At 55.9% G+C, this 57,671-nt stretch carries 46 protein-coding genes and 1 tRNA gene (1 of these 47 cut by a window edge); 15 read left to right on the top strand and 32 right to left on the bottom strand.

From position 1 onward, the window contains the following. Positions 1-55: 55 nt before the first annotated feature. The 4 genes from M017_RS0110810 to M017_RS0110795 are packed head-to-tail and all read right to left on the bottom strand — an operon-like array spanning position 56 to position 5,534. On the bottom strand, positions 56-442 hold the full coding sequence (locus M017_RS0110810) for a hypothetical protein (RefSeq protein ID WP_031497856.1): 387 nt from the start codon (positions 440-442) through the stop codon (positions 56-58). Beyond that, the gene (locus tag M017_RS0110805; RefSeq protein WP_031497855.1) at positions 439-1,461 is read right to left on the bottom strand and encodes an RHS repeat-associated core domain-containing protein; all 1,023 of its coding nucleotides are present in this window, start codon (positions 1,459-1,461) and stop codon (positions 439-441) included. Before M017_RS0110805 ends, M017_RS0110810 begins: the two co-directional genes overlap by 4 nt. Positions 1,462-1,488: 27 nt before the next feature. Beyond that, entirely contained in the window at positions 1,489-2,544 is a 1,056-nt protein-coding gene (gene xerC / locus M017_RS0110800) for a site-specific tyrosine recombinase XerC (RefSeq protein WP_080507643.1), read from the bottom strand. Further along, complete coding sequence (locus tag M017_RS0110795; RefSeq protein ID WP_080507642.1) at positions 2,544-5,534, bottom strand: CHC2 zinc finger domain-containing protein; 2,991 nt, start codon at positions 5,532-5,534, stop codon at positions 2,544-2,546. The genes xerC and M017_RS0110795 overlap by 1 nt, the downstream gene beginning before the upstream one ends. Before the next feature lie 142 nt (positions 5,535-5,676). Between M017_RS0110795 and M017_RS0110790 the strand changes: the two genes are divergently transcribed. After that, positions 5,677-6,048, top strand: coding sequence for a helix-turn-helix domain-containing protein (locus M017_RS0110790; protein ID WP_031496192.1), 372 nt, complete (start codon positions 5,677-5,679; stop codon positions 6,046-6,048). 75 nt (positions 6,049-6,123) lie between these two features. Here M017_RS0110790 and M017_RS26540 read toward each other — a convergent pair whose 3' ends face one another. After that, positions 6,124-6,348: a hypothetical protein gene (locus tag M017_RS26540; RefSeq protein ID WP_035957767.1), complete on the bottom strand. Its 225-nt coding sequence runs from the start codon at positions 6,346-6,348 to the stop codon at positions 6,124-6,126. Between the two features lie 115 nt (positions 6,349-6,463). On the opposite strand from M017_RS26540, the gene M017_RS0110780 reads away from it, so the two are divergent. After that, positions 6,464-7,195 (top strand): recombinase family protein, encoded by a 732-nt coding sequence (locus tag M017_RS0110780; RefSeq protein WP_031496180.1) that lies wholly within the window; start codon positions 6,464-6,466, stop codon positions 7,193-7,195. Here the strand turns inward: M017_RS0110780 and M017_RS28655 are convergent. Continuing rightward, a complete protein-coding gene (locus tag M017_RS28655; RefSeq protein ID WP_031496182.1) occupies positions 7,165-7,395 on the bottom strand; it encodes a hypothetical protein in 231 nt (76 codons plus the stop codon). The genes M017_RS0110780 and M017_RS28655 overlap by 31 nt on opposite strands. A gap of 687 nt (positions 7,396-8,082) precedes the next feature. Here M017_RS28655 and M017_RS0110770 point away from each other — a divergent pair. Further along, positions 8,083-8,388, top strand: a complete 306-nt coding sequence (locus M017_RS0110770) for a hypothetical protein (RefSeq protein ID WP_031496183.1) — start codon at positions 8,083-8,085, stop codon at positions 8,386-8,388. 6 nt (positions 8,389-8,394) lie between these two features. On the opposite strand, the gene M017_RS0110765 is transcribed toward M017_RS0110770, so the two are convergent. The 11 genes from M017_RS0110765 to M017_RS0110695 all read right to left on the bottom strand — a co-directional run bounded on the left by M017_RS0110765 (position 8,395) and on the right by M017_RS0110695 (position 26,609). Further along, the gene (locus M017_RS0110765) at positions 8,395-8,745 is read right to left on the bottom strand and encodes a hypothetical protein (RefSeq protein WP_031496184.1); all 351 of its coding nucleotides are present in this window, start codon (positions 8,743-8,745) and stop codon (positions 8,395-8,397) included. After that, on the bottom strand, positions 8,742-14,489 hold the full coding sequence (locus tag M017_RS0110760) for an RHS repeat domain-containing protein (protein WP_031497852.1): 5,748 nt from the start codon (positions 14,487-14,489) through the stop codon (positions 8,742-8,744). Before M017_RS0110760 ends, M017_RS0110765 begins: the two co-directional genes overlap by 4 nt. Before the next feature lie 10 nt (positions 14,490-14,499). Further along, the gene (locus tag M017_RS0110755; protein ID WP_031497851.1) at positions 14,500-14,877 is read right to left on the bottom strand and encodes a hypothetical protein; all 378 of its coding nucleotides are present in this window, start codon (positions 14,875-14,877) and stop codon (positions 14,500-14,502) included. A gap of 165 nt (positions 14,878-15,042) precedes the next feature. Next, on the bottom strand, positions 15,043-15,726 hold the full coding sequence (locus M017_RS29280) for a carboxypeptidase-like regulatory domain-containing protein (protein WP_155121352.1): 684 nt from the start codon (positions 15,724-15,726) through the stop codon (positions 15,043-15,045). 8 nt (positions 15,727-15,734) lie between these two features. Continuing rightward, positions 15,735-19,499, bottom strand: coding sequence for an NBR1-Ig-like domain-containing protein (locus M017_RS28650; RefSeq protein ID WP_080507640.1), 3,765 nt, complete (start codon positions 19,497-19,499; stop codon positions 15,735-15,737). Positions 19,500-19,967: 468 nt separating this feature from the next. After that, the gene (locus tag M017_RS0110730) at positions 19,968-20,687 is read right to left on the bottom strand and encodes a hypothetical protein (RefSeq protein ID WP_031497848.1); all 720 of its coding nucleotides are present in this window, start codon (positions 20,685-20,687) and stop codon (positions 19,968-19,970) included. Next, positions 20,684-21,526 carry a terminase large subunit domain-containing protein gene (locus tag M017_RS0110725; protein WP_162179886.1) on the bottom strand — a complete coding sequence of 281 codons (843 nt, stop codon included), beginning with the start codon at positions 21,524-21,526 and terminating at the stop codon, positions 20,684-20,686. Before M017_RS0110725 ends, M017_RS0110730 begins: the two co-directional genes overlap by 4 nt. A gap of 1,259 nt (positions 21,527-22,785) precedes the next feature. Further along, a complete protein-coding gene (locus M017_RS0110710) occupies positions 22,786-25,074 on the bottom strand; it encodes a molybdopterin cofactor-binding domain-containing protein (protein ID WP_051669843.1) in 2,289 nt (762 codons plus the stop codon). After that, positions 25,071-25,607, bottom strand: a complete 537-nt coding sequence (locus tag M017_RS0110705; RefSeq protein WP_031497843.1) for a (2Fe-2S)-binding protein — start codon at positions 25,605-25,607, stop codon at positions 25,071-25,073. Before M017_RS0110705 ends, M017_RS0110710 begins: the two co-directional genes overlap by 4 nt. A 13-nt stretch (positions 25,608-25,620) precedes the next feature. Beyond that, positions 25,621-26,262: a hypothetical protein gene (locus M017_RS0110700; protein WP_031497842.1), complete on the bottom strand. Its 642-nt coding sequence runs from the start codon at positions 26,260-26,262 to the stop codon at positions 25,621-25,623. Between the two features lie 26 nt (positions 26,263-26,288). Continuing rightward, positions 26,289-26,609, bottom strand: coding sequence for a PadR family transcriptional regulator (locus M017_RS0110695; protein ID WP_031497841.1), 321 nt, complete (start codon positions 26,607-26,609; stop codon positions 26,289-26,291). A gap of 88 nt (positions 26,610-26,697) precedes the next feature. Between M017_RS0110695 and M017_RS30225 the strand changes: the two genes are divergently transcribed. The 3 genes from M017_RS30225 to M017_RS0110685 are packed head-to-tail and all read left to right on the top strand — an operon-like array spanning position 26,698 to position 27,511. Beyond that, positions 26,698-27,108, top strand: a complete 411-nt coding sequence (locus tag M017_RS30225; protein WP_272945389.1) for an ATP-binding cassette domain-containing protein — start codon at positions 26,698-26,700, stop codon at positions 27,106-27,108. Further along, a complete protein-coding gene (locus M017_RS30220) occupies positions 27,095-27,310 on the top strand; it encodes a hypothetical protein (RefSeq protein WP_238325861.1) in 216 nt (71 codons plus the stop codon). The genes M017_RS30225 and M017_RS30220 overlap by 14 nt, the downstream gene beginning before the upstream one ends. 3 nt (positions 27,311-27,313) lie before the next feature. Then, positions 27,314-27,511 carry a hypothetical protein gene (locus tag M017_RS0110685; RefSeq protein ID WP_031497840.1) on the top strand — a complete coding sequence of 66 codons (198 nt, stop codon included), beginning with the start codon at positions 27,314-27,316 and terminating at the stop codon, positions 27,509-27,511. A gap of 137 nt (positions 27,512-27,648) precedes the next feature. Here M017_RS0110685 and M017_RS0110675 read toward each other — a convergent pair whose 3' ends face one another. Next, entirely contained in the window at positions 27,649-28,365 is a 717-nt protein-coding gene (locus tag M017_RS0110675; RefSeq protein ID WP_155121351.1) for a hypothetical protein, read from the bottom strand. Positions 28,366-28,422: 57 nt separating this feature from the next. Between M017_RS0110675 and M017_RS29275 the strand changes: the two genes are divergently transcribed. The 3 genes from M017_RS29275 (at position 28,423) to M017_RS30680 (ending at position 30,003) form a co-directional block, all read left to right on the top strand. Continuing rightward, the gene (locus M017_RS29275) at positions 28,423-28,686 is read left to right on the top strand and encodes a hypothetical protein (protein ID WP_155121350.1); all 264 of its coding nucleotides are present in this window, start codon (positions 28,423-28,425) and stop codon (positions 28,684-28,686) included. Positions 28,687-28,990: 304 nt separating this feature from the next. Continuing rightward, the gene (locus M017_RS29945; protein WP_080507452.1) at positions 28,991-29,518 is read left to right on the top strand and encodes an IS630 family transposase; all 528 of its coding nucleotides are present in this window, start codon (positions 28,991-28,993) and stop codon (positions 29,516-29,518) included. Further along, on the top strand, positions 29,491-30,003 hold the full coding sequence (locus tag M017_RS30680; protein WP_051669432.1) for an IS630 family transposase: 513 nt from the start codon (positions 29,491-29,493) through the stop codon (positions 30,001-30,003). Before M017_RS29945 ends, M017_RS30680 begins: the two co-directional genes overlap by 28 nt. A 391-nt stretch (positions 30,004-30,394) precedes the next feature. On the opposite strand, the gene M017_RS0110655 is transcribed toward M017_RS30680, so the two are convergent. The 6 genes from M017_RS0110655 to M017_RS29935 form a co-directional block, all read right to left on the bottom strand. Continuing rightward, positions 30,395-30,778 (bottom strand): hypothetical protein, encoded by a 384-nt coding sequence (locus M017_RS0110655; protein ID WP_031497837.1) that lies wholly within the window; start codon positions 30,776-30,778, stop codon positions 30,395-30,397. A 106-nt stretch (positions 30,779-30,884) separates the two neighbouring features. After that, on the bottom strand, positions 30,885-32,237 hold the full coding sequence (locus M017_RS0110650) for a tyrosinase family protein (RefSeq protein ID WP_031497836.1): 1,353 nt from the start codon (positions 32,235-32,237) through the stop codon (positions 30,885-30,887). A 115-nt stretch (positions 32,238-32,352) separates the two neighbouring features. Then, entirely contained in the window at positions 32,353-32,691 is a 339-nt protein-coding gene (locus M017_RS29700) for a hypothetical protein (RefSeq protein WP_031497835.1), read from the bottom strand. Positions 32,692-32,981: 290 nt separating this feature from the next. Beyond that, on the bottom strand, positions 32,982-35,576 hold the full coding sequence (locus M017_RS0110635) for a serine/threonine-protein kinase (protein ID WP_031497834.1): 2,595 nt from the start codon (positions 35,574-35,576) through the stop codon (positions 32,982-32,984). Positions 35,577-35,582: 6 nt separating this feature from the next. Beyond that, positions 35,583-36,164 carry a sigma-70 family RNA polymerase sigma factor gene (locus M017_RS0110630; protein ID WP_238325860.1) on the bottom strand — a complete coding sequence of 194 codons (582 nt, stop codon included), beginning with the start codon at positions 36,162-36,164 and terminating at the stop codon, positions 35,583-35,585. Between the two features lie 176 nt (positions 36,165-36,340). Beyond that, positions 36,341-37,363, bottom strand: coding sequence for a LuxR C-terminal-related transcriptional regulator (locus tag M017_RS29935; protein ID WP_155121349.1), 1,023 nt, complete (start codon positions 37,361-37,363; stop codon positions 36,341-36,343). 182 nt (positions 37,364-37,545) lie between these two features. Here M017_RS29935 and M017_RS0110620 point away from each other — a divergent pair, with 182 nt between their 5' ends. Further along, entirely contained in the window at positions 37,546-40,557 is a 3,012-nt protein-coding gene (locus M017_RS0110620; RefSeq protein WP_162179884.1) for a TonB-dependent receptor, read from the top strand. 159 nt (positions 40,558-40,716) lie between these two features. On the opposite strand, the gene M017_RS0110615 is transcribed toward M017_RS0110620, so the two are convergent. Continuing rightward, positions 40,717-44,172, bottom strand: a complete 3,456-nt coding sequence (locus M017_RS0110615) for an outer membrane beta-barrel protein (RefSeq protein ID WP_031497830.1) — start codon at positions 44,170-44,172, stop codon at positions 40,717-40,719. A 154-nt stretch (positions 44,173-44,326) separates the two neighbouring features. On the opposite strand from M017_RS0110615, the gene M017_RS0110610 reads away from it, so the two are divergent. Continuing rightward, complete coding sequence (locus tag M017_RS0110610; protein ID WP_080507638.1) at positions 44,327-46,282, top strand: outer membrane protein assembly factor BamB family protein; 1,956 nt, start codon at positions 44,327-44,329, stop codon at positions 46,280-46,282. Between the two features lie 525 nt (positions 46,283-46,807). Here the strand turns inward: M017_RS0110610 and M017_RS0110605 are convergent. Beyond that, on the bottom strand, positions 46,808-47,227 hold the full coding sequence (locus tag M017_RS0110605) for a ferritin family protein (RefSeq protein ID WP_031497828.1): 420 nt from the start codon (positions 47,225-47,227) through the stop codon (positions 46,808-46,810). A gap of 79 nt (positions 47,228-47,306) precedes the next feature. Then, entirely contained in the window at positions 47,307-47,768 is a 462-nt protein-coding gene (locus M017_RS0110600; protein WP_051669839.1) for a ferritin-like domain-containing protein, read from the bottom strand. 103 nt (positions 47,769-47,871) lie between these two features. Between M017_RS0110600 and M017_RS0110595 the strand changes: the two genes are divergently transcribed. Further along, positions 47,872-48,804 carry a catalase family peroxidase gene (locus M017_RS0110595; RefSeq protein WP_031497826.1) on the top strand — a complete coding sequence of 311 codons (933 nt, stop codon included), beginning with the start codon at positions 47,872-47,874 and terminating at the stop codon, positions 48,802-48,804. Here M017_RS0110595 and M017_RS0110590 read toward each other — a convergent pair. Further along, on the bottom strand, positions 48,773-49,612 hold the full coding sequence (locus M017_RS0110590; RefSeq protein ID WP_035957765.1) for a VOC family protein: 840 nt from the start codon (positions 49,610-49,612) through the stop codon (positions 48,773-48,775). The genes M017_RS0110595 and M017_RS0110590 overlap by 32 nt on opposite strands. A 1-nt stretch (position 49,613) precedes the next feature. After that, on the bottom strand, positions 49,614-50,222 hold the full coding sequence (locus M017_RS0110585) for an NAD(P)-dependent oxidoreductase (RefSeq protein ID WP_031497824.1): 609 nt from the start codon (positions 50,220-50,222) through the stop codon (positions 49,614-49,616). A gap of 75 nt (positions 50,223-50,297) precedes the next feature. Here M017_RS0110585 and M017_RS0110580 point away from each other — a divergent pair. From M017_RS0110580 to M017_RS0110560, 3 genes are all read left to right on the top strand, one after another. After that, a tRNA-Met gene (locus M017_RS0110580) sits at positions 50,298-50,374 on the top strand. Positions 50,375-51,102: 728 nt separating this feature from the next. Then, positions 51,103-51,351, top strand: coding sequence for a hypothetical protein (locus M017_RS0110565; RefSeq protein ID WP_031497822.1), 249 nt, complete (start codon positions 51,103-51,105; stop codon positions 51,349-51,351). 102 nt (positions 51,352-51,453) lie between these two features. Then, on the top strand, positions 51,454-52,896 hold the full coding sequence (locus tag M017_RS0110560; protein WP_031497821.1) for an aldehyde dehydrogenase family protein: 1,443 nt from the start codon (positions 51,454-51,456) through the stop codon (positions 52,894-52,896). Between the two features lie 96 nt (positions 52,897-52,992). Here the strand turns inward: M017_RS0110560 and M017_RS0110555 are convergent, their stop codons facing one another. The 3 genes from M017_RS0110555 to M017_RS0110540 all read right to left on the bottom strand — a co-directional run. Beyond that, positions 52,993-54,114 (bottom strand): IS630 family transposase, encoded by a 1,122-nt coding sequence (locus tag M017_RS0110555; protein ID WP_051669437.1) that lies wholly within the window; start codon positions 54,112-54,114, stop codon positions 52,993-52,995. An 889-nt stretch (positions 54,115-55,003) separates the two neighbouring features. Further along, positions 55,004-57,628, bottom strand: coding sequence for an ADOP family duplicated permease (locus M017_RS0110545; RefSeq protein ID WP_031497819.1), 2,625 nt, complete (start codon positions 57,626-57,628; stop codon positions 55,004-55,006). An 11-nt stretch (positions 57,629-57,639) separates the two neighbouring features. Beyond that, on the bottom strand, positions 57,640-57,671 hold the 3' end of the coding sequence (locus tag M017_RS0110540) for a PadR family transcriptional regulator (RefSeq protein ID WP_031497818.1). It continues 298 nt past the right edge of the window; only the last 32 of its 330 coding nucleotides appear in the window; its start codon lies beyond the right edge, outside the window; it ends in the stop codon at positions 57,640-57,642.

Genomic DNA, 57,671 nt, shown 5'->3' with positions numbered 1-57,671 from the left:
CTTCACGCCGATTCCCGCGAACCTGTTGATTCGAAGTGGTTACTCCGTATAAACCCTACTCCGATGACTGCCGACTGTCCGTATCGCCTGATCCACCATCAACTGAATCTCCGCCCAACATCTCCGCAGGCACAAGGTACCGATAGTATTTTGGCTGCTCAATCATGTGGTACAGAACTCTTCGGAAGACTTCGCCAATGTCCAGAAGTGCGCCAGAGACCTGGTTAGAAGGGAGTCCACCTCCAGCCAGCCGCGGTAGATCTGATGCAAGGAATTCACGCATCAGCTTCTCCAATTCGGCAAGAGAATCTGCCAACGCCCAGGCCTCTTTATGCTCGCCAGCATCAAACCGCGTCACGTCCGGGGACTCTGCGAGAAGCGCAGCCAGCTGCTTGACGCGTTCAACCGAGGTCAGGATTTCGTTTCCCTTGAATACGCTCATGGATTCTTGGACAACCAATCAGTCGCAGCCTTGATAAGGCCCTTGACATTTCTGATTGTCCCCTCTACCTGACTGGTGTAACCACCTTCGGCGCGATAGCGAACAAGCTTTTCCTCATGTTCTGCAAGTGCCTTGAGTTGCCCGCGCAGAAACTTCTCAACAGCTTTCCTTCCCCCTTGCGCAGCAGTCCGGCTTACCGCGCCAAGGTGCCCCGGCGTTGGTGCAATCTCTGGGATAATTCGCCCCAACGATTGTAGTTCGGCATACCCGAGTCGCCCCGCAAGTTGCATTCCACCGTAGCCAACCGCGGCAGAAGCAATGTAGAACGCCGCAATGTTCTTTGGCTCGGTCACCGGACTGGCGATCTGTCCGGCGCGCTGTAGAGCCATCAGGCCAGGATCTGACCCAAGACCATAGGAAGCAGAGGTCCGGTTGGCCCCGTCTGTCGTTCCAGTAAGGATCAAGGATCCGTGTGCAAACCGAGCCTGCGTGACCGTACCATCTACCCAATAGCCGCCAGTCTTCCCGCAGTCCTGCGAAGTGTTCTGGTTGTTGATGCTGTCGACGCCATTTCCGCCGCTGTTCACGTACACGCAGTCGTTGCCGGTCGGATCAGTAAAGATCAGCGGATTGTTGCGAACGTAGCTGTATAGATTCCAACTCTGCGGGTCTCCAGGCTGCTGATCGAGCAACGGAACATCGGGACTGGTGAACCGCCCCATGGCCGAACTCATATAGCGTGCTCCGAAGAAGTCCAGGCCCGTCTCTGCATCCCGTTCCTTGCCGGAACAACAAGGTCTGGCGCTTGAATCGTACAAGCATCCCGGCAACCCAGGTGCGATCAGTACGTTAGCGGCGGAATCAGCCCGGTGCGAGACCAGCGCAAAGTTGGCGACCCCCAGATGCGGTTTTTCGGCTACGAGCGATGATCTTGGGATGTTCGCAAAGACGGGAAGACAGACGGCGGCTAAAACAAAAAGCTGCGCCGTTGCTTTAGCCGCCTGGATCACTGCGGCCATTTTACCGTGTGGGTGGGGTGGATGTGTTTACACTTCCGGGTCTTCGTCGTTCTCATCATCGAGCGCAGCGAACACGTCGGCGGCATCCGGGCTGGCGCTCTTCGTCGTCGGTCGATCCTTCGTGAGCTTCGCCGGGTGCGTGGCCCGGTGGATTTCCTGAAGCTGGCGGATAGCGACGTGCGTATAAATTTGCGTCGTCTTCAGATCGGCGTGGCCGAGCATCGCCTGGATGAAGCGTGTGTCTGCGCCGCCTTCGAGCATCAACGTCGCCATCGTGTGCCGGAACATATGGCACGATCCCTGCTTGTTGATCTGTGCCGCCTTCACGTACATGCTCACGAGTTCGGTGAGGTAGTCGAGCGCAAACGGTTCGCCACTATTCGACAAGAAGACGAAGTGCTCGTCAGGTTCGCTCACCAGTTGCGTGCGGGACTCGTCCAGGTATTTGCGTACCCAAGCCGCCGCCCGATCACCGAACGGGATCATGCGATCCTTCTTGCCCTTGCCTTGGCGGATGGTCATCGTCGAGCGTTCGAGGTCAAGGTCCCACAGTTTCAGTTGCGCCAGTTCCAGACGCCGTATCCCGGTCGAGTAAAACGTCTCCAGGATTGCCCGATCACGCAAGCCCAGAGGATCATGGATGTCGGTCTGCAACATGATCTGCTCGACTTCCGCCGCCGACAGCACGGCCTTCGGCAAGCGTTGCGCCAGCCTGGGCAGTTCCAGTTCCGATGCCGGGTTATGCAGGATGTGATGATTCCTCGCCATCCACCGGAACCAGACACGCAGCGGCACCAGTCGATCATGCTGTGCGTTGAAGCCGAGCGGTTGGCCGTTCTTCTTGCGGTAATGGAACACGTAGCGCTGATAGGCTTCGAGCACCGTGCGAGTCACTTCCACTGGCTCGGTGATGCCACGGTCGGCCACCCATTCGAGGAAGAAGCCGATATGCACACGCCGCCCTTTGATCGTGTACTCAGAGTAGTTCTTCAAGCGCAGGTCTTCGAGATGTTTTTCCATCAGCACGGCCAGCAGCGTGGTTGGCTGCTCGGCAGGTTTGCGAGGCTTGCGGACACGAGCCATCAGCGGACTCCCGCATGGTTACGGCGATGTGCGGCTACGACCGGATTTTCACCGATTCCCACAGAAGTGCTGTTTTCGTGATTTTGAGCAAAAACGCCATTTGCGCCAGTATCCATAAGGGTTTCAGCGCCCCGCCACCCCGCCGTCACCCCACCGTTTTGGCCCCGTTTTGACCCCGCTAACTGGCCTTCCGGGTCCGTCAGGTTGGAATCGTACACATCGATCAGGCCGGGAATGTGCGGCTTCGATGTGTTGTCGCCACGCTCGAAGACAAGCTCATAAACGAAGCTCTGGCCCCGGCCACCACGATGCGCCAGCAGGTATTCCATCTCCTGCAAGCGGTCCATGTGGATGCGAACCTGCGTGGCGCTCCAGCCTGTATGATGGCGCACGTCACGGCGGCTAAAACGAAAATCATTCCGCTCGATCTTGAGTTGTTGGCATTGCGCCGTCACCATCTCATCGATCAGCAGCAGCATCCGGCGTGTCTCTGGGCGCAGTTCATCGAGCGAACGGCCCATCGCCTCCGACACCAGACGATTGGCGATGGCGATGTCACCCGGCGTGACTTCGATGTATTCCAGCGTCTTCCCACGCCACGTAGTGCTGCGGATCGGGCGCTGATGCTGGTGCAGAAGCGCCACCGCACGAATGAGCGTCAGGTACTTCATGTGATCCCGGCGTGTGCGTGTGAGGCTGTCGGGGAAGGTGAGTTTTTCGGCGTAAGGATTCACGACGGCGATGGGCTTCAGCAGCCGTTGGGCGTTCTGGTGCAGCCGGATCAGTTCCCGCCGCTCCTGCCGCTTCATCAAGCCTTCGAGCGTCTGGGCTTCTCTTTGCAAACGATGGATCGCTTGCGTCTGCTCCCGATCCGCATTCACCGAAAGCACCAGACAACGGTTCAACAGTTCCTCGTCGATGTCGATGGCTGTGGTCGTGAGGAACATCATCACCGGACCTTCGACCCGATATTGCTGCGTGACGAGTTTGCCTGTCGCCGGGTCTTTTCCTGTCGATGCAATGGTGAGCACGCCTTCACTTTGCAGCAGCTTCAGTGCATACGATGCTCTCGATGCGCCTTCCTCTTCCACGATGGCGAGAACCTTGTGTTTCAGGTCCGTCTCGCCCATGTAGAAGAGCGACTGCCCGGTCATGGCCGAGTATTGGATGCGTTCTTCTTCTGGCACGAACGCCAGCACCATGTCCATCAGCGAAGATTTGCCAGCAGCGGAAGAAGACTGCACCACCACGGCCAGCGGCGATTCCAGATGCCGGGAGATGACGGCCAGATAGCCGATGAGCTTGTTCGATTCCTCACCCACCAGGCCGCATTTGCCGAAGTCGTCGAGGATGCGGTCGAGCAGCTTCGGGTCTTTCAGCAAGACCAGCGCCTCATTGCGGTCTTCCTCGCTCATCTGGACGTCCTGCGGAGCGGCTTCGAGGGTTTTGCGTATCTGCTCGTCCCGTAGTTCTTCGAGTTTCAGGAACACCCGGCCCAGGTCTTTGCGAAGGATGTCTTCTTTCAAGCCAAGCTCTTCGGCGGCACGCTTGAGGAACGCAGCACGCTGGCGGTCGGCGTAGAGATCGAGCGTATCGACGTGGAACTCATCCTGCCTGGACACGAGTACGTTGACCTTCATCAGATCGTGCGAGAGATTCTTGCCCAGGCCACGGATGCGGAAGCGGCGGTCGCCATGCCGCATCACGATTTCATCGTTGGCCGCAGAGACCGAGACCACTTCGATATCGAGTTCCGCCGCCATCGGGATCACTGGCGCTGGCGCTTCGTTGACGATAGGTACGGCCACTGGCTGAGGCGCTTGCGGCGTGGGTTCCGGCGCACTCGCTTTTTCCTTAGCCGCTGGCCGCTTCTTCACCGCTCCCCACCACTCGGCCTTGTTCAACAACACCGCAAGACTCTGCTCGGCTGGCACGACCTTCCGGGCGTATTCATTGGCGTCCATGCCTTTCGGGAACAGCACCCGGTGCGACGTGATGCCGAGCTTGTCGAGTTCTTCTTTTAGCCGCTCTGCCGCCGCATCTCCAGCTTCATCCCGGTCGTAGGCGATCCACACGCTGCGAGTGCCGTGCTTCTGGAATGCGGCCCGGTGATCGTCAGTGAAGCCGTTGACGCCATACGAGCAGGTCACGTTGCGGAACCCGGCGCACCAGAATGTCAAGGCGTCGATGATCGATTCGCACAGGATGATTTCCTTCGAGACCACCAGCGCCTCTTCGTTGAACACGCCTCGATGCGGCCCCGGCAGATACAGGTGCAGCGGCGTTCCCTCACGCAGCCCTAGCGTGATCTTGCGCCCATACATGCCGAGCACTTCACCAGCCAGCGAGAAGAACGGGAACACCACCGATCCGTTCATGTGCTCGTGGCCGCTCTCGGCACGCAGGATGCCCAAGCGCTGCAAGCGTCCACGCAGATCGGCCCCGGCCTTGCGGTTCTTATCCGGCAGCGTCAGGCCGAGCTTGCGGTTGGCGAAGCCCAGTTTGAAGTGGCCGACCATCTCAGCATTCGTCAGGCCCCGGCTCTCCAGATACCGCAGCGCTTCCGGCGATTCCTTCAGTGTCTTGTGATAAAACTCGACCACGCTCAACAACGTCTGCGGATCGTCGGCGTCCGCACCAACCGGAGATTCGAGCTTCGCCGTCGTACCCTTCTTCACCACATGAGCTTCGCCAGCGGCTAAAGAAGGATGATCGGCTTTGAGTAATTCAACAGCGTGCCGGAAGCTCACGCCTTGCGTTCGCATGACCCAATCAATCGCAGAGCCACCGATGTTGCACTTACCCAGGCAGTGCCACAGATTCGTTTTCGGCGACACCACCAGCGATGGCGTCTTGTCGTCATGGAACGGACACCGCCCGATCAGTTCCGCCCCATGCCGCTTCAGTTCCACGCCGAAGCTCGTGACCAAGCGTTCCACGCTGATCTCGCTCTTTAGCCGCTGGATTTCGTCGTCCGGGATACGTGCCATCGAAAACGGCCTCCTTCCAAAAACCTGTCAAGTGGGGGAAGCAAAATAGATACGCTCACAAGAATAGCGTATGATACCGTAAGATACAAGAAGCCACGTTTTTCGCCTTTACACTGGCTCTGGTATGCCTCGTGCTTCGAGATTGAAACTTGATCCCATCGACCTGGGTGGCGAGACCATCGGCCAGCGCCTCGCCCGTCTCCGCAAGGAGCGGGGATTCACCCAGGTGGAGTTGGCCGAGAAGACTGGACTGGTGCAAACGCTCGTCACTGACTACGAGTGCGACCGCTTGCGCCTTTCAGCGGAGATGGCGATCCGCTTCGCTCAGGGCTTGGGCGTGACGATGGACGAGTTGCTGCAACCGGAAGGACCCAAGACTACCCGCAAGCCTTCCCGCAAGGTCCTACGCCGTCTGGAGTTGATTGAGAGCCTTCCTGATCGGCAACAGGAAACACTCTTACGCACGATTGATACTTTTCTGGAAGCTGCGGCCCTGAAGTCGGCCAGGAGGTAAGCGCCGGATTTTCCCGACCGAGCAGAAGGCCGGGTCGATCTAAGACGCTTCGGGATGGGTACCCTTTTTCGGGATTTACTGTGGTTTCTTGAGCCAGTCCCGCAACAGCGACTCGACCAGGGCGCTGAACTCGCCGCCTTGCTCGAACAACCGGGCCTTCACTTTGTTCCGCACGTCCTGATGAATGTACACGCTCATCTGCTTGTACGCCGGGTCGCTGTGCTTGGCTCGTGGTCTGCCGACTGTCTTCTTCGCCGGGACAGCGGCTTTCTTTACAGCCTTGACTGGTGCTTTCGCCATCGTTCCAAGGTTATCAGGAAACCGCCATTCTGCGTACCCGGAATGTAGTCACGACCATGCCTACACGAGTTCTATTGACTTAGCTTCCGTTTAGTCGCTATTCTGGGTACGCAGAATGGCGAAACGATTCCAAGGCAACCGGGCGCTCTGCTACGTGAGGGTTTCCACCGTCGAGCAATCGAAGTTCGGCTTCTCGCTCGACGCCCAGGAAGATCGCCTTCGTGCCTACTGCCAGATGGCCGGATTGGAAGTGATGGAGTTGGTGCGTGAGGAAGGCGTCTCGGCCAGCATCCCTTTGGCGAAGCGTCCTGCCGGGGCGAAGCTACTTGAGTGGATGAACAACGGTGTCGGCCATGTCGTCTGCCTGAAGCTCGACCGATTGTTCAGAGACGCCGAAGACGCCCTGCGCCAAACGAAAGCCTGGGACAAGGCGGGAGTCTCGCTGCACTTGGTGGACATGGGCGGTCAGTCGTTGAGTACGGGTTCAGCGATGGGCCGGATGTTTCTCACGCTGATGGCCGGATGCGCCGAACTGGAACGCAACCTCGTGGCCGAGCGCACCGCCTCCGTGCTGGCCCACAAGAAGCAGCAGGGCAAGGTCTACAACCACACGCCCTTCGGCTTCGAGCGTGCCGGGGATCGCCTCGTGGTCGCCGCCGCTGAGATGGCGATGGTACGCCTGATGCACGAGCGCCGGGAAGACGGCTGGAGTCTCGCCATGATCGCCGACGCCTTCAACGCCGATCACATCCCCGGCAAGAACGGCGGCAAGTGGTATGGCCGCACCGTGAAGAACATTCTGGAAAATTCGCTGTTTCAGATGGTCGCCGGGAACGAAGCGTCGTGACCCTGCTGCTGGTGGAAGGTCCGCCAGTTTGCAATGGCCTCTTCCGCTTCCTCACCGTGCAGGTAAAGCGGGAGTTGGTCTTCGTCGGTGAAGACGATGGTCATGGCCGCACGCCTGTCGTCGGTCTTTGGCTGGCAGTGAAGGCGGCAAACCGCTTCCGGGTTGATGTAGTCGTTCTCGGTCAGTCGGATCGGGATCATGTTTGTTTCCTCTTCTGCATTTAGCCGCAGGAAACTTTCGGCCCTGGCGGATCGCCGTTTCGCATCCGCCGCTCTCTCCCGATCCGTACACCCCCAACCCGGCTTTCGCCGCTTTCCGCCACCTGCCGCCGATCCCGTCTATCCCCGCCCCAAAATATTTTCACTTTCCCGGCCACAAAATATTGTGTCTATCCCTGATATGCACAATCTGTTGTGGTCGGAGACGCATCTTCAGCACCGCCCAAAGAATCGCTGCTTCTACATATCAACGTGGACTTCGGTTCATGTCCTCCACGGTCGGGAGTAATTGACGGCAGCGTGGAATCAGGACGGCTCTACTGTGGGACGTAGACGAAGAGCCTGGGCGCAGCTAAATCGGGATGCCCAAGTCTGCCGCTGGCTGAGTTCACCAGCGTTAAGTTGCCGAGACCTCTGACGACTCAGACGATCAGAGGAGAGCGATGGGCCAGTACGCATGACCTTTCGAGTCTCTATGCCGAGTTCCTTGAGGACTCGTGCCAGCATAGAGACTCTAAACCAACCGCATGATGATGACAATGAGACTGCCGAAGGCGTCGTGAACGAAGTGAACGACTACTTCAAGAACGACGTTGCTGAAGCAACGTCCATGCTTCGCATGGTTCCTCTTTTGCGTACCTGCAATGGTAAATACCAACAGGAACCATCATGGACTCTTTGCTCACCAACCTCGCCGACGAACTCCTCGTCCAAGACATCACCGAACCAAGCGCCGTTCTTGGCTCTCTTTCAGACGACGATCTCCAAGCCGCCTGCGATCACATCCTCGAACAGTTCGCCCTGGAACTGCTGATCGGCGCTCACGAAAATTCGGACTGGTTAGATGGCAAGCTCGTCATCGACGCCAACCACGGCCCCATCCATCTCCTGCAAGCCGCCTTCTACGCCGTCAAGCTCGAAGTGCGGCGACGAGGTTTTCTCGGCGGCTGCTTACGCAATAGCGTTTCCTGCTGACCACGCTCACTTACTCTTTATCAGCGGCGACGCCGCTTCCGCAGAAGCCACAAGATCGGCGAGACATCCCCCGCAGTCAGAGATTTCCGTAAGAGCCTTCCAAAACTCGGTCTCGTTCAAATCATCGTTTCCGCTGATACGCTTGAACATCCGTTTTGTGAGCCGATGCATCACTTCATTCAGCGCACGAAGTCTGTTCGGCTCTGATACCCCAGAAGTTCCAGGCTCGTATGTGTCACGCCCTCGAATCGTCAACTCAAACGCCACTTTCGCAAGGAATGCATTCTTTGCTTCCGGCGCTGCGTCTTCAAGCTCACCTACGAATGCCAACCCGTTAGGTTTGTCGTCCAGAGTCACTTCAGGACCTCTCTGGGCAGTGAGTTCACGTCCACTCCACGTTCCATCAGAACCTTGATGCGATGATTTCCGTCCATGACTCGCCCATCAGGCTTCACTTTGAGACCTTCTTCCAAGCCTGGCTTCAAAGTGTCAATGATCTCCTGGGTTGACTTCTTGCGAAGACCATCTAGGATCGTCTTGCTTAACGTTGCCTCGGAGTGGATAAGTCTCAAAGGGGCTTGTGCGCCACCACTTGGACCAATCATCATCGTTCCCACAAGGACTGTTGCAGCGGCAGCTTGGCCGACGAACTCTTTAGTAGTAGGCGTGTTCTCCAACAGCTTTGGACGCTCTTTAAACATCCAGGCGAAGTAGTTGTTGGCGGTGCTGTCTAGCGCAAAGAGCGCATTCAGGACGAATGCCCCAACAGCATTGCCCTTCTTTCCGGTAACTGTCACCGAATTCGTGTTGTTGTTACTGTCGCCAATGGTCCCGCCCGAACAGGGACCAGGAAACAGCCCACTCCCCTCATCCGTGTAGCCACCCGCAGCTTGACTGCATCTGCCAGTGGGGTCGACAAACCGCAGTGGGTTGTTCCGAGCGTAGCTGTACAAATTCCAGCTTTGTGGATTCTTCTCCCACTGGTCCGCAAAAGGAACGTCAGGACTTGTGAAACGTCCTTGGGCGGCACTCATGTAGCGTGCCGAGAAAAAGTCCAGCCCCGTCTCTGCATCCCGTTCCTTGCCGGTAAACATCGCCTTCGGCCGAGCCCCTTCATAGGCCCCACCAGCCACGCCACTCCGGCTCCCCAAGCTCCCCGGCAACACCTCACCAAACGGTGCATAGTCCCACCAGCCTAGTCGCGTACCATTCGCATCCACTCGCAACCGGGTACTGCCCAGATGATCCTGGAACAGATAGTTCCGGCCAGAAGCCTCACTCGTGCCCCCAACCTCATGAATCAACTGCCCCATCGCGTCATACACATACACCGTCGTCTCGAGCCCAGCCGTCTTCTTCACCCGCCGACCTTCTCCATCATACTCATAGGTGCCCTGCACCGACCCCGGGCTGCCTATCAGTTCCACCTTCGTAATCCGGTTCTCCACGTCGTAACGATTCCGCCACGCCCCATAAGGCGATTGGTTTCCAGCTGCATCCGTCTTCGGATCTGTGGGATTACTACCGGTGTCCTCAGCGTAAGCAATTCGATTCGCCGTCGTAAACCATTGCGGGCCAGTCGGAACGCCCGTCTCAATACTCACGCCGTTTGTCCCTCCTGGAACCAACCAACGATTCCCCCACTGGTCATACCCAAACTCCTGACTCCAGTTCGTTCCTTCTGTCACCGTCTTCAGCCGGTTCCACTTGTCGTAGTTATAAGCCTGGTTTGCCGTAAAGCTCCCGAGCTGAATCCCCTGGCTCTTCACATTGCCATTATTACCCGCTGCATCTCCATAACTTAGCGTCAACTTCATCAACGTCGATGAGTTAGCTCCTGCCGTCTTGTACATCGCCAGCATCTCGGACTGACCGCGAGAGTTATAGCTCCACCGCTGCTGCATCGTTCCGTTCTCTAAACGCAAACGCTGCATACCGCCCAAGGCGCTGTAGCCGTACACCGTCGCCGAAGTCTCCGGATCCAATCCGGTCTCCACTGCGGCATAGACGTCCGTGCTCGACGGGCCGCCATTCTTCACCGCTTTCACCCGGCCTGCTACGTCATAACAACTACTCACCAACCGGTCGCTCGGATACTTCTCTGTCTCCAACCCGCCCAGATCGTTATAGATGTACTCCATCGGATAGACGACACCGTTCGTCTTCTGGCTGCTCTTCAACACGCGCCCCAGACCGTCATAATGTAAGTAGCGCTGCTCCGTGCCTCCAGCCACCAGCACTCCCGTCAAACGGCCCTTCGCATAACTTGCCGAATTCACCGGGTCATGAGCATCGTAGAGGAAAGACACGTTGGCTGTTGCAGCCGCTGTACCCGTCACATAGGATCGACTCGAGACACGATTCCACAAGTCATATCCGATTGTGGTCAATGCGCCACGCTGGTCCGACCGGTAACTCAGATTACCATTGTTGTCATAGTCGTAACTGATGAGACCTGTCTCCGGATTGTTCGCACTCAACAGCCAACCCAAAGAATTATATCCAAATGACCGGGATTGAACTCCTTGCGTCACGCTTGTCAAGCTGTCCAGCAGGTTGTATTCATAGGCCGTCAGCGTACTCGGAGACGATGAATCTGCGAGATTCGTATAACCGCTGATCAGCGTATTGTCATTTACCGTCGGGTTTTCTTCTACCTCCTTCAGACGACCGAGGCCATCCTCCTTCATCCGCTTCCACTTCCCGGCGGGATCGCGGGACCATGTCTCGTTCGCGCGATACCCATATCGCTGACTTGCACTTCCCGGAGAGGTCACAGCAACACCACGGCCAAGCCAGTCATACTGCGAGATCGTATACTGCGCACTTCCCGCCTCGCTCGACCGGAATGGGAGCGACTGCCGCCAAGCCCTGCCAGCTCCGTCATACTCCGTTGTGACATCAATGCTTCCGCTCTCTTCAGACGACTTCGCTCGAATGAGCCGCCCAAAGCCGTCAAACACCTGCGTGGAGACGACATCCTGAGTGAGCCCGCAAGAATTCTGACGCTTCGATGTCGTCACGGTACGAACATCGGGATAGCTAAAACTTACCGAATCCGTCGACTTCACATAACTTGTCGGCCGATCGAGAGGATCGTCATAGACATAAGTCGCCTGAATATCATTCAGATCGGTCGCGCTCACCAACCGCCCAAGATAGCGATCATAGGTACCTTTCGTTTCAAACGGCCCCGCTGGCCCACCTGCCTTCGGCACGGGCAGCTTAACCTTCGTCGCAAATGCAAAGGTACTCCCAGTTGCAGGTGCAGTAATAGAGCTGAACGCGTCATCGTATTCGATCAGCGTCTTGCTGCCTCTGGCATCAGTACTTTCAACAACATTCCCCAAGACATCAAAGCGATACGTCATATCCAGCCACGCACTTTTGTCGCTCCGCCAACTGCGGCTTCGTGTCACATTGCCGCGCCTGGTCCGACTGCCGTGATAGCCAACTTCGCGTCCCACGGCATTTCGAGCAATCAGAGACTGTCCACCGTCATACTCGTCATAGACTCGCTCACTCTGAGCAATCGGATTATTACCGGAGTCAAAAAGAAATTCCTTAGTGGGCAAGCTGCGCAGATGATAACTTAGATCGGCATCATAGCGGCCGCCATCGCTCTGGTACTGGATCATCTTCCGTCGTACGCGCTTTCCGCCTAGTCCCGTTCCACAGTTCTGCGCGTCAGCGATCGGCGCAGTTTCCCAGTCCGATTCGCAGCTGTCAATCAGATTGTTATAGGTGTCAAATTCCTGCTCTTGTGTCTTGTAAAGGACCGTGCCCTTCTCTGACATCGTCGTGGTTGCCCGGGTGACTCGCGGACGATCCTCAACCGCCTCGTAGGCCGCTGCAATAGATCCACTGGGGTCATACTGCTTCCACACCTGATCCACCCGCTGAAAATCCTGGCTTGCATCGTTCTCTACTCCCAGGTTCGCGAGTTGGGTCTTTCGGATCTCTTGCCGATACTCTTTACCCTCTCGCCAGAACGGCCATTCGAGCGCACCGTACCAGGATTTCGTTGTCCCGTGAAAGAGGTGTCGTTCCACTCGCAGTCTCGCCTCTGTCGCGTCTTGCAACTCGACACCGACTGCAGTATCAAGAGTGGCAGCCGCGCCGCAGATGCCAACACAGTCAAAGGACTGCCGGGAATAGATCAGCTTGGATTCCAGCAACCCATTAGTCGAAAAACTCCGCCGCTGCATGACGCCGCGGTAAATCGGCCCCTCAGGCCCTTGTCCACCAGAGCAAATCCCTCCGAAGCTTGCCGCCCCAATCGGCCCCCAGTCATACTCAACCTTTCCACCGGTGGGCAGCGTCATACTCGCAACTTCCCCACAACTGTTGTACTTCCACGAGTAGACTCGACTATCGGGTAGCTCCAGCTTCGTGATTCGAGTCTCATTGATCTCCTCTGCGGCATTCCGATAATAGTTGGAAAACGCAGCTCCAATTGTTAACTTACTGAATTCGCTATGCAGCGCAGTCTCTAAGTAACCAGAATGGATTTTAATTTTTCGTTCCGCTCCGTTGTAACCTTTGAAACGAATGCTGCGTTCGAAAGTGCCCGGACTGGTTTCGATAGCCTCATCCATATGGAACACTCGCCCGAGGCTGTCCGTGATGCTTTCCAGGCTTTTGACGTATCCAGGCTCGCCTGGCGTGTACTCCGCAATGGGCGTACCAAAAGTTGTCAGATGTTGCTCCTGTTGCCAACTAGCAGAATCTCGTCCATAGCTTCCATTGGTGAGAAAATTGAACTCGTAGTTCAAAAGAGGACTGTCCACCAGCGCTTCGCCAGGCTGGACATTCGAAGCAGTGCCTGTGGAATACATGCGCAGGTAGGCCATTCGCCCGCGGTAGAGCGCATCACCGGTTCGTGCCGCGTCGGAGCCAATGCTCATCAACCCTGAAACGAGGATGCCAGAGCCCGTCCCCATTGGGCATACACCGGTTGCAAAAGGAGAAGAGCTGTCATTCCTCAAGAAATCCCAAACCTGCAGTTTGTATTGCCCGTTGGTCTGCCTCTGCGCGCGGATCACAACATCGCTATGACCGGCAATACCCACTTGACAGCCGCCAGTCGCACCAGGCTCCGTCAAACGCAGCTCCACATTTCCATTACGAATCGCAACTTGGGGCCCGTTCCCTCCGGCGCTACTGTAGAGGACAGCGGAACTACCCGAAGCTGGCAGTTGAAATCCGTGGATTCTGGTCTCAGCTCTCCAGTCCCGCATTTGTGTCAGGCTGCCCGCTGGTAATGTCGCCGGCAAATTGACCTCAAAGCTCTGCGCGCTTCCAGTGCCAGTATTGAGCACGATGGACTTAGGCCCACCAGAGCTTCTGTATTCGAAGCTCACCTTGTTTCCATTACGGTCCACGATGGAAAGCACAATCCCATTGTCGATGTTGTAGCGCACGCCATTTTTGAACATCACATAGCCTGTCGGCGCGCCTCCGGAGCTATAACCATCTCCCATCGCGTAAGGAGATTCGAACACCTCCGTCGTAAGGACAAGCGTTGCCGCACTGCCGTCCCGGGTAACAAATATGCTGCCGCGATTGTAGGGAGTCTCATTACTAGAACAGACATTCCACGCACGCGGATTCGGCAAGTCTCGCGGGTGGAACTCCATGGCGCCGCCGCCTGGCTGGCTCAACACATAGGTGGTGTACGTATTGGACAGTTGCGGTGATTGTCCGGCACACGCTCCAGCCTTACTAATTCCCTTGCGCTGCAGATATCCGGGTCCAGTACCCGCCGAAAGATTTCCGGCGGGCTCGAGCAATGAAGAATCTGGAAGCGGCTGTGTCGATTCCCAGGCGATGGAGTTCACATCGAGCATCATCGTGTACCCAGCTTCTCCCCGGCCTCCGATGGAGAGGAGCGGCAAGCTTACATTCAAACGCCCATTGAACAGATTGACACTATCGAAATCGCTTAGTGCATAGGAACCATTTGTAGCTCCTTCGCGCAACCCGGGAGTAAGGAGCCCTTCTGAAGGAGACAGGGTTTGGGCCGTACCAATGGCCACGAACATGACGGCCATCCCGGCCACTGTCATACCGATCTTGAATTTTCGAAACTGACTTTTCATGCGAGACCCCTTACGGCTGAACATTCACAATGCATTTCCACTCGGGGAAGCGCAAATCCTGAAGTTCGTAGACTCCAGGGCTGAGAACACTACGGTTCTTGAGTGACATGGCTGTCTTAATTGTTGTCGCTCGGTCCATCGAAAGCTTCGACTCGCTCCGCCCGGTTTCCACAAGCTCAAAATTGGCCATCCCTACCAGCCGAGACCGGACAACAAACTCCACGATTCCCGGTTTGACAGTTACTTGCCGCGGCTCGAAACCTTGCTCGGTAAGCACAACTCGCACCACCGCCCCTTTTTGTGCAGCCACCGAATCCAGCTGCTGCGCGATCAAGGTCACACTCATCCCAACCAGGATCATCGCGATCAGTAATTTTTTTTGCGTCACTTCGTCACCGACCGCACTTTCAGGTGCTTCAGCCGTACCACGCTCTCTTGCCCTTTCTCCGCTATCTGCCGCACCTTCAGAGGCAGAACAACTCTCTCCAGGAAGCTTGATTGATTTATTAGTGAACTATTTCTTATCTTGGTCATTCAATGATTTGCGCCTCAACTACTGCTGCAGAGACTTCACACCGAGCACTTTTAGATTTACCGGAATCTCTTTCTGTTCCCTTGTGAAGTAAAGGGATTTTGCAACAGCATTTCCTCGATCTTCAGCCTTTCCTTCCAGATCTGCGATGCGATAGAAGCTGGAAACGATATGCAGCTCCAGTTGCTTCTCGAAGGGTACAATTGCTTTGTACTCGAGACCATTCTTGCCCAGCACTGCAATCGCTGGCTTAAAGTAGTGGCCAGCAGTGACAAGCATCGACACTTCAGCGCCATAAGTTCGACCTCGATTTTGTAGTACACTTGAACTTGGATCTTCGAGGACCGCGACCATCGTGTAACCCGGTTCTAAGCTGAGAACTCCTCCGTCGGAGGTGGCCCTGTCTCTAACTATGACTGGCGTTGGCTCCTGCCAGTCACATGAACCAACCAAACTGGAATTCTCGAGTTGCCCGCAGAGCCGATAGCTGCCTGCTGGAGCATTTTCTATCAAAAATTTTCCAGCCGCGTTTGTTTTTGTCACCGCATAGTAGGGCTTCGTAATTGCGGGTGCGGCGGCAGGGATCACAGATAGACTGACTAATGCACCTTCTACCGGAATTTTCCCTGTCATCACCGAACCGGACACATGCCCCTGCGCGTTCAAAAGTGCGACTGATGCCATCAGGAAGAGAGTTGTTTTCATAGATCATCCTAGTTCAAATACCACCAACCGAGATACATATAGTCTGTCATCGATTGGTTATTGCTGTTCATTGCTTTACCGTATACGCTCACCCAGCCGCGCATAAACCAGTTATCGAAATTGACACTTAGATTCAACTGCGAAGAATTTCCATTGTTTATGACTGAGCTACTTGCGAGATTGAGACTACAGTACGAGTTCTGGAGGACTTGATTGGCGCCGAGAGTTCCAGAGAAGTAGACACTGGAGCCATTTGTTCTTAGATTAATGGCTCCGCTTTGGGGCGAGACTTCTACGAGACAGCCGCCCTCATTCAGCATCGTGGAGTTCACATAAAAGTACATCTTCGATAGGGGAAAACCAGAACCATTTGCGGTCATTGAAAAGGTGACCACTCGTCCTGTCTGATTGATCGGAGTTACACCTTGCACGCTGACACCGCCGCCACCAGGAATCTGAATTGTGATAGCGGCGTCGGCCTGCTTCGTCCCATCTGCCACAGATTTGGCACTGACCGATGAAAATTGTGTTGAAGAAACGGTAGGAGCGGTATAGACAGTTGAAGCTCCAGAGTATGTCGACAGCAGCCCCCACGAAGTAGACCAATCAATCTGTGTATTGGTCGTGCCGGTGACGGAAGCATTGAAGGTTGCGGTCGCACCAGAGCTCATCAAGAGAGAAACGGGGGTAATGGATACACCCACAACTGCAGGTACGTTCCAATAGTTTTTTAATACCCAGTCGGTCCCCGCATACGCGGTATTCATTGCATAACTATATACTTTTGTACCTGCCCCAAATTGATTTGACAATCCTACACGTAGAGTCAACGACACATTATTTCCAGAGATAGAGTCTGAACTTTGAGACAGATCCACATAGCAGAGCTGTCCTTGTACAGTCAGGCTTCTGAACTCTCCCAGATAACCTGAATCTCCATAAGTATAGGTGACGTTTGACCCATTAGAGGCTACAGAGACTACCTGGATTTTGTGGTCAGGTGTGTAGTTCAACTGGCAGGCCGGAGAGCCGTTCAATGTTGCTGCGAACTGATACCAAAATCCGTATATCGGATATGAACCACCACCGAAGGTCGTTGTGATTGTATGTGCGGCCCCAGCTAGATTCGCAGGCAGGACATCACCAACAAATGGCGTTGTTGAATTCACGGTGATGTTTCCAGCCGTCGTCTGGCCGAATCCAGATCCGCCCTCGCGCATCATTCTCCATGCAAAGTTGAAAAGGCCTGGAGTAGACGGCGCGTTGAGTTGAAAAACTTTCGTGACCGTCTCCTGAGGATCCACATAACCGGCTGTGTTACTGCCACTATTAATCACGACCTTTGATGTACTACCCCATAACGTTTGGCTCGGCGCCTGGCTTGCCAGCTTGAAAGGAGTATTGGAATCCACCAGATCGGTCCACCATGGAGCAGTGCCGGTATTCTTAATTTGTACCGTTGCGGTAAACGCTGCGTTTGCGGTGAGAGTGGAGGATGGTGAAATTGTTATGCCAATGATCTGAGAATCATAGGTTCCGGTTGTAGTAGTCACAACTTGACTCAAAGTGGAGCCAAAGCCAGTACCGTTGCGACGCAGTTGCACGCTGAAGGCATTATTTGTACCGCTGGTCAGTGATGCTCGTGCCGTCACGGAAAAAGTGGCTGATTGATTTGGGGCGACAGTAGTGGCACTCGTGGTCACCGCTACACTGCCCCATAGATTATTGGTCATCGCCAGACTGTAGCCCCCCCCACTCTGGAAGTTCCAAGTGGTTGAACCTGTGTTCACAAAAGTAACGGTGGCTCCCACATTTGCGCCAACGATCGCGGATTGGCCTGGGATGGTAGCCCATGAGGCTGAAGAAGATTCGGCGAGTCCTGGCACAACATTAAAGGCAACCGCGTCTGAAGCGGATGCGTTCTGAGCACTGGACGCGGTCAAGGTTGTCGCCGTACTTGCAGCCACATTTGCTGCCGCGAATGCGACCGATTGTCCCGAAACGCTGGGATTGGGGCTGATGCTGCCTGCCGACGGTACGCTTGAGGCCCAGTTGATGCTATTGGAATCGGAATTTGTAAGCGTCGCGACATAGTTTCGTGTGCCACCTGCAGCCAGGGCGGAAGTGTCTTTCGGGGACAAGGATACGGTTACACTCGATCCTGCACTCAGTGATAGCGTCGCGGTATTGGCTGAACTAGACGTGTAGCAGCTTTCCGCTTTGATTGTTATGATTCCTGTATTGACTACAGTGGAGGGTGCTCTGTAAGTGGTTGTTGCCGAGCATGTATTTCCTGTGGAGACACTGCCAAGACTGGAGTTGCCACTTGGACCACTGACAACGCTCCACCTGGCGAGTGTAGATTGCCCAGATGGGACGCCGTCTACAGTAGCAGTAAAATCACGGGTGGCGAAGGGCGCCAGAGTGCCACTTCCTGAGCTGGATATCGAAACTCCCACGCTTTCAGTGACATCCCACAGATTTTTCTGTATCCAGTCGCCCAGGAAGCCGTTGGCCATTAAATAGGCGTAGACCTTGTACATCCCTTGAAATGGAGGAAGAAGGCTCACTTTGAGCGTCAAGCTAATATTGTTTCCAGAAATTATGTCTGAGCTTTCTGACAAACTCACAGAGCATAACTGATTGGGTACAGTGAGAATCCGGTTCTCTCCCAAATATCCGATATCTCCATATATGTAGCTTATATTGGAACCAACAGAAGATACAGATACAACCTGAACCTTGTGGTCCCGAGTATAGCTAATCTGACATGCGGGCGCGCTGTCTACAGCAGTGGCGAACTGATACCAGAATCCTGTTACAGGTAAGGAACCACCTCCGAACGTCACAGTGAGTGTTTGCGTCCTGCCCGTCAGGCTGGCTGGCTGCACAGCGCCCAGGAACGAAGTCGCCGAAGAAATCGAGATATTTGCAGCTGTTGCCTGTCCAAATGGAGAGCCCCCTTCACGCATCATCTTCCAAACGAAAGGGAAGACCCCAGGCGTAGAGGGCGCCGTTAGCGAAAAGGTTCTCGTAACGGTCTCCTGTGGATCCACATAACCAACGGTGTTGACGCCGCTGCTAATCACCACTTTGGAGGTAGCGCCCCAAAATGTTGCGCTGTCCGCTTGGCTCACCAGCTTAAATGGCGTAGCCGCATCGACTGCATCGGTCCACCATGAGGCGGTTCCAGTATTCTTCACCTGTATGGTGGCAGTGAATGCAGCACCTGCACTAAGGGTAGAAGAAGGGGAGAAATTGACGGAAATAACCTGAGAGTCATAGGTGCCTGCAGTTGTTGTGATTCCTTGGCTTAAACTGGCTCCAAATACGGTTCCGTTGTGTTGCAACTGGACACCAAAGGCACCATTGCTGCCGATGGTCAGCGGAGCACGAGCGGTGATCGAGAATGTAGCGGACTGGTTTGGCGCCACGGTTGTTGCGGCTGTCGTAATCATGACGCTTCCCCATAGGTTGTTCAGCATCACCAGGTTGTAGCCAGCTCCATTCTGGAAGTTCCAAGTGGTTGTTCCAGTATTTTGGAAGGTTACGCTGGCACTGATCCTTGACCCAATGATCGCCGAAGACCCCGGGTTGGTGCCCCATGCGGCGGAAGAAGATTCAACAGTAGGCGGCGTTCCCACGTTCTCAATCGCAACGACTCGCCCGTTCAGGCGGATGTATTCTTTGGTTGGTTGTTGCGCAGAAGTGATCCAAACAGAAAGGACAAACAGCAATAAGCAATTGCGAAGCCGACAGAGAAAATCAAACATGCAGAGAATTTACTTTGTACCACCAATAGGGATACTTTTGTAAGCTCGGTTAGCGTTTTATCTAAATATTTTATTCCAGATAACATTGTTTCGATTTCAGAACACTCCTCACTGCAGGGAGAGTGCGCCAATGTCTTATATTTGCTGATTGATCTTACTTCGCAGCACGATTCGGAGGAGCGATCTTATTGCATTTGAGACGCTGAAGGAAAAATCTGTTCTGAAAATGGAACAGCCGCATAGGCCAGTGCAGTCCACTCTTCCGATTGCCTGAGTCGCGAAGCTAAAAAAGGCGGTGGCCAGACGCTACGCTCCGCGACAGTGACTTCTTGGATCTGGGGGATCGGAACGTGCTCGAGGAACATTGCTTCTTGATGCTCCCAGCTCTTCGTCCATCGAGTGGCTGCAAACACGCGGCCCTGTTCTCTTCTCACAAATAACGTGATTGCACTTCCGCATATCTGATCCCTAGAAGCCAGGGAGACGATTGGGCGGCTTGCTGGACGATGGTGCGAGGGTCTTCATTCTCCAGGTGGCCATGGCCAGGGCCATGACCAAGTCCGCGTTGGCGGTTTCGGGGTGCGCGGCGCTCTTGTGCACCTCGATTCCGGTTTGGCCTGTCGAGCGGCTTTCCGTATAACGGAGGCTTTTGAGCTGGGTTGCCAGCCGGGCGGCGTCCTCCAGACCGGGCGCCGCCTGGAGTTGCCGGCTTTCGATTGCCTGGAGCAGAGTCTGGATCAAGTCGAGCCGAGGAACATGGAAGAGGTTCACTGGGAGCGCGGGGTGCCGGGATTCGCTCACGGTAGCGCCGCCAGTGAAAACAATGCCTTCGATGCGTGCGGGGCTGGCTTCTCCTGGACTTTGGAGTTCCTTGTGGATCATCTCGAGGGTGGGACGGCCGATGCCGGTGGCGTCGCAGAGCAGGATGAGCGGCGTGGCCGGATATTGGCGCTGGATCCGCCTGCAGATTCGCTTCAGATCGATTGCCACCTGTGTATAAGCCGTCTCGAGCGGCCAGAGACGTGTGGAAGCAAGCTGCCATCGGCGCGTGGTGCGATGTGTGGAATCGATCCAGGAATAGGGCGAGACGGTTTGCTCCATGTCGAGGAGCAATGCAGCGGCAGTGGGATCCTGAGTCTGGCCGAGGTCGAGACCGAGGATCACCTGCAGGATGGTAGTACGGGTCATAGCTCGGGTTCAAGCAGGATGTTCGGAATCGGGCCGAAGTTATCGGTGGAGAAGAAGCGATCGACAAGTTCTCGATTGAAGACAGCTCGCTGGTGCGATTGGAACTCGCAGAGATATTCCTGCCGGAATATGTGCGCAGGCATTTTGCTGCGCTCCTCGGCTAAGAAAGCGGGAGAAATCCGCGGACATTCGTGGGCGGGAACAGTGACGCGCGTCCAGCCTTCCCCGGAGATCCACTCCTCATAGAAGAAGCCTGCATCGCCGTTGGGGGTAGACATGACGAGGAGACTGGCATCCTCAGCGGTGGCGAGGAAAGGGCGGACGGCGTAATAGAGCGAGTCCGGAACGTAAGCGGCTTCATCGACAATCATCAGTGAGACACGGCTGAAACCACGGATGCTGTCCTCTTTCCCTGGCAGAGCGAGGATGCGTGCGCCATTGGGCGTGCGGAGCGCGTGCCGGTTGATGCCGTCCGACTGCAATTTTGCGTCAGGAAGCCGGTGGGCCAGGCGAGTGATTTTGCGGAGGAGTTCCGCAGACTGGCGCTGGTAGGGTGCGATGAGCACGGTTTCAGAATTGGGGTGGTGCATTGCGTGGTGGAGCGCGCGCAAGGCCGCCGTGGTGGACTTGCCCCACTGGCGGGAACAGTTGACCAGAATGCGACGGTTGCCGGGGTCGAGCGCGCGGCACTGCGGTTCGTCTGCGGTGAAGCCGAGCGTCTCTTTTGCCCAAGTGGGGACGGAGTTTTTCGTTTGAGCTTTGCTGGTTAGTGGTTCGGGGTTTGAAACCGGGAAGAGCAATCTCCAGGCTGGATGATGCGGCTGGATCTCTGTACGCATGCGAATGCCTCCGATGCTCATTCTGGCGATAGATGTTTTTGGATTTTATGGTTCGGGATTGATTTGTTTTGGGAAGTCGCTTGCTTTTAATAGTTTGCGAGCTATAGATTTATTTTCTTTTTCTGTGATCGTAGGAAAGCGGAGAGATGGATCTGGCCGGCTGCATTGGAGGAGATTGTTCGATTCCCAGGATCCGCATGGCAATCTTTTACTCGCGTCGAGGTCAGTTCCATACGGTTTCTGAAGCAGCGTCTAGCCAGCCATGAAGACCTAGCCACAATTCTCGGAGCACTCTACTTGCTGTCCGGCGTGAATCAGGCCTTTCGTCAAGCCGTTCAGAAGAGCGAAGCTTGGATCAGCTCTGGTGGGTGGGAGAACGCCCCGGGAGATCCGGATACGCCGCCGCGATTGGTTCCTGTCCCCAGAGTGACCGGGCGTCCTCCTCAGAAGAGGAGGATCGAAATATTGCGCCAGGACAAGCGCATGGTGTGCACGCCAGACACCGCGTTGGATGCCCACTCCATTCTTTGGCCCTTAGACTGAGTTGAAACACTCCTCATCGAATCGATCTCCTCACAGGAAGATCCGGCGCAACGTTCTCTGCTCGACCGCGCTCTGACCGGAAACAACAAGCAAGACCACATCACGATCCGCAGAGAAACGCCAAACAAACCAAGCAGAGCAACCTTATGACAACTGCGAAGACAAAGTTCGGGCCACCTGGCGACCGCGCAACAATGCGAGGTTGCAACCAAGCGCTACAGATAGGACGGGGCCCGCGACACACCAGCTTCCATCAACTGCACTCAGGCCTGGCTCTGCAAGCAGGCCAATCCCTACCGCTTCAAAGTTCGTCTTCAATCCAACAGCGAAGAGCAAGGTCTTGAAGATGCCTGCGAGGGCGGCTGGTCGCTCTCCGTTTTCAAAGTCCGCAGCATACGAGAGCATCAGGGCCGTCATCAAGCCCTACGTCAGATTCATGAGTGGAACCCGGAATACGATCCATACTGCTTTTGCGGCAGAGATAGCCTGATGACCAAGGGGCTCCGTAGCACGGGCAACTCCACAGGGAGCACCTCGTAGCATCCAGCGAGTAACAGAAATGGCAAGCCGAACATCAAGGCGCAAGCGATCTAAGAAAGGCGGCTCATCATCGAGTTTCCAGAATTGATCGAAGCCGCCTCTGACACTGTGTCATGTTACTTCGAGGCTCACCCGCGAGGCTGCCGGCGATCCCAGGCCGAATGAGCCTTTCCTCTTCAGCGGCAGGATGCCAGAAGAGCCAGAACATTCTTTGGATGGAGCGGAAGGCGACGCGGAAACACGCCGGTAGCGTCAAAAAAAGCTGCCGCGACAGCGGGTGAGGCCACCGCATTTGCTGCTTCTCCTCCAGCGCCAAAGCCCTTATCGTTTCGGGAGATCTGGACGACCCGAATCTCCGGAGTCTCTGCCATCGTGAGGATCTTGTAGCGGCTCCAGTCCGTACTCGTGACCCGTTGTTGGTCGAAAGTCACTTCCTCTTTGAGGGCCTCGCTCAGCCCCATCACCACGCCACCTTTCATACAGCGGTCCAATTGACGGGGATTGATGACCTTGCCGCAGTCCACTCCAATCGTGAATCTTGTCACCTGCACCAGGCCAGTCGCCAGTGTGAGATTGAGCTCTGCGATTCCGACCCAATAGGCGTTGTCCCGCACAATGATGCTCACACCGCGCCCGGAGAGAACGGCGGCGCTACAAGTTTTTGCCTCTTGACGAGGGGAAGGGCGCGCAACCCATCCAGCCTTTTGAGCCGTTGCCTCCAGCAGTTCCAGAAGACGTGGCTCGGTCGTATGTTGGCGACGGAATGCAATCGGATCAACCTGCGCAAGAGCTGCCGCCTCATTCATCAACGACTCCAGAACGAAGTTTTGCTGGCGATGCCCTGGGGTACGCATGATGTTGCCGCGCAAGCCTCCCGTCGCCGTTGCCGCGCCCACATTGGGCATTCCAAAGACTTGCTCCAAGCGAGTTTGGATCTTCTCGTAGGGCCATTCGACGGCCAGCCAGTTCTCGGTCTTTGAGGTGCTGGTGGGGCGGCCGGCCAAGATCGCACCGAGCATGCGGGCATCAAACATATGAGGGGAATAGAAGGAAGTGCGCAGGGCCGTCAGATCGCCCTTGGGTCCGAGAGAAGCTTGCATATCGGCGATCCAGCCGGGAGAGACACTGGACCAGGCAAGATCTTCCTCGAGCGTCCACTGCACGCGCACGGGTTTGCCCGTCATCTGCGAGAGGAGGACCGCATCGGCTTCAGCGCCGTCACCAGCATGGGTGGTTCTGCCGTAGTGGCCAGCGTGGTCGAGCCAGCGCACAACCACCTTTTCCAGCGGTACTTGCTGCATGTGGGCGAGCTGGGCTCGCAGCCCCTGCGAGTGCGAGGAATGAGTCCAGACAGTGATCGACCCATCCGGCCTCACATCGGCGACGGCAACATAGGGACCGATGGGAGCATGCCGTACATAGGGCTGCTCAAAGCTGGCTGCAAGGACGCGTGTGGACTCGGACAGCGCGCGCTGCACCGCAGCCGCGTTTCCTCGCGTGCCATTAGGAACGCCCCAGTTATGCTGACGCAGGCTTTGCGTCAGATTCTCACTCTCCGGAAGTCCCGTCCAATCTGTCCATTTCGTCGTCGAGGCAATCGCTTGTGCGGCAGTAATGGCTTCCCATTCGTCGGGAGAGACGATGGCGACGAGATTGGCCTGATGGAGCAGCTCGGCGGTGGGGAAACGTTTCTTGTCGAGAGTGCCGAGCGAGACCAACGTCGAACCGATCGATGCAGGGCGAATCATTCGAGCATGTAAGGGGGTTGACTGGAGGCCCGGGATGGGAAGGTCACCACTCCAGTGGGTTCTTCCAGTCACCTTATCGGGAATGCCCGGCATGGGATAGGAGGTGCCGATCACCTTGTACTGGCTGATTGGCTTGAGGGGTGGATCTCCGACGACGACATAGCCGTTGAGGCCGCCGACGCCCCAGTTGGAAGCTCGATCGATCTTGGTTGGGTTGCCCCTCACTGGAATTTTCAGATCCAGTTGCCGGCCCTCGATGAGTTGCCCATAGCTGATGCGCTTTCCTTCTCCAGAGACGATGCCATCTTCAACGCGGAGGACCGAAACAGCGACCCCCAACTCTGAGGCGGCCAGGCGGAGCAGTGCCTGGAAGGTGTAGGCTCCGACCTTGCGTACATTAGCAGCCCCTGTGAGGAAGCCTGCAGAATAGCCACCGTCGGGAGTGCGATCCGTGTCTCCCATGAGCAGCGTGATCTGCTCTGGCCTGACGCTCAGTTCCTCAGCGAGGGTCTGGGCGTAGAAGGCGCTCATGCCTGTGCCGGTCTCGGTTCTGCCGCTGCGCAGGAGGATGGAGTTGTCGCTTCGAATTTCGAGCCAGGAGGCAAGCGGCGTTGCTTCCACTGCGTTGTCCTGGCCTGCCAACAGCTGGGGAAATACCAGGAGTGAGCCGCCGGCGGCTACGAATGCGCGTCTACTGAGCTTGCAGATGTCCGTCATGGCTTCTGCTCCACCGGTCTGCGCATTGCGATGGCGGCTCGCTGCACTGCGTCAATGATGGCGTTGTAGGTACCGCAACGGCACAAATGAGGAGAAGGCGGAGTGTTGGTGAATGCGTCTTTGATCTGCTCGGCGCTGGGATCTGGATTCTTCGAGAGAAGGGCCACTGCGGCAATCATCATGCCACTCTGGCAGTAGCCGCATTGCGGTACTTGCTCGTCGATCCAGGCCTGCTGGACGGGATGCAAGGTGTTGGCATCGCGAGGGAGTTTCTTTGCGGAGGTCCAGACTGCTGGCAAGCCTTCAATCGTTACGATCTTCTTGGCCACGGTTGCGCTGACGGGCACCACACAGGAGCGTATTTCCTTGCCGTCCATCAATACGGAACAAGCTCCACATTGCGCCATGCCACAGCCGAATCGAGCACCGCGCAGATGCAAGTGATTTCGCAGAATGTAGAGTAACGGAGTGTCTGGGGAAGCAGTTACCGTCTGCGTCTCACCGTTCACTGTCAGCGAAAACTGGCGATTCATTTCTTCCTCGGTCTCAGATGTCTTTGCGGTGCCATTGCGACGCCGCAACCAGATACCATGCGGGCCAACTCAAGGCCCAATTGGGGATCCATGGGCCACCGCTACTCCACATGGGGATGGTGCATGCGGTGGTGGCCAGCGCCAAGGTGACGGCTGGCTTCATCTGGAGTCGCATCCAGCAGGAAGGCCGGAAGAGACTCCAAATCGCCGGGAGCAAGCAAAGGGAGAGACAGAGCCTCGACACAGATTCCAATCGAAGTTCTGCAAAGCAGATGCCGCAGGGAAGAATCGATAGAAGGGCAATGAGAAAGGCAGTCCGGCGAGTTCCAGCGCTCATCGAAAAAGCGGTTGCCCAGGCCCAGCCTCCCAGCAATAGGGCATTACAGAGCAAGAGCCAGAGGGCAGGACTGAGGACCCAGCCAGTGAGGTGGAAAAACGATTGTTGGAAGGTCCGGCTGACCGAAAGCGAATAGCCCATCAGCAGCAAGGAGCAGGGCAAGGCCAGAGCAAAGGAGGCAAGCCAAGCCTGCCACTCCATGCGCCGTAGCACCAGTCCCAGCACTTCGCGCAAGGCAACCGAAGCTGGAGTTCCCGCCTCGGCAAGGTCGCCTTGCACGGCATCCCGTTCCTCGGGGTCCAGGCACTGCGCTGCCATGTTAACGAAGTGATCGATGAGCCTTGTCACGCAAGATCCCCTATCGCCCAGGAGGCCCCGCGGCTTACGCGTCTTACGATTTCGTAGAACTCATTTGCCGCTGCGATGCCTTCGGGTGTCACCTCCACCATACGTTTTGCGCGGCCGCCGCGTTGCTGCGTAGCTTCGCCCATCCAGGTGCGCAAGAAGCCTTTCGCTTCGAGGCGATCGATCGTTGTGTAGAGCGCTCCGATGGAACATCGTTCTTTGGTTGCGGACTCGATTCGCTCGCGGATCGCAGCGCCATAAGCGCCGTCGCCTAAGGCTGCAGCTGAGGATAGAAGGAGGAATTCAAACTCACCTAGCATGATTACTCACACATTGTGAAGGTAATCAATATCGGAGTCAAGCGCGATCTGCGGTTGTACCCCAAGTGGAACTTTCCGCAGAGCAGCGGTGTCTGAAGTGCTGCTACTCCCGCGGCAGGAGTTTCGGATGCTGGAACTATGCCAGGTTTCGAAAGCTTTTCGTGGAATTCCCACTGTTGAGGATGTCAGTTACTCCGCGCGCGCCGGCGAGGTAACCGGCTATCTCGGGCCGAACGGTTTGGGAAAACCCACCACGATGAAGATCATCACCGGGTTATTGCAACCCAGTTCCGGGATGATTCTGTTCCACGGAAAGACCATCAGCGAGGATTGGATCGGGTTCAAACAAAAGATGGGTTATGTACCCGAGGAGTCCGACTCCCATCTCAGCGGGCTTGAGTATCTGGTGATTGTCGCGCAGCTCCGACGTGGGAACCGGACTCATTTTAAGAAGCCTCATCACAGAGCTGGCCGCGTGCGGCAAGATGGTACTGTTTAGTTCCCACGAACTGGAAACGGTCGAGCGGATCTGCAGCCGCGTTGTGATTCTGCATCGAGGTAAGGTGGTTGCGGATGATTCGATCGAGCGGTTGCGCGGATTGATGCCGGCTCCAGACCTGGAGAGCATTTTCCGCCAATTGGCGGTCGCGCAAGACAGCTCCGCAATCTCCAGGAAAATTGCCGATCTTGTGGGGGCCTAGTCGATGAACACGACGCCATTCCGAATTCTTTTTCGTCAGTTTCTATTTCGGATCGTCGACCTCGAAGTCCTCTCTGCACATGCGCAAGGAGATGCGACCAAGCTCTTGGGGCAATTTACTGCGCTGTTGGTCTTCCTGAGTGTTGTGCTCTCGCTACTGGCGATGACCTGGGTGCGATCCACACCCTTTCTCCGCGCGTGACACCCGAAGGGAAGGAAGCCATTCAGTTTGAAGACGAATCGGCCGAGGCGGCGCAGGAACTTGGACTGCTGCAGGATCGGAGCTCGGTGTGACAGGGGCATGCAGGCCAACCTCTTCCGAGTACATGCCCTCCCTCATTATTGTGAATTTGTGGCACCCGTCTTTGCGAGCAGCTTATTCAGATCGATGCTGATTCCGAATTGGCCACGGACGGCACTTGCCTTCAGGAGCTCGGTACGATTGGACCAGGAAACCGCCAATGGAATCGAGACCGTTTCACTCAGGCGCAAGGTAAGCTTAGCCTGGAAGATTCCGATGTGTCCGCTGGAGTTGAGAACTTCATCCGCGGGACGCGGTAGAGGAATGTCTGTGCCTGGAGCAAAGGTGCTCTTGTCGAACTCCAGAATCGCGTTATTGATCTGGTATTGGTAGTAACCGGCGAGGGAGAACACAGGCCGGTTCAACCAGTTGGCAGGCCCCAGCTTGCGGTCGTACTGCAGCGCGGCCTGAGCGTCCCGCAGTTGTCCCACTCGAAGTCCTCGCGGGACCTTCTCGTAAAGAGTCAGTGCCAGATTGAAGGTCAACAGATTCTGATAGTCACCCGAATCGATGAGCTCATCATTCGAATTGCGGTGCTTGCCAAACTTGAAATCGCCGATTAGGCGTACATTGGACGTGGGCGATTGATTTAGCGGGGAAGCATGGGTGTACTCCACCGTGAACTTCGGCTTGAGGAGAACATCGGCCAGAGCTTGATTGATGCCTGTCACATAGTTCTGATTTGAGCTGAGGAGTTCGGCCCAGCCCTGGTTTGAGGGTGCATCCTTTTCAATGGCACTCCAGAGATTTACCAATTCGTTCGAATATACCTTTTCAAGCTCTGTCGCAGATCGTTGCCCAGAGTTCCAGACTTGATTGAAGCCACTTTCAACATTTCGATTAAAGGTATCCCATGTGTCTTGCAGTTTTTTATTATTCTCAGCTTGGTCAAGGAACCTCGTCATCTGTTCCAGAAAATCCTTCCGAACTCCGGCAAGACTGTCGTACTTTTTGATGAATTGCTTCGTCTCTGGAGTATTCGGATTTGTACGCCTTCGGAACTCATATCGAAAACTGGCGGCGGAGAAGCGACCGCCTCCGGTCGCTTCTACCAGGAAGTCCATCGGGTTGGCTGACCGGGTGGATCCGGCTGACTCTAAAGGTAAGAGAGTACCTTGTGAGGAGGGATTGTTGTCGATCGAAACACTTCCTGAGATCCCGCGTAGGATTGTCTCCGTAGGGGAGTCGCAAGCGGGATTGAGGAGAGTGCAAGGACCCGCGCTTGGGTGGAACAGACTATAGAGTCCATAGGCCTGTACTCGAAAGGTAGAAACAGTCCCCTGACTGTTGCGAGACAGCGCACCATTCTCCAGAGCGCCACTATTGATAATCACATAATATAGCGGAACACATTGACTTCTGTCGGGTTCTAATCTGTATATGGGAAACCCGCGTGGAGTGGCTCGCGATTTCGATGCCTTGGAAGTGCGGAGGATGAGAGCACTGGCATTGATGCGAGAGAGTTTCAACAACAGTCAGATCGGCCATGAGTTAATGGTCGCCAACCAGACGGTGAGCCGCTGGCGCAAGGAATATAGCGAAGGTGGCAGGAAGGCTCTCGAGCAGGCTGGACGCGCTGGCCGGAAGCCTTTGCTGGCGGACAAACAGGCAAAGCTTCTGACGAACAAGTTGCTGGCGGGGCCGGAAAAACTCGGCTATGAAACGCCGTTGTGGACCTGCCAGCGGGTAGCCGATTTGATCGAGCAGGAATTTCAGATTCGCTACCATCCGGGCCACGTCTGGCGCATTCTGCGCGCCTTGGGCTGGAGTCCTCAACGGCCAGTGGGACGTGCGCTCGAACGCGATGAGAAGGCCATTCGCGAGTGGAAACAGGTGACTTGGCCCAACGCTAAAAAAAAGCCCAGGAAGAAGGCCGCACCATTGTCTTCATTGACGAAAGCGGACTAACGCAGAAGCCTCATCGATGCCGCACCTGGGCTCCGCGCGGCCAGACACCTATTCTGTTCCATCACTTCAACTGGAAGAACCTCTCGCTCATCGCAGGACTGAGCCGCTGGAATCTTCACTTTGAAATGTTCAGCGAAACGATCAAGAGTCCGCACATTGTGATCTTCCTCGGAAAACTACTTCGGGTCATCCCAGGCAAGATCCTGATCGTATGGGACGGACTGGCTGCTCATCGCAGCAAGTTCGTTCAGGATTTCATCGCAAGTTGTGATGGCCGCATCCAGACTCTTCGGCTTCCAGCTTACGCTCCCGAACTGAATCCCGTCGAATATATCTGGGCTCATCTCAAGCAGCACGAACTCCCGAATATCTGCGCCAAAGATCTCTGGCAACTCGGTGAAATGGCCAGAACTAAACTCAAGCGCATGCGCCGAAGAAAGCATCTACTCGTTGCTTGCTGGAAGCAGTCTTCTCTATGCTTCTGAATCCGCTATATTCCGCGAGACTCAATAATCAGATCTGCAACTCCTGTTTTTGACACAAGCGAGGTGCTCGCTCCACCTGCGGACGACTCTCCAAATTGACGATCGATACGGCGGGCCTGGAACCGTTGATCGGCTTGGTTCACCACCTGACTCAGGGACTTAGGATGGAGATACGCGAACTCGCGCAGGATCTGGGAACGATCGAGGAGTGAACCGAAGAACGGATTGTAATCTTCATTTACTTTTAGTGGGTGATCCTTGCGCAGCTCTTCTGCGACAGACGCGATTTTGCTCCGTGTGGTAGGACTGAGTTTCGACTGAAGGGACTGCGCGAGCAGAGTCCCCTGCAGCGAAAGGAGCAGCCCCGCCCAACCGATCCAACTTGGGTGCCTCATCTCTTGCTCCCTTTCTGCTTGGAAGCTAGATTCTGAGGGGGGATGGGTTCCTCAGCTTGCTCAAGCGAAGAATCAGAAACAATCCGAAGATTACAGGTGGAATCGACAGAAGGCCGAGTGGTCAGAAGTTGGTGGTTGTTTCCGTCGACTTCCAGAATACTGAGCGTGGCAGTTGGATTTGTTGCACCAAAGTCGATCCCAAGGTTCTTGGTGGCTGCCGCGACTGTATAGCTGAAAGGATTCGTGGTTGTGAAGGTACCATCATACCGGGCAATGACGCCAGCGAGACTCCCGGAATCCACCTGCAACAAGATATGGAACGATGCGCCTGGCACAGCAGTGAAGGTACTGGGGCCAATGCGTTTGAGTGTGTAAGGCATGTCTGTTTCTCCTTCATTCGCCACACCTGAAAGATTTGTGTCGCGTTACTTAGAGTGCGCAAATGAAGGAGAAACAGGGACACATTGATCCCGCGATTCTGATGGGCTATTCGCCCCATTCAATTGCAGAATCTGTGACCGCTATCGAAATCCCGTCACGCCACCTACGTCCGCGTCTCGACACAAGGAGGAACTGCAAACTCTTACTCTGTGCAAGAGGACCATATCGAGATTTCTCCAGAAGAAACGACACAGAAAACTGTTGCTGCTTCGGATGACTCGAGTGAACACCGCCCTGTGAGGAATGATCGAGGAATGTAAGCACTCCAAGCTCGATCATTTTTGCGGTAGAAAATTGCCCTTTGGAAGCGATAGCAATCAGCAGGAAGCGACCGCCAGCCGGCGCCATCTCTACATTCCCTTTTATATGCAGTACCCGCAATTGCAAAGCCCGTGTGCTCTGAATGACAGGCAGTGGTTTCTCTGATGCGACATACGGATTGATGCCTGACACAAGACTCGTCCTATAAGAGGATTTTGGATTTGCATCCAGAACGGTATAGGGTGCCTCATAGGAGTAACCGAGTGCCTTCTCATCGAGAAGGGCCCAGATCTTAAACCTGAGGAACCTGTCGCGCTTGCATTGGCTGGTTGGGTTCGGGACCACCACATAGGTCGTCTGCAAAGAGTTGACAAGGTCTTTATCCTGGTTGGGATCACGCAGATGAATGAAGTCACGCCAAAGCCGGTCGAGATTTCCGTGATGGGCGTAGAAAATTGGATCCAGGGCCGTCGTAGCCCAGTTGACCATTCTCTTGCCGAGCGCTCGATGGATGTCGTTATGGACCTGATTCGCCACACTGGAGGGAGCGTCGGCGGTACCCACAAAATTTCTCCAGGCCCCTGCAGCGCGGAGAATCGCGACGAAAGAAGTGTCTGAGCGGCCGAGGTCGCTCCATTCTAGTTTCTGATTTCGCACTTCATCCCCAAGAGCCCCGGATTGATAGAGAGCGGGAATCTTCAGTTCTGTGTCCCATCCCCAATACGGAATTCTGAATGACTCTGCTTCCTCACGGCGAACTTGAGAATCTTCTAAGAGGAGTGAGATCAATGCTCGCTCATGAGACCAGACAAAGGCTCGATGCCAGGCAAGAAAGCGTAGATCGGAGTGAACATTTTCTTTCGAGAAGGGAGCGCAGGCTTGCCGATGCGAGTTTGCCGCCCAGATCTGGCCTCGAAAATCGAGTGCACTCAGAGAATCATCCGTACTCTCGGCATTGGCACGCCGATACGCATTCCTCCAAGCGGTATAGGCTCGTTCCAAGAGCACCTTGTATCTCCCGTCAAGCGATAATCCAGCTGCATTCGGTCGTGGGCGCGAAGGCAGACGGAAGGTGGGAGCATTGACAGTATAGTTCGCGATGAACTCTTTCCAGCCGAGGAATAGCGTCTCATTCATACGACGCGTCACGATATCCTGGTCCGCTCCCGGCGAGGACCGGGCTGACGAGATCAGCCCGGTTGCCGCTAGAGACGCGTGAATCAAACTACGCCTGGTTAGGTTCATAAAAATTTCAGATACCTTGCGCGTAGGCGACTTGCCTGATGCCGGCGAGAATTGATTCAAAGTCCTTGCGCCTGGTGCAGGGCGGTGTATCATAGCCATCTGTGAAGATGCCTGCCAGCACATCGCAAATGGATTTAAACTCGCTCTGCTCATTCAGAATGGCGACCTTTGATTTAATGTCGTTGATCGTCTCATCATCAAAGTTCAGCTTCTTCAGGTAGTCGCAGTACGCGTCTGAGGCGGCCTGCCCCGTGTAGTTAGCTGGGGCCGGCAGCTCAGCAAACCATTCGGGCTTCATCACAAAGGCCAAGGCTGCGATCAATCGTTCTTGTTTATCTACAGACATATTCTTCCTTCACTTTCTAGAGTTAAGCGTCAATCCGTTGGAGGATTGACGCAGCTTCACTTGATGGAATGGCTTTCTGCCATCCCGTCAACGTAAACCGGTATAAACCTGGAGGAACTTCCCCATAAGCCCCAAAGAACAAACCCGGCTGCTTCGCTACAAGCGCCGGAACATAGGCTGCTTCGTCCTGGACCGGAAGGCGCAATGCGATTCTGAGATCGTGATCCCGAACCCGGTCACGGGCGAAGAGATCCCTTCCTTCTTCCGCAACTTTTCTGGCCCCTTCCAGATCATTTCTCGCCAGCAAAAGATCTGCGCGCGCGGGCTGCAGCGGCCCGGTGCGCCGGATAGCGCGGCGGGCTACTCCACTCACCGAGGATTCGCTCCGCACGGTCTGGCATGCCTTCACAGGCCAACATAGCCGCTGCCCGGCAATCGAGAAGCAGACCGGGCTGCGCCTCTCTCGCCGCATTCGCATAACGAATTGCCGCCTCCCGGTCTCCATCACGAGCAGCAAGATGGCCCAGCAGAATCAACTTATCGGCGCGAAATCCTGTATCGCCATGACGCAGATCTGCTTCAGCGCTGTTGAGCCAGAGCTTCTTTGCCAATGCGATGTCATTCAATTCCGCAGCAATCTGGCCGGCCATCAAAGGACCAAAGCCGCGCCAATACGCATCGGCACTCTGCGACAGGCGCTCGAAGATCTCCAATGCCTTCGCGAGACGTTGCTGGCAGAAGTGATACTTCGCTTCGACAAAATCTGCCCAGGCAAACTCCTTTAACTCACGGATCTTCTGAATCTCATCCGGGATGGAGTCCAAGCTCCCCATCGCGATGTAGACGTAGGCGCGCTGGATGAGGGGCATCCGCCATCCTGGCCGCAACTCCAATGCCTTTGTCCATGCTGCGACGGACTCTTCAAAACGCCCCAGCCGCGAGTTCGCCCGGCCTAAGCCGGCATAAGTCTGTGCTTCCTCCGGGAAGTATTGCTTCCGAACCAGACAGATCTCGCGAAACAACGGCCATTGTCCAGTGTCGTGAGCATAGGTCTCGCGAATCGAAAAAGCTTCCCGTGTGGTGACTGGATTCTGACGGAGCAGTTCGTTGATTCTGTCCCACAGACGATAGGACTCCTCACGAAACCCATCCTGGAGTAGGAGATCTGCGACCCGGAAGGCTGCCTGTACAAAATCCGGATCCACTCGCAACGCCTCCCGATAAAGCGCAACAGCCGCCTGGCGCTGATCTGCGGCATAGTGTTTCTCTGCCTCGGTAAACAGAGCAAGTGCCTCCCAGGAAGCCGTCGTCACCTTACTTGGCGCTTGCGAGCGCCGGGAAATCTCCGCAGGAACCTCACCCACCGAGGCACGGACCCAAGTTGCCGCAGGCCGCGCGGCCTCCAACAACTCCTGCTTTCCTCGTACTGTCACCTCATGGTCCCAGGTGGCCGGGGCAAAAGACGGATGCCCTTCGAGCACTTCCAGACGAAGGCGAAGCGTGTAATCATCCGACAGGCGGCTTAACGTTCCGTACAATACGGCGCTAGCGCCTTCCCGGAGAGCGATCTCACGCATCTGCTTTGCGTCCAGTTCTGCAGCGACCGGTAATCGCATTCGCTTCCGCACGTCGACGAGTTGCGCATCCGAGAGCAACTGGAAGTGCCCCGACTGCGCCAATTGATTCTTGAGCAACACGGTCATGCCATCGAAGCTGGCGTCTCCAGTACTATTGCGAATCGGAGCAACCAGCAGAAGTCTTCCTGGCGGCAGCATCGAGTTCCGACGGGAGCGGTACGTCATCCAGCCAGTGGCACCAAGACCGCCAAGCGCCATCAAGCCGCCTACACCGAGGAGCAATCTACGTCTTGAGCCCCACTCGGGAGTCAATGCGTCCACTGCAGCCATGGGGCCGGACCAGCGCTTCTCCGGATCCATTTGGAGGCATTTGGCCACCACTCGTCCCCAGACGCCTTCCAGCTTTGCACCCTCTGCATTGGGGTGACGGCCGGTGATCATCTCATGAAGAACGATGCCAAAGGAATATACGTCCGTTGCAATGGTTGCGGGTTTCCCAGCCCACTGCTCGGGCGCCACATAGCCCGGAGTGCCAAGCAGAAGACTTGCAGTCCGCAGCGAAGCTTGTCCTGTTTCTCGCACAATTGGTGCGGCCAGGCCAAAGTCAGTCACCACAACCCGGCCCTTGGTCAGGATGACGTTCGCCGGTTTGAAGTCGCGATGGATGACACCCGAGGCATGAACCGCTGCCAGACCTGCTGCCATTTGCCGGGCAATCTCGACGGCTTCTGATGTCAGCAGCGCGCCATCGCGTCTCAAGCGGGCGCCAAGGGTTTCGCCTTCGAGGAGTTCGAGTACGTAAAAGTGCAAGGTCCCCAGGTGGTGATCCGGCTCTTGCACCAGATCGAAAACCTTCGCCACATTCGGACTCGAGATGCGGCGGGCAAGCCGGATCTCCCGCCGGAAGCGGGCAATGAAATCCGCTTGGCTTGCTAACTCAGGATGCAGGAGCTTTAAGGCCACCCGCTCCTGCAGTTCATGATCTTCGGCGGCATAGACTTCGCCCATCCCACCCCGGCCCAGAAACGCTGCGATGTGAAAGCGGTTCGCAAGCATTTCTCCCACCCTGAGCCGGGGTTCGATTCTCGCCTCGTCCGCCGATGCAAAATCGATCTGGCACCAATCCATCGCCGACTGTTCCAGCAGGTCGGCACTTGGCATCTCGACGCTTAGCAGACTCAGCACCTCTGCGCGTAAGCTCGAATCTTGTGTCCGCGCTTGGAGGTAGGCTTCGCGGTCTGCAGCCGCGACGGCACTCACCTCAGCGAGAAGTTGCGAAACTTGATCCCAGCGCGAGAGTTCAGACAAGACGATTTATCCATTCCCTTCCTTGTCTTCATTGGGGAACTGACGACTTCCCTGGAGTTCTCGATAAAGCCATCGCTTTGCGGTTTCCCAATCCCGTTTCAGCGTGCGTGAGGAAACGTTCAAGGCCAAGGCCGCTTCTTCGAAACTCAATCCAGCAAAGAACTTCAGTTCCACTAATTGATAAGCGCGAGGCGACTCCAATTCGAGACGTGAAAGTGCCTCATCCAGCGAAATTAATATGGGCTCGCGCTCTGGTGTGGAAACGAAGGCTTGATCGAGATCGACGCGCTGCAGCCCTCCACCGCGTTTGCCCGCCTGATGCGTGCGCGCATGGGAGATCAGGATTCGCCTCATCACCTTCGCGGCAGTCGCATAGAAATGGCCTCGCCCCACCCAGTCGATGTCACGCGATTCGATGAGGCGCAAGTAAGCCTCGTGCAGTAAGGCAGTTGGTTGCAGAGTATGTCCGGCTCGCTCCCGTGCCATATGAGCAGAGGCCAAACGCTTCAGTTCCTGATAGATATGAGGATAGAGTTCCTCGCGAGCACTCTGATCTCCACGCGAAGCACGTTTCAAGAGGGAGGTCACTTCTCCTCCGCCAGAGTAGGCAGTATCAGTCATTCGAGGTGAGTCTCCCGGTCAGATTTCAGATCAATCTAACATAGCCAGCAATGCGGCATCGCTATCATTGATTCCTTCGATCTTCCGCAAGAACTCTCCACATTCCTGATGTCCAGGAATGATTCGTTCCAGGAAATTCCCACTTATCTCGGAAACTGATCCCGGTAGGATTCCAAAGCCACTCGCACCAGTTGGCTTCTGGTGCGCACGGCGACTTTCGCAAACAGTTGCTGGAGGGTCGCCTTCACAGAGCTTTCCGAAACCTGCAAGCGAGTTCCGATTTCCTTGTTCGTCAACCCCTCCAGCACCAGTCGCAATACTTGTGTTTCCCGCTCGGTTAGTTTCTTGAGCGGTGTCCCATTGTCCGGTCCACTGCTTTCCACCTCCAGCGCCGGGGGGGCGACCACAGGCAGCGAGCCCAAACTGAGACGCAAGGTCTCGATGGCACGCTCCACCAATGCGCGTGCGTTGCCAGAAACCGCAGTCGTGGTGGTGGAAGTGTTTTCTTCCTCCGACAAGTCGGCGACGATCGCGGCCAGGCGTGGCCCCGCATCGGTTGCATAGGTAGAGAACCAAACCTCGGCCAGAAAGATCTCACCTGACCGTCGATGTCCGGGGCACTGGATCGCCGTACGATAGACCGGCATATGGTCATTGCCGAGAACAGTTTCCAGATTGGGAAGATACCTGCAAATCGAATCGCCTCGGGCCTGAGCCGGATCGACGCCAAACATCGCCTCCGCGGCATGATTCGCAATCAGAATACTGCCATTCCCATCGGTGGTGAGAATCGCGACCGGACTCGTCTCCACCAAAACCCGCAGTTGCTCCTCAGCATCACGGCGCAAGCGAAACTGCTCCTCCAGTTCCCCCATGTGCTGCACTACCAGTTGGCGATTGTGAATCAACTCGCGGAAAAAAAGCCCGCCACCGGCCAGGGCGATCGCCACCAGCGCCGTCCGGGGAATTTCCGCTGAGCTTTCCAGCGCGCTGAACATCTCGCTTAGGATGGCGCAACCCACTCCGATGATGAGAATCTGCTGCCGGTTCAGGAATCCGGCCACAAGCAGGATCGGAAACAGGTAGAGAAAACCCAGCGAAAGGTAGGGTTTGGTCAGCCAGTCCATGACGGCAATGCAGGCAACCAACAGTGCCCCAATGCTCAATATTTTTGCGCGATCTCGCGGCGCATACACCCGGTAAAAGTCCACCAACTGCTATCGTAATCACTTCTATCCGTATGACGGGCCAACATTTAGCCGAAAGATAGGCGGATTGCCCGGAAGATTGAGGCCCAGGCCCAAAGATGGGCTTCCACTCTGTCCGCTACCAACGGGATAACGGCAGTATGTATTTCCTTCAGATCATCGGCCAGCGGCGTGCAGTATGGCGCTACGGTCTCTTCCTCTCCTCTCTTCTTTTATTCGGCTCCCTATGGGCACAGGAAACGACGGGTTCCATTCGCGGCACAGTCTCTGATTCCGCTGGATTGCCGATCACCGGCGCGACGGTCAAAATCATTTCGCCATCGCTGGTGCAGCCGCTGCAGACACAGACCGATCCGGCCGGCGCCTATCTGTTCTCCGCCGTGCCACCTGGGGTCTATACGGTCTCGGCGATGGCGGACGGCTTCACGCTCGTCCGGAAAACGTCCATGGAAGTGACACTGGGCAGAACCTCGCGGGCGGACTTTCAACTAACGGTCGGCGCGGTTTCGAGTTCCCTTGAGGTCGCTGCGGACGCGGTCAGTGTGGACTCCCAAAGCAGCACGCAGATTACCAGCGTAGGGAGGTCTCTTTTCGATGGGCTGCCGAAGGATCGTGGCTTCGATTCTCTAATTGCACTTGCGCCCGGTGCACGAGTTGAACCGCTCAGTGGCGGATTTCAAATTGATGGCGCCAGCGGTTCAGAAAACGTGTTCCTAATCGATGGTGTGGACAACACGAATCTGCAGACCGGCTTGTTGCCGCGCACTTCGCAACTGCCGATCGAACAGATCGACGAAATCCAAGTCAAGAGCGGCGCATTCGACGCCCAGTTTGGCGGGAGCACGGGCGGTGTTGTCAGCGCGATCATCCGCAGCGGGTCCAACAAGATTCATGGCCAGTTGTCCTTATATGCCGAATCGGACATCTTCCAGGCAGCGCCACGACCCACCCTACGCATCGATCCGCAGAATGACAATGTGGCTTCGTACTTTCACAACCCGAAGGACAGCTATCGGATGCTCAACCCCGGCGGCTCGATCGGCGGGCCCATCCTCAAAGACAAGCTGTGGGCCTTTGTCAGTTGGTATCCGGAATTTCGCCAGACGGAACGCACAGTGACCTTTCTCGATCGGGGCGAAAGTGGCCACTATCGCAGTAAAGATCGTACCGATTTTCTGGTGACCAAGGTGGACTATGCGCTCACATCAAAGATCCGTACCTTCGCCTCCTATGTGTACTCCCCCACCCGGGTGCAGGGTCTGCTTCCCGACCGGCAGGGCACCGATTCGTTCGACAATCCCTGGCGGCAACGCGGCGGCCGCGCCCCCGCCTCCAGTTACAACTTTGGTGCCGATGCCTCGCTGACGGCAAAACTGTCTCTTTCTCTGCGCGGCGGCTATAACTACCGCAATTTTAAAGATAATTATGGTGTTCCCAGCGGAACTTATTATCACTTCGTCAATACAAATACCAATCTGCCAGCCGAGTTACCGATTCCGGATGCCCTCAAAGGTTCTGCCGGCAACTTCACTGCAGACAATGTGCAAAACGCGCGAGACCAGCAGACACGGCTCAATTTCAATGGAGATCTGATTTACCTCGCCAATTGGAAGGGACAGCACACCATCAAAACGGGCTATCAGATGAACCGCTTGCACAATGACGTGCAACGTGACTATTGGCCGGACGGCAATATTCAGATCTTTTGGGATCTCGCTTATCCAACGGTGACGCGGCCTGGGACCTATCGCGGAACTTATGGTTATTATATCGACCGGCACATGGAAACATCAGGACGTGTCTCCAGTACAAATCACAGTATCTATTTACAAGACAGTTGGCGAGTATCGCCGCGCCTGACGCTGAATCTGGGCTTGCGAACCGAACGCGAATCTGTGCCGTCTTTCCTCAAGGGTGGCGCAACCATTCAATTTCCGTTCTCGCAAAAGCTCGCACCGCGTCTTGGAGTGGCCTGGGATGCCTTGGGGGACGGACGGCTAAAGTTGTTTGCCGGATTCGGACTCTTCTACGACCTTATGAAGTATGAGGCCTCCCGCGTCAGCTTCGGTGGAGAAAAGTGGGTGGACTATATGTATCCGCTGAATAGCCCCGACTTTACGAAGATTCGTTCCCGCCTCACACCGGGCTCCGATCTGATCGAAAGCTACGATCACCGGATTCCGGCCAATGATCCGGAAGACAATCGCATCGATCCCAATCTTCGCCCCACACGCCAGCGCAAGTATGAAGGAGGTATTGAGTTTGCGATGAATCCGAATACCGTAGTCAGCGCACGCTACACTCGCCAACGACTGGACCGCACGATCGAAAATTCGGGAGTTCTGGGCGCGGATGGTACGGCTTTCTATGTCGCCAATCCCGGCTTCGGATTGGCCGCGGATCCCAGTGTTTATCCCGCAGGCGTGCTGCCGCCACCGCCGGCAAAGCGCGACTATGATGCGGTTGATTTCTCTCTGCGCGGCCGCTACCCGAAGGGCATTCAGATCGTCACCAGCTATACCTGGAGCCGGCTATATGGCGACTATAGTGGCCTGGCCAGTTCAGACGAAGGCGGCGCAGCGAATCCGAACTCGACGCTTTACTATGACCTTCCGTGGATGTCGATCGACCAGAACGGTAAGTTCGTCCGCGGAAGACTGGCCACGGACAGGCCGCATACCGTTAAGTTCTTCGGCGTCTATACAAGGAAGTCGCGCTGGGGCGATACTACGCTCTCGCCGCGTCTCTCCGCCTTCTCCGGAACGCCCATCACGACAAATGTCTGGATTCTCGGAGACCCGGTTTTCGTCGCTGGACGTGGCGATCTCGGCCGGACACCGTTCTTCCGCAGCACCGATTTTCTGATCACTCACGACTTCCACCAGCGACGCTTGGGGGAAAAGGGGCGCATTCGGTTGGAGGCCAATGTCACCAATCTCTTCAATCACGGCACGGTCACGAATAAGGCAACCCGCTATAACCACCCAAATGATGGGCAGCTCCAGTTTGATGAGGTCTCGGACATGTACAAGGGCTTTCACTTCCAGAGCGCCGTTGCGGAACAGGGATTGCGAGTGAATCCAGCCTACAACATGGCATCCAGCTTCCAAGCTCCCCGTTCTATGCGCATCGCGCTTCATTTCATCTTCTGAGCCGATACGATTCCGTCGTAGAGCCACTCGATTGCCACAATCCGATCTCGATCTGTCACAAGAGGTCGGGCAAAGATGCCATTCGGGTGCAGAACAGACAGAGGCGCGCCAGGAGATTTCCCGGCGCGCCTCTTGGTTTTGTCCTTGTAGCTGAAGCTTCTAGAAAGCGATCTTCAGACCGAGTTCGAGTTGACGGCCAAAGTAGTTCCCACGTTGGCGAATCGCTTGGCCGAAAGTCGAGCTCGTGACACCGAGATCGGGATCTGCTCGATTCAGCCGGTTTGTCGCATTGTAGGCGCTCATCTTCAGTTCTGTTTTGATGCGCTCCGTGATGCGGAAGTTCTTCGAGAGTGTCGCATCCAACTGCAGCGTCATTGGCCCCGTGAGACCGCTGTAGTTGATTGGGTTCGTTCGCGGCGTAAAGGCTGGCAGCACTGTGAAAACACTCTTATTGAACCAGGCTTGTGGCGTGGGATTGCTGATGCGTGGATCGCCGGTCACTTGCAGGGCACCAAAGTTCAGGAATGCCCCCGAGTTTGCGTAGATCGCACCCAACACCTGCCAGCCTCCCAAGACGCCATCGAGGATGCGATTCGAGTTGCTCATCCAAGCCCGTCCTTTTCCAAAGGGAAGTTCATAAGAGCCCGCTCCATTCAGACGATGCCGGGGATTTGCACTCTCGATGAGGCGAGGCTGATTCGCATAGTATTCCGGATCGTTGAAGAAACCGTCGTTCCGCTCCCGGATATAGGCATAACCCATCAAGAAGTTAAACCCATTCTGGAAGGGGCGCCGAGCCTGAATCGCAATGGATTGGTAGCGATTGCGGAATCCATTGTTGCCCACCTCAAAGATGCTGCCATATTGCGGATAAGGATTGAGCAATGAACCAAGCGTCACCGTGGGTGCATTGCGGTTGGGACCGGGAAACTGCGCCGGAGTCAGGTATTGGTAGAACGGATTAGCAACCGTTGCCTGCAATGCACTCTTATAGGTGTAGGACAGTTGCGGATCCTGCAGGTTGCGATTGCGGGAATAGAGCTGCCCTTCTCCGTAGTTAATAAAAGCCGTTGCATCGACAACAATCTTGCCAGGAACCTGACGCTGGATCGAGAGCGAGAGACGGTCGTTGGTCGGCCGGCGCATATTCTGGTTGAACCACAACGAGGGCGCACCACCCAGCCCAAGCGCGGCGCCAAACCCCTTCCCGCGTGGCGGAATCAAAGGATTCTTGTCGGCTGGGTAGGGGTTGGACAACGTAGCCTGAGGCACACCATTGAGCAAGCCCTGCGCGGATTGTGTCGCGTCATACCCCATATAAGCCGGCTCCAGATAATTGAGCGCTTCAAATCCACTGAACGGGGCATCGATGAAGGTGTATTCGGAAGGTGTTGAGAAGCGCGAGTAGCCAAAGCGCACCGACATCTTGTCGTCCACTCTCCAGGCCAGACCAAAGCGCGGCATGAAGTTGTTCCACTGGCGATTCCACGAGTAGGGGTTCTTGTTGTCAGTGAAATACCATTGGCCGTTCCACTGCAGCGGTTGAGCCGGATAGGCTCGCAACTCTGGTGGCATCACAGGTGGATTCGCGGTGAGATCGGGATTTGCTGCATTGAGATCGAGGTAGCGGGACATCTGGTGCTCGGGGTCATACCAGGGAGTATCGAACTCATAACGAAGACCAATGTTCAGTGTGAGATTGCGGTTTAGCTTCCAATCGTCCTGGAGGAAGAAACCAAAGAACTCGCTGCGCGGCTGCTTCACAGGCTTGACGATCGCGCGGCTATTGTTATCGATGGCTCCGAGCAGGAAAGTGGCGTACTCATGGCCCACCACACGAGTGTTCGGAGCGTTGAAGGTATCTGCAGTCAGCGCCTGAGGAAAGCTGAACAGGGTATTGCCGGTGACAAGGGAAGCGCCGCCGGAATGGCGGAATTCCGCGCCGGCCTTCCAATAGTGAGTGCCACGAGCCTGAGAGATTTTGGCACTGAAGCTATTGCCACTCGGATGCTGATACCAGTAGGTCCCGCCCATCCCGAAACTCGAACTTCCGATATTGATCCCAGGAATATAGCTGGGCAGCTGATCCGCGCGGACAAAGGACTTGTACCAATCGCTATTGGGCCAGTACTTGGAGAGATTCGAGCTGGGGAAGTAATCGCGAGGAGAATCAAAGTCGTCGACCAGATTGTGATAATCGCCGTGGATATTCACAATCGTGGTGGCATTGAGGGTCCAGACAGCGTCCCCGACAACAGAGGTCGCATGGCGGGCCGAGGGATTCTGCACAATGTACAGCGGAGACTTGTTCTCTGTAGGGTCATTCGAGGTGGTGATCGTATGCAGACGTGAATAACGGCCAGAGACACGCCACTTCTCGTTGATGACATAGTCAACACGATCAGAGAAGTTCCAATAGTCCGTCCGATTCGAGAGGATCGTCTTGAAGTTATTCAGGTTCGTGATGTTGTCGGGTGTCGCATTCGGCTTCCAAAGCATTCCCAGAAACTGCTGTGAGGTGGGGTCAAAACGGCTGGTGGGGATGCGATTCCCAGCAAAGGGCGTGCGTACCACGGCTCCAGTAGCCGCGTTGAACTGCGTGCTGAAGGGATCGTAGATGGTGCGGATGCCACCATCGATGTTGCGCGATTGTGAAAAGTCGCCCTGGCGTTCAAGATCGGTAGGGAGCGTACGGAAATAGCTGATGGGGTTCTGCTGCTTCCAGACTTCATAGACCGCGAAGTTGAACAATTTGTTTTTGAGAATGGGATTGCCGAGAGAGGCGCCATACATGTTGTTCCGGGCCAGAGAACGGGAGTTGGCAGTACGGTCAGTGAGCGCGTTGAGGGCGGGATTACGGCCAAGATACCAGACATTGCCATGCCAATCATTGGTGCCCGAACGCATCGAGATGCTGATGCCACCGCCGGCAGAATGGCCGCTTTCAGCGTCGACGGAATTCTGCTGTACGTTGACTTCCTGAACAGCATCCTGAGGCGGAGTGTAGGTAGCCTTGTGCCCGATGCCGATGGGCGACCCGTCGACAAGCAGGTCGTTCTTTAGATTCGTACCACCGCCGAGTTCAACGGAATTTGCGGCCCAGGAGTTGTAAGCATTCATCTCGGTGCGGGTGTTGACCGCATTCGGAGAAAGCAGACTGAGCTTGAATGGATTCCGGTCAAAGCGGGGCAGATCATTGGCGAGTTTCGTGTCAATCGTCAATTGGACATTTGCATTATTCACGTTGACCTGGACGGGATTGTCACTGACTGTGATCGATTCCCCGGCAGAGCCAGGATTCAGAACAGCATCAATGGAGAGGCTCGCTCTGGCCTCCACGAGGATGATGGTTTGGACAAATTTCTTAAAGCCAGCGTATTCCACCTGGAGTTGGTAGTTGCCGGGCTCAACATAATCAAAGATATAGGCGCCCACATCATTCGTTTGGCGCGTGGTCAGGACACCGGTGTTTATGTTTTTCAATTCGACAGTGGCACCAGCAATAATGCCTCGAGTTGAGTCAGTGACAAGGCCTGTAATTCTCCCGCGATAATCCTGGCCCGATAGCAAGCAACAGATCGCGAGTATCCATAGAAATAATCGAATACTTTGCATTGTTAGGGACAATATCACAACTTCGAATCGGCAATCCGAAACAGCCTTTCTCCTCACATTTTCAGCACTGCAAATTGCTGTTTGGAATGAATCGAGATGGCCTGGCTCTCGAGCCGCTGCCAGAATCGCTTGCGCTGAGGATAATATTGATTCCATGAAGTTGTCTGCTCGATTGAGCCTTCCGGCGTTCCTACTCTTCTCTGCTTTGACTTTTGCCCAGGACCAGACAGCTGGCCAACGTGCTTATGACAGCCGCTGCGGACGATGCCATGGAGGCGATGGACGCGGAAGCGATATGGCCCCAGCCCTGCTGCGCGGCGTCGGCACTCGAGATGACGCACAACTGGCATTGTTGATCCGCAACGGGATTCCGGGGAAGATGCCCGGGAGCAATGTGGGCGATGAAGAACTGAAGGCATTGATCGGCCACGCGCGATTATTGCGAATGCGCTCGCGGCAAAGGCCAATTGTCCGGGAGACCTTACAGTTGACCGATGGCCGCACGCTGGAAGGCGAAGTGCTTGGGGAAGGCTTTAGCGACAAACAACTGCGCAGCAACGGCAAACTTCATCTGCTCCGCCGTGTAGAGGGTGGCAAGTATCGCGAAGTCACTTCTTCCATCGACTGGCCCGGCTACAACGGCGATCCACGTGGGAACCGCTACACAACGATGACGCAGATCAACAAATCGAATGTTGCGGGGATGACGGCAAAGTGGGTGTTCCCAGTTCCGAATGGAGCACGTCTGCAAGGGACACCGGTAGTAGTGGCAGGCGTCATGTATGTGACAGACGTCAACCAATGCATTGCGCTCGATGCAGGCACAGGGCGGCAGATCTGGCATTGGCGGCGGCCTGTAACGCCGGGTACCGTAGGCGCCAGTTCGAATCGCGGGGTAGCCGTGATCGAGGATCGGGTGTTCATCTCCACTGACCATGCGCATCTGGTCGCCTTGAATCGCCATACGGGCGAAGAAATTTGGGACGTAGAGACCGCCGACTACAAGCAGAACTATTTTGCAACCGGCGCGCCGCTTGCGGTGGGTGGCCTAGTGCTGGCAGGAGTGGGGGGCGGAGAGCATGGAACGCGCGGCTTCATTGCGGCCTATGACGCGAAGACCGGCAAGGAGGCTTGGCGCTTCTGGACCGTCCCCGGCAAGGGTGACTTCGGCTCGGAGACCTGGAAGGGCAAAGATCAGGAACACGGAGGCGGCTCCACTTGGCTCACCGGTACCTACGACCCGGAACTGGACACCATCTATTGGCCGATTGGCAATCCCTCCAAGGAATATGACGGAGCAGATCGCGAGGGCGATAACCTGTTCACCGATTCCGTTGTGGCGCTCGATCCGAAGACCGGCCAACGGAAGTGGCATTTCCAGTTCACGCCTCATGATCTTTGGGATTGGGACGCAACCGAAACTCCACTGCTTATCAATGCCGATTGGGAAGGTAAGCCGCGAAAGTTGCTGCTGCATGGCAATCGGAATGGCTTCTTTTATGTGCTGGACAGAACCAACGGCAAAGCGCTGTTGGTGAAACAGTTTGTGAAGAAACTGACCTGGGCAACCGGGATGACGCCGGAGGGACGCCCGATCAAGGCTCCGAATCAGGAACCCTCAGAAAAGGGCACCTATGTCTGCCCCTCGCAAGACGGCGCATCGAATTTCTATTCTCCGTCGTACATTCCAGCAACGGGACTCTTCTACTTCCAGACTTTCGAGAAGTGCAGTGTTTACACAAAACGGGACCAAGGGGACTGGACACCGGGCAAGGCCTATCTTGGCGGATCCCAGCAGACCGCTCCGGGAGTGGCGGAACACTATCTGCGGGCACTCGATATCAAGACCGGCAAGACCGTATGGGAATTGCCACAACCCGGCCCTGCGCAGGGATGGGGCGGGACGATCGCGACGGCAACCGGACTGATCTTCTTTGGAGAAGAGAACGGTGCGATGATGGCGGCCGATGCTACAACCGGCAAGCCGCTCTGGCGCTTTGAGACGAATCAGAATTGGAAGTCATCTCCGATGGCCTATCAGTTTGACGGCAAGCAATTCATCGCCGCAATCGCAGGTGGCAATGTGCTGGCCTTCGGATTGCCGGACTAGCACGAAGGATGATGACGCAGGCGAGGCGTCGCATGCCAGGCAAGTGCTCGCTCAAGGATTCTTACAAGTGCTTCGGAGTGGAACGATTCTCTCCACTCCGGCCTCAATCCGCTCTCGATCCAGTTTCAGAGCCATCGGCGTTGTTGCCGACCAGGCGTTGTATGGGTGCAAAGGCAAGCTGATGGCCAATGTTCGCTGTGTCTCTTGTCAAGGATCCCACCAGGAGTCTGCCATCGTTCAGGATAGATGTGGCGGAGCAAGATGATTCTGTCGGCCCATCTCACCGCAGATTGCCAAGACACTCGCTCACGGCGCACGTTTCCCAAACGCTAAACTCAGGCGACCCGGGAGCAAGCCCTCACCTGGCGTATCGCTGTTGTCGGTCACACTCGAAGGGACTGCCAGCCTGACGATGGCAAGCCACGATAATGACCGGCAACGCAAAGTCCTCAATCTTGGAAGTGAATTAGTGGCGCACGATCCAGGGACCGCCTGCACCACAGACAGGCATCGCCACTTCGTCCCTTAGGCGGTGATTGGCAGCGCTGGCCCGGTTGAGTCTGAAGGTTCGCTGATCAAGGATTGCAACTGTTGCAGCGAGTGCTCGACTTCCACAGCCTGTTCCCGCACCACAGCAGTTGCGTCCCCAAGCTTCCCACCAGCGATCGCCTTGCGAAAGGCCGCGTCGGTTCGATTGCCAGAATGAATCAGCTCTTCCAGAATGGATTGAGTATCACCGTTGGAAAGGCTTATCGGCGTGGCAGTCTCGAGCGGCTCAGGCTCTTCCAGAAAGGGATGTAACTGTTGGGCAAACTCGCGGCGCTGAATGGCATAGTGCTCAAACATCGAGCGCCAGTTGCGATTCTTAGTACGAGAAGCGGCCGCACGAAAAGCAGATTCGCTCTCGAGCATCGCGCCGATGAGATGGCCGATCGGGTTTGGCATAGAGTTCCTCCAGAAGATCTGCGGGCCGCGCCATCGAGCGCGACCCGTTGTTGTGCAAACGCGGAGCTCACCAGAATGGCTAGCTTTTGTAGCCATCCCGAAGCGCACGGATCGCATCATGCGCCGCCTTGATCTCATACGCTTGCTGCGCTACCAGTGGGGCCGCCGAGCCCAACTTTCCGCTTGCGGTTGCTTCGCGATAAGCCTTGACCGCTGCATCTTCGCCACGTTCGCATTCTTCCAGAATTGCGTGATCGTTCTTGCCCGTAACAGCCGACTTCACAGACATCCAGCCGCGATGTGCGGCGGCTGTAATTGAGCCAGAAGTTTCAGGGGTCTCGCCCTCCCGTCGCACCGTTTGCTGCAACTGCGCCACAAAGCTATGACGCTGGCTGGCGTACTTCTCAAAGGTCGATTTCAGATTGCGATCCGTGACATCCGCAACAGCGGCCTTGAAGCCATTCTCTCCGTCTTTCAGCGTTTCGATCAGATTGTTGATGATTGCTGTATCCACATCTTGATTGAAAGTTTGTGTAGTCATACCATTTGACGGAGGGTGCATTAAAGTGTTTCCCGCTTAGGTCTCACCGCAATCCCCCTGTGATTTTTGCAACATCGGCATTTGAAGTGGTTACACTTCGGCTATGTCCACTCCACGAAACGAACAGGAATCTGCGCTTGGCAAGGATGTTCTTGAAGCGCTTGATACGCTCAATGGTTATCACGCGGGGCATCGACCCGCCCACGCGAAAGGGCTGATGTTGCGAGGCCATTTCCAGCCTTCCCTCGAAGCGGGAGAGTTGACGACAGCACCTCATGCGCACACCGATTCCACGCCGGTCACCGTGCGATTCTCTGATTTCGCGGGAGTCCCGACAGTGCCGGATAACGATCCAATGGGAGGAGGTCCACGGGGTTGCGCCGTTCGCTTTCATCTTGGGGAGCACGTGCATACGGATCTTGTGGCCCATTCAGTCGATGGCTTCCCCGTCCGCACTGCTGAGGAATTTGTGGAGTTCTTACGCGCCATTCCGCGGAGCGGACCGGATGCCCCCAAGCCCAATCCGTTGGACATCTTTCTCAGTACCCGACCCAAGGCCGTACAGTTCGTGACTACGCCGAAGCCCTTTCCGGCAAGCTTTGCGACCGAGGCTTTCTTTGCCGTGACCGCAGTGAAATTCATCAATGCCGCCGGAGAAGTTCGTTTTGGACGATTCCGAATCAAGCCAGAAGCAGGAACCTCTTACTTGACAGATGAGGTAGCCGCTACAAAGGGGCCTAACTATCTGTTTGAAGAGATGGCTGCACGTCTCGCGCAAGGGCCAGTCCGGATGAAAGTAGTGGTGCAGATGGCTGAGCCCGGAGATATCGTGGACGATTCCACGGAGCACTGGCCCGCAGACCGGCCGGAAATCAGATTTGGAAGCCTGGAGTTGAACGAGACCGTATCAGAAGAGAGGATCATCTTCGACCCGGTTGCCAGAGTCAGCGGAATTGAGTCCTCCGGCGACCCGCTCTCGGAACCGCGAGCTGCTGCCTATCTGATCAGCGGCCGGCGACGTCGAGCAGCAATGTAAGTCCCCAGGGATCCGTGGCTCGGTTCCCTGACAAAAGGATGCCCAGACCCGCGAGACGGTCTGCCGCCGCCTCGCGGGCCTGGGTTGTCGGAAGCAAGAGATGCCACTGGAGAAGCCGGGCGTCGTCCGAGGTCGCAACCGGCGATTGCGCAGCCCAGGTATTGAGTCCGATGTGATGGTGGTATCCGCCCGCGGCTACAAAGAGCGCTCCAGGCAAGCTCCGGACCGTCATCTCCATGCCCAACCCTCCGGTGTAGAAGCGCTCTGCGCTGTCCAGATCACTCACATAGAAGTGCACATGGCCCATGATGGTGCCTTCCGGAATGCCTTGCCAGCCTTTCGGCGTCACCACGGCAAGAAGTTCCCGGGTCCGCAGTGGGTCGACACTTCCTACGATCTCGCCATGGTGGTAAACCCACTCACTCCGGGGCCGGTCGGCATAGACTTCAATATTGATCCCGTCAGGGTCTTCGATGTAGATCGCTTCGCTGAAGAGGTGATCGGAAGCACCAAAGGGAGTTCGCGTATCCGAGAGATGTACCAGAAAATTTGCAAGATCCTGCCGGCTGGGCAGGAGAATCGCAAAGTGATACAAACCTAGAGTTCTTCGCCCGATGATGGGAACGATGCCAATGCGCTGCTCCAGCTCCACTAAAACCTCTGTGGAGGTGCCGAGAGCAGCAAAGCCAGGCCGGGAATCCAGCAACTTGAGCCCAAGAACAAACTGATAGAAGTGCAGGGAGCGATCCAAATTGGAGATTGCAAGACGGACCCTTCCGACACGAGTTTCTGCTGGCAGAATCGACATATCAATAGGCAAGAGTAAAGCGGGAGCGAGAGTGTTGCGGCTTCTCGAGCTCATCGACCAGGGCGACGGCAAAATCTTCCGCAGAGATCCTGCTTTGCCCCTTGGCATCCGTGAGGAGAAGATTCTGGCCGAGCCGGAACTTTCCCGACCGGATTCCGGGTTCGATCAAGGCGGCCGGGCTCAGGCAGGTCCAATCGAGATTCGATTTCTGGAGCAGGTCAAGCGCTGCCACGTGTGCCAATGCGATGGGTTTCCAGGAAGCAGGAAAGTCTGGAGTATCGACAAGCCGATGTCCGGGAGTCACATCAAGACTTCCGGCGCCGCTCACCACGAGGAGGCGCTTGGGGTGAGCAGCAATAAGCGATTGCGTCGCCAGCAAGAGGTCCGATGGGGAACTCGCCGGCGGGCTATAAGCGCTAATAACGGTAGGAATGCCATGGATGGCTTTGGCGATGCTGGCATGGTTGAGAAGATCGGCATGCCGGTAAGGGACGCCGTCTACTTTTGTCGCATGCCGGGAAATGGCCGTGACATGATGGCCACGGGTGAGCAATTCGTTGAGAATCCGGCTTCCGATCATGCCGGAGGCACCAATCAGGGCGACATTCATTTGCTTTAGTGATGCGAATGAAAAGGAAGTGATGCAAGATCTTGACCTGGATGGGTAGGATTGCTACATTAGTTGAGCGGGGTGGAGCAGCCTGGTAGCTCGTTGGGCTCATAACCCAAAGGTCGCATGTTCAAATCATGCCCCCGCAACCAACCTATCGGCCTGAGGCTTAGTTGTAGATCTTTTCGGCCCGTAGTTAATTCCCCCAACCTCTCCATCGTTATTGATTCTGAAGCCTAGCACGTTGGGTTAATTTTAACCCCTTCAGCAACAATTTTTCTTTCAGAATCAATAAGTTGCTGATGAGATTAGCCGTCCTACCGACAAACTGGCACCCAAACTGTTTCCAATCTTGTTTTCTAAACTTGACGGCACGTTCGACTTTCATAGCAGTTCGTGGCGGATAGACTGTTGGAAAGTCGCTATCCTTTACGCGAGAAGTCTATCCATTGAACAGATCGGCCGAGGGCTTTACCGGCTTGCCAGTGATCAGGGGCTCCGTACCACAGATTAGAGCGCGATCGCGGCTAGTGCACCAAAGACGGTGTTTGTCTGATCTCGGCGCTGGCCCATCACTGGCTTACTGCGCAAGTACCACAGAAGATCACCCAGCCGTGCTCAACTGCCTCGCATTGAGGCTTATCAATGACGCAGAGTCCGCCGCGGACTCGATCGTGAGATTCGAGGTAGTCTTGCGTCCTATGCGCTGCAAATGGATGTCCCATTTCCCCGCTCCGCGTACGATCGAAGCCGACCCAATGCAAATCCTTACCCAAGAGCTCATCGGTTGGTGAAGTGGAGCACTGGCGTCCATAGTGAATTTGTTAAAGGGGATGCTCCCCCGGCCAGCAGGCGAAGCCCGTCGTGTCTGAACAGCTGCTTGGGGACAGTACGTTGCATCACCCTCGGTACCCCTGTCTATAACCGGGCCGCGGGCGCCTGGCAACTGACGGTTCGCATCACCAACACGAGCGGCAAAACATTGACGAAGCTCGCCTTCGCCTTGGACACCCTCGCAGCCGGCTGGACCGTCACCAACGGCGATGCAGCGATTGCGGCAGCACCTACAAGAACTTCAACGATCTTGCCGACGGTGCAACTGTGCAAGAGAAGTGGCGCATTGCGCTAGTTACTCCCGTGCGTAGTTCGGCCAGAATGAAATCATAGCCGGGTCCAGAGAGACTCGGCGAAGTTGGGCAAAGATTGCTGAAGGTCATAAAGGTAAACCCAAATGAACGAAAACGAAACCACCGCTCTGGTAAGAGTCTTTGATCGCGCCTACATCAACGGCAAGTTCGTCACACCACACGGAACCCAGGCCGTTGACCTAGTGAACCCGACCAACAACACCGTGATCGGCAAGGTCATCATGGCGGATGAGATCGACACCCGTCAGGCCATCGCCGCAGCCAAGGAGGCGTTCCATACTTTTTCGCAAAGCAGCAAGGAATACCGCATGGACTGCTTGCAGCGGTTGCATGATGCCGTTGCCAAGCGAATGGATCAACTCGTTGACGCAACGGTTCTGGAATACGGCGCTCCGCAAGACCGCGCGAAGAGCTCGAACAACCTCGCGGCGAACATATTCCTGCACTTCAAAGAAGTTCTCAAGGACTTCGGTCTCGTAAGAACTGTCGGGACTTCCAAAGTCGTCATGGAACCAGCGGGCGTGGTGGGCATATTTACGCCTTGGAATTCGAGCGCCGGTTCGATTGCGATCAAGATGGCTCCGGCAATCGCTGCCGGATGCACTGTTGTCATCAAGCCCAGCGAGATGAGCGCAATGCAAACGGAAGTGTTGATGGACGCTTTTCATGAAGCCGGCTTGCCTCCTGGCGTTATCAATTTCGTGACCGGCCTCGGTGAGGTCGTCGGAACGGAGTTGACGAAAAGTCCCGACATTCAAAAGATCGCGTTCACCGGTTCGACGCAGATCGGAAAACTGGTCGCGAAGAACTCCCTGGACACGATGAAGCGCTTGACGCTGGAACTCGGCGGCAAGTCGCCGAACATCATTCTGGATGACGCCGATTTCTCCATCGCCATTCCGATGGCTGTCGCAGCTTGTTACCTGAACAACGGTCAAGCCTGCATCGCGGCTTCGCGCCTGATCGTGCCGGAAGACCGGCTGGGCGAAGTGAAGCGGTTGGCGAGAGCGGCCGTCGAACAAATCAAGACGGGCGATCCGCGAAACAAGAATGTGACTCTCGGCCCATTGGCCAGCAGAAAGCAGTATAAGCGCGTTCAGGAATACATCAAGTCGGGCATCGAGGAAGGCGCGGAACTCATTATCGGCGGAGAAGGTCATCCTTCTGGACTTGAGGATGGGAATTTCGTGAAGCCCACCGTGTTCGCCAATGTCACACGTGACATGCGGATCGCGAAGGAAGAGATCTTCGGACCGGTCTTGTCGATATTGACGTACAAGACGGAAGCTGAAGCCATTGAAATAGCCAACGACACCGAATTCGGGCTCATCGCCTATGTAAGCTCGGCCAACCCGGAACGCGCGAACCGTGTGGCGCGCAAACTTGCTGCCGGCCGAGTCCTTATCAATACAATAGGCCACGATCCATTTGCTCCCTTCGGTGGCTTCAAACAATCAGGAATTGGTCGGGAAGGGGGGATCTTCGGACTGCAGGAGTATCTGGAGCCCAAAGCGATCCTCAGCTAACCCGAGAAATCTCCCGAAATGAAGGCCGTGTCAAGACGAAACTAAGCCTCCCAGTTGAGGGCAGAACTCAAACGACCTGTTGACTAGTCTCCTGAGTCATTGATTTCTAGCAGAAGTGTTCGGTTGATGGGCGGCAAGGGTGGTTGAAGCAAAGCGGGCGATGGACTCAAGAATTTGAGAGGCAGATTTGGTCCAGAGGAATGGTTTGGGTTGCTCGTTGTGCACGGCAATGAACTTCCGAATAGCGTCCTCTAGTTCCGAGACGCTTCGATGAGAGCCACGCTTGATTTGCCGTTGTGTCAACAACGCAAACCAGCGTTCGACTTGGTTCAACCAAGAGGCATGTGTGGGAGTAAAGTGCAGATGATACCGGGGCCTCTTTTGGAGCCACTGTCGAACCTTGGCGGTCTTGTGCGTTCCGTAGTTATCCAGCACCAGATGGACATCCAGGTCGGCAGGGGCGGCCGCATCGATTTTTTTCAAGAAATCGAGGAACTCTACAGAGCGATGACGGCGATAGCATTTGCCCAATACCCGGCCGGTGGCGATATCCAGAGCCGCAAACAGACTGGTCACTCCATGTCGTTGATAGTCGTGCGTGCGGCGCTCAAGTTGACCGCTTCGTAGCGGCAACACGGGTTGGTTCCGGCTTAGCGCCTGGATCTGACTTTTCTCATCCACGCACAGCACCAACGCATGATGCGGGGGCGACAGATAGAGCCCAATAATGTCCCGCACTTTGTCAACCAGCAACGGATCGTTCGACAACTGGAAGGTTTCGCTTCGATGTGGCTTCAGACCAAAGGCACGCCAGATGCGGCTGATGGTGGATTGACTCAGTCCTGTTCTCGTCGCCAGCATTCGGCTGGACCAATGGGTTGCTCCCTTGGGGGCCTTCTCCAGTGTGAGCCGGACGACCTGCTCAATCTTGTCGTCGCCGATTTCTCGTGGCGCCCCGGGCCGAGGCTCATCTCCCAAAGTTGAGATCCCGCCCACAATGAAACGATTACGCCAGAATCCAACAGTAAACCCAGTTGTCCTCAGCTTCGCCGCAACTGCGGCGTTACTCAATCCGCCGTCGCATTCCAGGATGATTCGTGCCCGAAACGCTGTTGCTCGGGACTTTCTTGGCTGCCGCACCAACCGTTCCAACTCTTCCCGTTGCTGCTCGGTTACCACCAACTCCTGCTTCTTGGGTCGTCCTCGCTTCGCTTCCATGCTTCAACCATAGAACAAGCGGTTATATTATGCCAGCCACTTAGGACTCAGGACACTAGACAACAAAGAAAGTTATTTATGGACACAGTATGGTTGGGAAACTGGAAGTCCGGCCGCTTCAAGGACAATCAGGAGAATATGCAGGCTAGCTCGTAGAATCTACTTCCTGTATTCACCGGGCCCGATGTCACCCAAACTGTCACCAACCTAAGGGCACGCCAGGGCAAGGGGTTCAACCACTTCGGGGTATGAAGGGGAACGCGGGGCAATTTCGAGTTTTGGCTCGTAGCCCAAAGATCGCATGTTCAAATTATGCCCCCGCGACCAACGTAATTACCTCTACTTTGGTTGCCATCTGCTCAAGCCAAACTCGGCACATTGCTTCCAGTACTCTCTCCTAGACCAATTCAATACGAAGCGCAAAAAATCGTCGACTGCGTCTCGTTGGTCAGCATCAAATCGACCGACTATCTCCGCCATCCTCCTCGTCCCACCCCTCATCCTCGCTGCCCGGGCAAAGAAAATACAACGTGAATTCCAGGACAATCGGATCGGCCTCCCGGCCTGTCTCTATAGATCGCAGGAGCCAAGCGGGAAGGAAGGTAGTCAAGGCGTCGGCTTCCAATAGCGGAAGACCGAGGGAGCCGTGGAATAATACCTCGGGTGAGAACTCGTCCCATCGCTTGCCTGCGAGTTCTCGACGCAAGTAAATTCCGTCGTCGCATTCGTCATGCGTTGAGACGAGTCCAGTAAAGGGCAACGGGGGAAAGACACTGATCAGTTTCCGCTGATATTCTACGATCTCCATCAACGTACCCATTTTCCGTAGGATACCCGCAACGTCCGGCAAGCCGCCGCTCATTGCAAATAAGTCGGAACCGGCGCACTCCTACTCCGCGCGGAGAATCTTCACCGGGTCCATGCGAGCAGCCCGAATGGCAGGGATCGCGGCCGCCAACAGAGCGGTTGCAATCAGAACGGCCGGACCACCCACATAGGTCATGACATCACTTTCTGCGATGCCAAAGAGCAGCGCGCGTAAGAAGCGGCTCAGCTCGAATGCAACCACGGCACCGAGAGCCGCCCCTGCCACACCCACGAGCAGCGCTTCACGCAACACGACAAAGGCGATCTCGCCAGCAGTAGCGCCCAACGCCATCCGGACACCCATCTCGCGCGTCCTTTGGGTGGCCCGTTGCGTCAACACGCCATGTACGCCCACAACCCCGAGCAGCAAACCCAACCCCGCAACAAAGGACAGGAGCCAGGCCGTCGATCTCCGATGCGACACCGACGCTTCGCGAACGGCGCCGATCGATACGAAACCAGAGACTACGACGTCCGGGAAGCGCTGCCGAATCGCACTTTGCAGAGCAGCAGTCGGGACTGATACAGCCTCAATCAGAAGCGGTACGGGGACGACACCAGAAGAGCGCGGCAAGGCCTGCTCAAAGGGAACATATTGCACTCCATCGATCCAGGATGGAAAGCCATCGAGCGAATACTGAGCGACGTCGCCAACAACACCCACCACCCTTCGTCCCACCTTGCCCGACACCGGACGGATGATCTTGCCAAGCGGCGACTCCTTCGGCCAGAACCTCCTGGCAGTAGCCTCACTGATGATGGCCACAGGAAGAGTAGCGGCCCGGTCCGCATCAGCAAACAGACGGCCCGCGCGAAGAGGGATGCCAAGAGCTCCAAAGTAACCCGGAGTTGCGGTGCTGTGCCATAGAACGAATGCGGGAGCCCCAGCTTCTTTGGGATGGTCTTCAATATCGACGGACATGGCAGAGATCTGTCTGGTCAACGGGATTCCGTTCGACCAGTTGACGCTCCGCACGCCCGGCACCGCAGCGAGTGTCGCACTCACATCTTGCAGAAAACTCCAACACCGTTCTGCCGTAGAACACCTACTCGGCCCGGCAGCAACCGAAGCAGTCAGGACTTGCGTTGTGTGGAGGCCCGAGTCTACATTGGCAAGCTGCCAAAGCGTCCTCCCCATGAGCCCAGCACCAATGAGCAATGCCGTAGCCATTGCCAGTTGCAGCCCGGCAAGCGCCAGTGAGATACGGGTCGAAGACCTGCCGGCACTGCTCCTGCCACCCGAAACAACTTGACCACCGAGTATCTTCGATCGCAGCATCGGAACAACACTCAGGATGGCGAAGGTCCCCAGCATCGTTGCGACGGCCCCAATGGCGGCATTGGGAACAATCCGAAGCTCGTGCAGTCTTGGAATGTCGCCCAGAAGCAGCGGCAGAAACCGGAGCAATCCCCAGGCCACCAACACCCCGGCCGCACCGCCGAAAGTAGCCAGAACCAAATTCTCCGTAATCACTTGCCGCAACAAGCGGCCACGCCCCGCACCCAGCGCTTCCCGCACTGCAAACTCGCGGCTGCGGAGAATCCATCGAGTCAACAGCAAGTTCGAAACGTTAGCGCAGGCAATCAGCAACAACAATAGCGAAGCACCCGCCAGCGCCAGCAGCTTGGGCCGCGCATCTTTCACAAGGAGCTGGCTGTGGAGCACAAGCGTGGAACTCACGCCCCATGCTTCTGGCATCCGCCACGGAAATAGCGGCCGAATGCGATTGAGGATGGGCCGCAACTCCGCCTGGGCGGACTGTAGCGTGGCATTCGGCTTCAAGCGTCCAATCGGCCAGAGATTCAGATTGCCCCACATCGAAGCAGGACTCGCGGGATCGATTCGAATGGGCGTCCATAGCTCTGTACCCGGCGTCGGAAAAGCAAACTGAGGAGGCATGACGCCCACGATTTCGTATGGCTCCTCGTTGAGCAGAATCTGCCTTCCAAGAAGGTTCCTGCTCGCGTCAAAACGCTCCCGCCACATCCGGTCGCTCAGAACCACAACCCGGTGTTGGCCTGCATTCTCCTCGCGCGCCTCAAACCAACGGCCCAAAGCGGGCTGCACACCTAGTACACGAGCCAGGTTCCACGTTGCATTGGCGCTTTGCACGCGAACAGCCTCGCCCCCGAGTTGGGCAGTCGTCTCAACCTTAGGCAGATAACCGGCATAGTCGGCCTGAACAGCCAGGTTCCGCAGAGCCGTGGTGGGTCCGACACCACCGATGCCGAGGTCGATCTCGACGATTCGGGCGGGATCAGGATAGGGAAGCGGCCGAAATAGAACGCCATATGCAGTCGAGAAGAAGATCAAGTTCGCACCAACGCCAAGAGCAAGGGTGAGGGTCGAGGCCAAGGTGAATCCTGGAGACCGCCAGAGCGTTCGCACCGCGATGTTCAAATCGCCGGCCAAGCAATCGAAAGACTGAGTGCCTCGCTGGTCGCGGCACTCCTCGGCAAGTAGAGAGCAGTTTCCAAAGCAACGCCGGGCAGCCAACTCGGCCTCGGCCGCAGACATCCCTCGGCTCTGGTACTCTGCCTTCTGTTCGGCAAGGTGGAAGTCCAACTCTTGCTGAAGTTCAGACTCTAGCTCCTGGCGCTGCACAAGCGATCGAACTCGAAGCTTCAGACGGTTGAGCCACCGCATGGCATTCCTCCTTACACGGGCTTCACGACTAAGCTAATGGCGG

The organism is Bryobacter aggregatus MPL3, from assembly GCF_000702445.1.
GTDB classification, from domain to species: domain Bacteria; phylum Acidobacteriota; class Terriglobia; order Bryobacterales; family Bryobacteraceae; genus Bryobacter; species Bryobacter aggregatus.
Note: the sequence above shows the minus strand (reverse complement) of the source record. Positions and strands in the feature narration are given on the sequence as shown.

What these genes read in the sequence shown, in the direction of transcription:
- M017_RS0110545 (WP_031497819.1), bottom strand. Translation starts at nt 57,628, where the DNA reads ATGCGGTGGCTCAACCGTCTGAAGCTTCGAGTTCGATCGCTTGTGCAG.
- M017_RS0110590 (WP_035957765.1), bottom strand. Translation starts at nt 49,612, where the DNA reads ATGTCGATTCTGCCAGCAGAAACTCGTGTCGGAAGGGTCCGTCTTGCA.
- M017_RS0110595 (WP_031497826.1), top strand. Translation starts at nt 47,872, where the DNA reads ATGTCCACTCCACGAAACGAACAGGAATCTGCGCTTGGCAAGGATGTT.
- M017_RS0110600 (WP_051669839.1), bottom strand. Translation starts at nt 47,768, where the DNA reads ATGACTACACAAACTTTCAATCAAGATGTGGATACAGCAATCATCAAC.
- M017_RS29280 (WP_155121352.1), bottom strand. Translation starts at nt 15,726, where the DNA reads ATGAAAACAACTCTCTTCCTGATGGCATCAGTCGCACTTTTGAACGCG.
- M017_RS0110760 (WP_031497852.1), bottom strand. Translation starts at nt 14,489, where the DNA reads ATGAAAAGTCAGTTTCGAAAATTCAAGATCGGTATGACAGTGGCCGGG.
- M017_RS28650 (WP_080507640.1), bottom strand. Translation starts at nt 19,499, where the DNA reads ATGTTTGATTTTCTCTGTCGGCTTCGCAATTGCTTATTGCTGTTTGTC.
- M017_RS0110555 (WP_051669437.1), bottom strand. Translation starts at nt 54,114, where the DNA reads ATGGAAGCGAAGCGAGGACGACCCAAGAAGCAGGAGTTGGTGGTAACC.
- M017_RS0110615 (WP_031497830.1), bottom strand. Translation starts at nt 44,172, where the DNA reads ATGCAAAGTATTCGATTATTTCTATGGATACTCGCGATCTGTTGCTTG.
- M017_RS26540 (WP_035957767.1), bottom strand. Translation starts at nt 6,348, where the DNA reads ATGGCGAAAGCACCAGTCAAGGCTGTAAAGAAAGCCGCTGTCCCGGCG.
- M017_RS0110795 (WP_080507642.1), bottom strand. Translation starts at nt 5,534, where the DNA reads ATGGCACGTATCCCGGACGACGAAATCCAGCGGCTAAAGAGCGAGATC.
- M017_RS0110650 (WP_031497836.1), bottom strand. Translation starts at nt 32,237, where the DNA reads ATGAATGAGACGCTATTCCTCGGCTGGAAAGAGTTCATCGCGAACTAT.
- M017_RS0110695 (WP_031497841.1), bottom strand. Translation starts at nt 26,609, where the DNA reads ATGCTAGGTGAGTTTGAATTCCTCCTTCTATCCTCAGCTGCAGCCTTA.
- M017_RS0110805 (WP_031497855.1), bottom strand. Translation starts at nt 1,461, where the DNA reads ATGGCCGCAGTGATCCAGGCGGCTAAAGCAACGGCGCAGCTTTTTGTT.
- M017_RS0110605 (WP_031497828.1), bottom strand. Translation starts at nt 47,227, where the DNA reads ATGCCAAACCCGATCGGCCATCTCATCGGCGCGATGCTCGAGAGCGAA.
- M017_RS0110770 (WP_031496183.1), top strand. Translation starts at nt 8,083, where the DNA reads ATGGACTCTTTGCTCACCAACCTCGCCGACGAACTCCTCGTCCAAGAC.
- M017_RS0110710 (WP_051669843.1), bottom strand. Translation starts at nt 25,074, where the DNA reads ATGACGGACATCTGCAAGCTCAGTAGACGCGCATTCGTAGCCGCCGGC.
- M017_RS28655 (WP_031496182.1), bottom strand. Translation starts at nt 7,395, where the DNA reads ATGATCCCGATCCGACTGACCGAGAACGACTACATCAACCCGGAAGCG.
- M017_RS0110620 (WP_162179884.1), top strand. Translation starts at nt 37,546, where the DNA reads ATGTATTTCCTTCAGATCATCGGCCAGCGGCGTGCAGTATGGCGCTAC.
- M017_RS0110780 (WP_031496180.1), top strand. Translation starts at nt 6,464, where the DNA reads ATGGCGAAACGATTCCAAGGCAACCGGGCGCTCTGCTACGTGAGGGTT.
- M017_RS0110560 (WP_031497821.1), top strand. Translation starts at nt 51,454, where the DNA reads ATGAACGAAAACGAAACCACCGCTCTGGTAAGAGTCTTTGATCGCGCC.
- M017_RS0110685 (WP_031497840.1), top strand. Translation starts at nt 27,314, where the DNA reads ATGAACACGACGCCATTCCGAATTCTTTTTCGTCAGTTTCTATTTCGG.
- M017_RS0110705 (WP_031497843.1), bottom strand. Translation starts at nt 25,607, where the DNA reads ATGAATCGCCAGTTTTCGCTGACAGTGAACGGTGAGACGCAGACGGTA.
- M017_RS30220 (WP_238325861.1), top strand. Translation starts at nt 27,095, where the DNA reads ATGGTACTGTTTAGTTCCCACGAACTGGAAACGGTCGAGCGGATCTGC.
- M017_RS29700 (WP_031497835.1), bottom strand. Translation starts at nt 32,691, where the DNA reads ATGTCTGTAGATAAACAAGAACGATTGATCGCAGCCTTGGCCTTTGTG.
- M017_RS0110730 (WP_031497848.1), bottom strand. Translation starts at nt 20,687, where the DNA reads ATGACCCGTACTACCATCCTGCAGGTGATCCTCGGTCTCGACCTCGGC.
- M017_RS29945 (WP_080507452.1), top strand. Translation starts at nt 28,991, where the DNA reads ATGGGAAACCCGCGTGGAGTGGCTCGCGATTTCGATGCCTTGGAAGTG.
- xerC (WP_080507643.1), bottom strand. Translation starts at nt 2,544, where the DNA reads ATGGCTCGTGTCCGCAAGCCTCGCAAACCTGCCGAGCAGCCAACCACG.
- M017_RS0110810 (WP_031497856.1), bottom strand. Translation starts at nt 442, where the DNA reads ATGAGCGTATTCAAGGGAAACGAAATCCTGACCTCGGTTGAACGCGTC.
- M017_RS0110655 (WP_031497837.1), bottom strand. Translation starts at nt 30,778, where the DNA reads ATGCCTTACACACTCAAACGCATTGGCCCCAGTACCTTCACTGCTGTG.
- M017_RS0110700 (WP_031497842.1), bottom strand. Translation starts at nt 26,262, where the DNA reads ATGGCAGCGCAGTGCCTGGACCCCGAGGAACGGGATGCCGTGCAAGGC.
- M017_RS0110610 (WP_080507638.1), top strand. Translation starts at nt 44,327, where the DNA reads ATGAAGTTGTCTGCTCGATTGAGCCTTCCGGCGTTCCTACTCTTCTCT.
- M017_RS0110725 (WP_162179886.1), bottom strand. Translation starts at nt 21,526, where the DNA reads ATGCGTACAGAGATCCAGCCGCATCATCCAGCCTGGAGATTGCTCTTC.
- M017_RS0110585 (WP_031497824.1), bottom strand. Translation starts at nt 50,222, where the DNA reads ATGAATGTCGCCCTGATTGGTGCCTCCGGCATGATCGGAAGCCGGATT.